This window comes from Streptomyces sp. XY006 (assembly GCF_002237655.1).
Taxonomy (GTDB): domain Bacteria; phylum Actinomycetota; class Actinomycetes; order Streptomycetales; family Streptomycetaceae; genus Streptomyces; species Streptomyces levis.
On the sequence record NZ_NOKT01000005.1, the window covers coordinates 171,442 to 229,112 of the forward strand.

Genomic DNA, 57,671 nt, shown 5'->3' on the forward strand with positions numbered 1-57,671 from the left:
CGCTCATCGCCCGGAACCTGGACGTCGTGCGGGCCCTGGTGGGGGAGCACTTCGCGGGGGCGGCCGGGGGGTAGCGCTGCGGGCGGACACCCCCCGACACGTCCCCTGCCGTGCGTCGGCGGGTGCGGCCGTCCCGGCTTCCGCTGCGGGCGACGGGGGTTCAGGCCGTCGCCGCCGGAGGTGCCGGTGTGAGGTGCCTGGCCAGCCAGGTCGGGACGCCTCCCAGCAGCCGGTGCAGGCGTCGGGCCTCCTCGCGCAGGCGGGACGCCTCCGGTTCCGTCTCCGTGTCGGCCAGGGACACCAGCGCCGGCGCCGTGCCCACCAGGTAGCCCAGTTCCTCGCGGATCCGGAGCGACTCGGTGAAGCCGTGCCGGGCCTCGGCCAACTCGCCGTCCCGCAGGGCGAGCCCCGCCAGGTGGCGCCAGGTGAAGGAGAGCAGCAGCGGGTCGGCGTGAGCCGTCGCGCCCGCGTGGGCGCGACGGTACGCGGCCCGCGCGGCCTGGGGCGCGCTCGTCAGGTTCTCCGCCAGCAGGCCCCGGCGGAAGTCCAGCAGGGCGCGGGCCGGAGCTCCCGGAGGGATCAGCGCCGCCGCCCGGCCCAGTGCCGCCCGCGCCTCGTCGGCCCGGTCCCGGACCGCCAGCAGGGTCGCCGCGTAGGCCAAGTACCCGCGTTCACAAGCGGCGGCGCCGCGTTCGTCGTCGCTGTGGGCCAGGGCCTCGGCCGTGCGCAGCGCGTCCTCGGCCTCCTCCCAGCCCTCCTCGGTGTACAGACACCGTTCGACCAGCAACGACGCGCGTTGCAGCGCCGCCGCCGGGGTGGCGGGAAGCAGCAGTGCCGCCGCGTCGGCCCAGCACCCGCGGGAGCGCAGCCGCCATACCGCGGTCTGGAGGGGATCGTCACCAGCGGTCGTTCCGTTACCAGACATGGCGGTATGCGCCACGTTGCCCTCCCCGAGCACGCCATCGAGCTGTTGAGTGGTGGCGGCATCTCAGCATGAATCGCGGGGCCGGGCCAAGAGGGTGGGTGAAGGATTTCACAAAGTCGTGGGACTGAGGGGCGTCCCGGGTTTGGACCCCGGGACGCCCGTGTCTCAGCTCATGCGCAGGGCGAGGAAGAAGTCGAGCTTGTCCTCCAGCCGCGACAGGTCACGGCTCGTCAACTGCTCGATACGGCCCACCCGGTAGCGCAGCGTGTTGACGTGCAGGTGCAGCCGGGTGGCGCAGCGCGTCCAGGAGCCGTCGCAGTCGAGGAAGGCCTCCAGCGTCGGGATCAGCTCGGCGCGGTGCCGGCGGTCGTAGTCGCGCAGCGGGTCCAGCAGGCGGGCCGTGAAGGCGCGGCGGACGTCGTCCGGGACGAAGGGGAGCAGCAGGACGTGGGAGGCCAGTTCCTGGTGGCCCGCCGCGCAGACCCGGCCCGGGCGGGCGGCGGCGACACGCCGGGCGTGCCGGGCCTCCTCCAGCGCCCCGCGCAGCCCCTCGGCCGAGTGCACGGCCGCGCTGACGCCGAGGGTGAGGCGGCCGTCGTCGTCCAGGCCGGCCGTGAGGGGCGACCGCACCGACTCCAGGAGCGCGTCCGCCAGGACGCCCGTCTCCGAACCGTCGTGCTCGGCGGAGACGGCAGGCAGGGGGACCAGGGCTATGGCCTCGTCGCCCGTGTGGGCCACCGCGATGCGGTCGGCGTGCTCCGGGCCGGACGCCTGGGCGTACCCGCCGCCCGGCGAGCCGGCGGGAGGGCCGACGAGGATCTCCTCCAGCAGGGCCTGCGCGACCGGGCCCGTCTCGGTCCCGGCGCCGTCCCAGTCGACGCGGGCCACGACGACCTGCCAGTGCGGCGCGGCGCCGAGGCCGGGCAGCAGCACCGGGGCGGCCACGCGCAGACGGGCGGCGATCTCGGCGGGGGCCGCGCCCGTCTGGACCAGTTCCAGGACCTCCTGGGCGAGGCGGCGGCGGACCGTGCGGGCGGCGTCCCGGCGGTCCCGCTCGACCGCGATCAGCTGCGTGACGCCGTACAGCAGGTCCAGGCGCTCCTCGGCCCAGTCCCCGGCGTCCGCCTCGACCGCCAGCAGCCAGTCGGACAGCACGGTCTCCCGGACGTCCCGGGCGCTCCGCGGGGCGCGGCCCCCCGAGCCGATCGGGAAGAGCGAGTAGGTGGTGGAGCCCAGGATCACGCGGTGGGGGCCGCGGCGGCCCGAGCGGGTGGCGGACAGGTGCTCCGCCGCGAGGCGGGCGCAGGCGTCGGCGGGCAGGGCCGGGCCCGCCGCCTTCGAGCCCGCAACCAGGCGGCCGGTGGGGGACAGCACCCAGGCCCGCAGGTCGAGGTCCGAGCCGAGCAGGTCCAGGACGACGTCCGGGCCGCCGCCCGCCGGGCCCGACGTCATCATCCGGCGGTGGCGGTCGACCACCGCAGCGAGGTCGCCGGCGCGCTCGCCGGAGACCTGCCGCACGACGTGCTCGGTGATCGTCGCGAAGGCCACCGACTCGTGCACCGCGAAGAGCGGCAGGCGGTGGCGGGCACAGGCCACGACCAGGTCCTCGGGCACATCGCCCAGCTCGGCCTCGCCCGCGGCCAGGGCCGCCACCCCGGCCTGCACCAGCAGGCGCACGAACGGCTCGGAGTCGGCGGCGTCCCGGCGCCAGGCCAGGCCCGTGAGTACGAGTTCGCCGCCCGAGAGGTAGCGGCTCGGGTCGCGCAGGTCGGTGGTCATCACGCCGCGCACGGCGCGGTTCAGCTCGTCCTCGCCGCCGAGCAGCTTGAGGCCCAGCGCGTCCGTGTCCAGCAGTGCGCGCAGCCGCATTCTCGTCGCCGCCGTTCTTTGTCTCGAAAACTATGGTGGATCTCGGTGGGCCATGGAGGGCCGCCTGTCCGGCGGCCTGGTGGGCGGCGCCGGCCGTCCCCGGACCGTGTCCCGGCTGTGTCCCGGGTCACGCGGTCGTGTCGCGCGTTTCCACAGGAAAACGAGGAGGTTAAAGATGGCCTCCGTTCATACGAATCTACAAGATGCCTCTCCTGGCCAGCCAACTCCTTCATGGTTTCCGTGACTGACCCCGTCGGAGTACGGCGCTGTGTACTGGGTCCACTACGCGTTAACAGCACATGAACGAGCCGGGACCGCCGCACACGGATTGGCTCAATCTGAACGCCCCACGAGAAGACGAAGAAGAGAGCCGGTCATGGACTTCCTTCGCCCCGCCAGCTGGGAGGAGGCGCTCGCCGCGAAAGCCGAGCACCCCACCGCTGTGCCGATTGCGGGTGGCACCGACGTGATGGTCGAGATCAACTTCGACCACCGCCGTCCCGAGTACCTCATGGACCTGAACCGCGTCGGCGACCTCTCCGAGTGGGAGGTCGGCGCGGAGAGCGTGCGGCTCGGCGCCTCGGTGCCGTACACGAAGATCATGGAGAACCTCCGCGCCGAGCTGCCGGGTCTCGCCCTCGCCTCGCACACCGTCGCCTCCCCGCAGATCCGCAACCGCGGCGGTGTCGGCGGCAACCTCGGCACCGCCTCCCCGGCCGGCGACGCCCACCCGGCGCTGCTCGCCGCGGGCGCCGAGGTGGAGGTCGAGTCGGTGCGCGGCTCGCGCCGTATCCCGATCGACGACTTCTACCAGGGTGTGAAGCGCAACGCGCTCCAGCCCGACGAGCTGATCCGCGCCGTGCACATCAAGAAGGCCGACGGGCCCCAGCAGTTCTCCAAGGTCGGCACCCGCAACGCCATGGTCATCGCCGTGTGCGCCTTCGGACTTGCGCTGCACCCCGAGACCCGCACCGTGCGCACCGGCATCGGCTCCGCCGCCCCGACGCCCGTGCGGGCCAAGGCCGCCGAGGAGTTCCTGAACGCCGCGCTGGAGGAGGGCGGCTTCTGGGACAACGGCAGGATCATCACCCCGTCGGTCGCCAAGCAGTTCGCGGAGCTGTGCTCCGCCGCCTGCAACCCGATCGACGACGTCCGGGGCACCGCGAGCTACCGCCGCCACGCGGTCGGCGTCATGGCCCGCCGCACGCTGACCTGGACCTGGGAGTCCTACCGCGGCGCCCGCCGCGCTTCGGAGGGAGCTGCGTAATGCGCCTCAACTTCACGGTCAACGGCCGTCCGCAGGAAGCCGACGACGTGTGGGAGGGCGAGTCCCTGCTGTACGTGCTCAGGGAGCGGCTCGGACTGCCCGGTTCCAAGAACGCCTGCGAACAGGGCGAGTGCGGCTCGTGCACGGTCCGCCTGGACGGCGTGCCGGTGTGCTCGTGCCTGGTCGCCGCGGGACAGGTGGAGGGCCGCGAGGTCGTCACCGTCGAGGGCCTCGCCGAGTACGCCAAGCAGCGTGCCGCGGGCGGCTGCGCCTCCGGGGCGTGCGGCACCGGACTGCAGGACGCCCAGGGGTGGCAGGCCAAGGGCACCGACTCGCAGACCGGCGAGGGCACCGAACTCTCCCCGGTCCAGCAGGCCTTCATCGACGCCGGCGCCGTCCAGTGCGGCTTCTGCACGCCCGGTCTGCTGGTCGCCGCCGACGAGATGCTGGAGCGCAACCCCAACCCGACCGACGCGGACATCCGCGAGGCCCTGTCGGGCAACCTGTGCCGCTGCACCGGCTACGAGAAGATCATGGACGCGGTCCGCCTGGCGGCCGCCCGGCAGGGAGAGGCGGTCTGAGCATGTCTTCCCCCAGCGGAACCCCCACCAAGATCACCCAGGGCTCGCAGACCAAGGGCGGCATCGGCGAGTCCACCCTGCGCCCGGACGGCACCCTCAAGGTCACCGGCGAGTTCGCGTACTCCTCCGACATGTGGCACGAGGACATGCTGTGGGGCCAGATCCTCCGCTCCACGGTCGCGCACGCCGAGATCGTCTCCATCGACACCGGCGAGGCGCTGGCCACGCCCGGCGTGTACGCCGTGCTGACGTACGACGACCTGCCGACCGACGTGAAGAACTACGGCCTGGAGATCCAGGACACCCCGGTCCTCGCCCACGGCAAGGTCCGTCACCACGGTGAGCCGGTCGCCCTCGTCGCCGCGGACCACCCGGAGACCGCGCGCCGCGCCGCCGCGAAGATCAAGGTGGAGTACAAGGAGCTGCCCGTCGTCACCGACGAGGCCTCCGCCACCGCCCCGGACGCGATCCTCGTCCACGAGAACCGCGACGACCACCACAGCGGTCACGTCCCGCACCCGAACATCGTGCACCGCCAGCCGATCGTGCGCGGCGACGTGGCGAAGGCCCGCGAGCGGGCCGACGTGATCGTCGAGGGCGAGTACACCTTCGGCATGCAGGACCAGGCCTTCCTCGGCCCCGAGTCCGGCCTCGCCGTGCCCGAGGAGGACGGCGGCGTCCACCTCTACATCGCCACCCAGTGGCTCCACTCCGACCTGCGCCAGATCGCCCCGGTGCTCGGCCTGCCCGAGGACAAGGTGCGCATGACGCTGTCCGGCGTCGGCGGCGCTTTCGGCGGCCGCGAGGACCTGTCGATGCAGATCCACGCCTGCCTGCTCGCCCTGCGCACCGGCAAGCCCGTCAAGATCGTCTACAACCGCTTCGAGTCCTTCTTCGGGCACGTCCACCGCCACCCCGCGAAGCTCTACTACGAGCACGGGGCCACCAAGGACGGCAAGCTCACCCACATGAAGTGCCGGATCGTCCTGGACGGCGGCGCCTACGCCTCCGCCTCCCCGGCGGTCGTCGGCAACGCCTCCTCCCTGTCCGTCGGCCCGTACGTGATCGACGACGTGGACATCGAGGCCATCGCCCTCTACACCAACAATCCGCCCTGCGGCGCGATGCGCGGCTTCGGCGCGGTCCAGGCGTGCTTCGCCTACGAGGCGCAGATGGACAAGCTCGCCGCGAGACTCGGTATGGACCCGGTCGAGTTCCGCCGGCTCAACGCCATGGAGCAGGGCACGCTGATGCCCACCGGCCAGCCGGTCGACTCCCCGGCCCCCGTCGCCGAACTGCTGCGCCGCGTCAAGGCGATGCCGATGCCGCCGGAGCGCCAGTGGGAGTCCAGCGAGGGCGCCGACGTACGGCAGCTGCCGGGCGGCCTGTCCAACACCACGCACGGCGAGGGCGTCGTCCGCGGGGTCGGCTACGCCGTCGGCATCAAGAACGTCGGCTTCTCCGAGGGCTTCGACGACTACTCCACCGCCAAGGTCCGCATGGAGGTCCGGGGCGGCGAACCGGTGGCCACCGTCCACACCGCGATGGCGGAGGTCGGGCAGGGCGGTGTCACCGTCCACGCGCAGATCGCCCGCACCGAGCTGGGCGTCACCCAGGTGACCATCCACCCGGCCGACACCCAGGTCGGCAGCGCCGGTTCCACGTCGGCCTCGCGGCAGACGTACGTCACCGGCGGCGCCGTGAAGAACGCCTGCGAACTCGTCCGCGAGAAGGTCCTGGAGATCGGCCGCCGCAAGTTCGGCTCCTACCACCCGGCCTGGGCCACGGCCGAACTGCTGCTGGAGGGCGGCAAGGTCGTCACCGACGGCGGCGAGGTCCTCGGCGACCTGGCCGACGTCCTGGAGGGCGAGGTCGTGGAGGTCGAGGAGGAGTGGCGGCACCGGCCGACCGAGCCCTTCGACCTGCGCACCGGCCAGGGCAACGGGCACGTGCAGTACTCCTTCGCCGCGCACCGGGCCGTCGTCGAGGTCGACACCGAGCTCGGCCTGGTCAAGGTGATCGAGCTGGCCTGCGCCCAGGACGTCGGCAAGGCGCTCAACCCGCTCTCCGTCGTCGGCCAGATCCAGGGCGGCACGACCCAGGGCCTGGGCGTCGCGGTCATGGAGGAGATCGTCGTCGACCCGAAGACGGCGAAGGTCAAGAACCCCTCCTTCACCGACTACCTGATCCCCACCATCCTCGACACGCCGACCATCCCCGTCGACGTGCTCGAACTCGCCGACGACCACGCCCCGTACGGGCTGCGCGGCATCGGCGAGGCTCCCACCCTGTCGTCCACCCCGGCCGTGCTCGCGGCGATCCGCGCGGCGACCGGGCTGGAGCTGAACAGGACGCCGGTCCGCCCCGAGCACCTGACCGGCACCGCGTAAGAGCTCTCCGGGCGGCGCACCGGAACGTCACACTTCCGCGCCGCCCGGAGGACCCGGCACCGCACCGCTCGCGGTCCCGGGAACCGACTGATCGTTCGTCTCGGGCCGTCCCCCGGGTCGTGCGGCCGAAGCACCTTCCCAAATCCCGCACGTCGCTCCGACGAGCCGCGGGTGCCCCTGTGAACCTTGGGAGTAGGCCCACATGACCCAGCAGTCAGTAGAGCCGAGGACCACAGCCGACGACGCGGGCGAAGGCACCCGCGTCCCGGCCGGCAGGTCCTGGCTCGACCGGTACTTCCACATATCCCTCAGAGGGTCGACCGTCGCCCGTGAAGTGCGCGGCGGCATCACGACCTTCATGGCGATGGCGTACATCCTCCTGCTCAACCCCCTGATCCTGTCCGGCAAGGACGCGGCCGGGAACACCCTCGCGCAGCAGGGCCTGATCACCGCGACCGCGTTCGCGGCGGCCCTCACCACCCTGCTGATGGGCTTCGTCGGCAAGGTGCCGCTCGCCCTCGCCGCGGGACTGTCCGTCTCCGGGGTCCTCGCCTCCCAGGTCGCGCCCGAGATGACCTGGCCGCAGGCGATGGGCATGTGCGTGATGTACGGCGTCGTCATCATGCTGCTGGTCGTCACCGGCCTGCGCGAGATGATCATGAACGCGATCCCGCTCGCGCTCAAGCACGGCATCACCATGGGCATCGGCCTGTTCATCGCCCTCATCGGCTTCTACAAGTCCGGCTTCGTGCACCAGGGGGAGGCCACCCCCGTCACCCTCGGCCCGGCGGGCGAACTCGCCGGCTGGCCGGTCCTGCTCTTCGCCGGCACCCTGCTGCTGATCTTCATGCTGCAGGCCCGGAACGTCCCGGGCGCCATCCTCATCGGCATCGTCGGCGGCACGGTCGTCGCCGCGCTCCTCAACGCCGCCGGCGTCATCGACCCCAAGCAGTGGGCCGCGGGCGCTCCCGAACTGCACGGCAGCGCCGTGTCGATGCCCGACTTCTCGCTCTTCGGCGACGTCGAGTTCGGCGGCTGGGGCGAGGTCGGCGCGATGACCGTCGGCATGATCGTCTTCACGCTGGTGCTCGCCGGGTTCTTCGACGCGATGGCCACCATCATCGGCGTCGGCACCGAGGCGAAGCTCGCCGACGACAAGGGCCGGATGCCGGGCCTGTCCAAGGCGCTGTTCATCGACGGGGCCGGCGGCGCGATCGGCGGTGTGTCGGGCGGCTCCGGCCAGACGGTGTTCATCGAGTCCGCGACCGGGGTCGGCGAGGGCGCGCGCACCGGCCTCGCCTCGGTCGTCACCGGACTGTTCTTCGCGGCCTGCCTGTTCTTCACCCCGCTCACCGCGATCGTGCCGCAGGAGGTGGCGTCCGCCGCCCTCGTCGTCATCGGCGCGATGATGCTGATGAACGCCCGGCACGTGGACTGGGCCGACCGCGCCACCGCCATCCCGGTGTTCCTCACGGTCGTGCTGATGCCGTTCACCTACACCATCACCACCGGTGTCGCCGCGGGCGTCATCTCCTACGTCGCCATCAAGACCGCCCAGGGCAAGTGGCGCGAGATCGGCGCCTTCATGTGGATCCTCACGGCGGTGTTCCTCGTCTACTTCGCCCTCAACCCGATCGAGAGCTGGCTGGGCGTCCACTGACGCCCCGCCGCAAGCCCCGACGCCGCAGCCTCAAGGAGACCGAGACAGATGCTGGACATCGCCGAGGAGCTCGACCGCTGGGTCGAGCAGGGCCGTGACTTCGCCGTGGCGACCGTGGTGGCCGTCGGCGGCAGCGCGCCCCGGCAACCCGGCGCCGCGCTCGCGGTGGACGCCGACGGCACCGCCATCGGCTCGGTCTCCGGCGGCTGTGTGGAGGGCGCGGTCTACGAGCTGTGCGAGCAGGCGCTGCGGGACGGCGAGACCGTCCTGGAGCGCTTCGGCTACAGCGACGACGACGCCTTCGCCGTGGGTCTGACCTGCGGCGGCGTCATCGACATCCTGGTCACCCCGGTACGGGCCGCCGATCCGGTCCGCCCGGTGGTCCGGGCCGCGCTCACCGCCGCCGCGCGAGGGGAGGCGGCGGCGGTGGCGCGGATCGTGTCGGGCCCGGGCGAACTGACGGGCCGCGCCCTGCTGGTCCGCCCCGACGGCTCCCGCTACGGCGGCTTCGGCGCCCACCCGGAGCTGGACCGCACGGTCGCGGCCGAGGCGGGCGCCTTCCTGGACGCCGGGCGCACCGGCACGCTGGAGATCGGAGAGCAGGGCTCTCGCTGCGGAGCGCCGCTCACGGTCCTGATCGAGTCCTCGGTCCCCGCACCCCGCATGATCGTGTTCGGCGCGATCGACTTCGCCTCCGCTCTGGTCCGCGTCGGCAAGTTCCTCGGCTACCACGTCACCGTGTGCGACGCCCGCCCCGTCTTCGCGACCCGCACCCGCTTCCCCGAGGCCGACGAGATCGTCGTCGACTGGCCCCACCGCTACCTGGAGCGCACGGACGTCGACGCCCGGACGGTGCTGTGCGTGCTGACCCACGACGCCAAGTTCGACGTCCCGCTGCTGCGGCTCGCGCTGCGGCTGCCGGTGGCGTACGTCGGCGCCATGGGCTCCCGGCGCACCCACCTGGACCGCAACGCCCGTCTGCGGGAAGTCGGCGTCACCGAGCCGGAGCTGAGCCGTCTGCACTCGCCGATCGGCCTGGACCTCGGCGCCCGCACCCCGGAGGAGACGGCCCTGTCGATCGCGGCGGAGATCGTCGCCGGGCGGCGCGGCGGCAGCGGGGTGTCGCTCACGGGCGCGCACACGCCGATCCACCACGAGCCCGGGCCGGGCACGGTGGGGCGGCGGATCGACTCGGTCGCCTGACCTGCCTGACCTGCCTGGCCTGCCTGACCTGCCTGCCTGACCTGCCTCCCCGCCTGACCTGCCCGCCCGCCCGAGCCGGGCTCGGCCTCCGCCGCGTCACCACACGTACCCCTGCGGTCGCCGGCTTCGGGACCGGCCGTGCCGGACAAACGTTCCGCCCGGGCTCACGGACGGCGGAGCAGGTGGTTCAGCGCCCGGCCGAAGACGGCCCGGGCCGAACGCCGCACCACGCCGTCGAAGAGCGGGGGCAGGAAACGGAGCCGGATCTCCTCCCGCCACACCACCCGGGTGCGCCCGCCCGGCCCCGGCCGCACCTCCAGTTCCGCCCAGCCGAGGACCACGCGACCGCGCTTCTCCAGCCGGCAGATGCCCGCGGAGCCGTCCGTGGGCGGCCGCCAGAGCGTCACCTCCATGGGGTCGTCGAAGGCCAGCGGTCCGAGGCCCGAGCGGGCCACGACACGCGTGCCCTCGCGCGTCGGGCCGGGCGGGACCACCCGGACCACCGTCAGCGGCACGACGTCACCGTGCCGGGGCCACGCCGTGATCCGGCGCCACGCCTCGTCGAGGGGGAGCGGGGCCGTGCGCTGGAGCTCGATGTTCGCCACGGCACGATCGTAGGGAACCCGCGCCGCCCCCCGCCCCGCCCGCGCCCGGTTCACCCACCCGGCCCAGACGACGGGCACGGGGAGCAGGCCATCGGGGGGCCTGGTGGGTACCAGACGCGGGCCGCCGGTGCCCTCACCGGTACACGGTTCCCGGCTCCGGTTTCCCCGGTGCCAGCAGCTGCGGCACCGTCACGAAGACATAGCCCCGTTCCTTCAGCGCGTCGATGATCCCGGGCACGGCCGGCACCGTGCCGTCGTAGATGTCGTGCAGCAGGATGATCCCGTCCCGGGACGCCTGGTCGAGGACGCGGCGGCCGATCAGGTCCGAGTCGGTGGTCGTGTAGTCCTTGGCCGTCACGGTCCACAGGACCTCGGACAGGCCGAGTTCGCGGCAGATCTCGTGCACGGTGTCGTCGGTGCGGCCCTGCGGCGGGCGCATCAGGGTGGGGCGGCGGCCGGTGAGGCGTTCTATCTCCCGGTTGGGGCGCTCCAGTTCCTCGCGTATCTCCTCGGGTTCCAGATCGGTCAGGATCTTGTGGTCCCAGGTGTGGCTGGCCACCTCGTGGCCCTCGTCGGCCATGCGCCGCACCAGCTCCGGGTACTTCTCGATGTGCCGCTCGCCCAGCAGGAAGAAGGTCGCCGGGACCTGCTTCTCCTTGAGGATGTCCAGCAGCCGCGCGGAATGCTCGCTCGGCCCGGCGTCGAAGGTGAGCGCGATGCACTTGGCCTCGCGGCAGTCCACGGCGCCGTACCGGGCCGCCTGGGCGCCGGCTGCCGGATCGGCCCGCACGGCGCTGGGGGCGGTGGTGTCGAGCCCCGAGCAGCCGCTCAGGGCGAGGGTGAGGGCGGCGGCCGCCGCGAGCGTCCCGGCCGTTCGGAACGCGGTCCCCGTTTTCGTCATCTTCTTGGTCAGAGAAGGCATGCCGGGACTATACACAGCGTGTATACGCGCGGTTCATAGTGTCCGGTCGGGTCACCTGGTTACCCGCGCCCCCACACGCACGCGTGCGCGAGCGAGGGGAGAGGCCCATGGGCGGAACCATCCGGCGGTGCGCCCTGGTGACCGGCGGCGCCGGGTTCGTGGGGTCCCACCTGTGCGCACGGCTGCTCGATGCCGGCACCGACGTGGTGTGCCTGGACAACCTCGCCACCGGCACCCGGGCGAACGTGGCGGAGCTGGAACAGCGGCCCGGCTTCCGATTCGTGCGCGGCGACGCCACCGACCTCGCGGCATGGCAGGCCCTGCCCGGCCGGTTCGGCCTCGTCCTGCACTTCGCCTGCCCCGCCTCGCCCGCCGACTACCTGCGGCTGCCGCTGGAGACCCTGGAGGTCGGCAGCACCGGCACCCGCCTCGCCCTGGAGCGGGCCCGCGCCGACGGCGCCCGGTTCGTCCTCGCCTCCACCTCCGAGGTCTACGGCGACCCGCTGGAGCACCCGCAGCGCGAGGGCTACTGGGGCAACGTCAACCCGGTCGGGCCGCGCAGCGTCTACGACGAGTCCAAGCGGTTCGCCGAGGCCCTGGTCACCGTCCACCGCGCTGTCCACGGCACGGACGCCGCCATCGTCCGCATCTTCAACACCTACGGGCCCCGGATGCGCACTGGGGACGGCCGCGCCGTCCCCACCTTCATCACGCAGGCCCTGGACGGCGTGCCCCTGACCGTCGCCGGTGACGGCGGGCAGACCCGCTCCCTGTGCTAGGTGGACGACACCGTGGACGGCGTGCTCGCCCTGGCCGGCTCCGCCGAGACCGGGCCGGTCAACATCGGCGGCGCCGACGAGATCTCCATGCTGGAGCTGGCCCGCCGGATCGTCGCACTCACCGGCTCCGCCTCCCGCGTCCGGTTCGTGGACCGCCCCGTCGACGACCCCGGCCGCCGCTGCCCCGACACCCGCCTGGCCCGCGAGCGGCTCGGCTGGCGTCCCCGGGTCGGCTGGAGCGAAGGGCTGGAGCGGACCATCGACTGGCTCGCGCGCCCCGCCGCCGCCTGAGCACCCACCCTTCCCCCGGCCCGGCCGGCCGCCACAAAACTACCGAGGGTGACAAATCGGTACGTTCGCCATCAGTAGGCATCAATTGTTTAAGTCGGCTCACTCGCGGCACTCGCCAGCCCCGTAGTCCTCCCACCCCCACGGGACGGAGCACCCGGCTCATGCGCATCCTCGGAATCAACGCCCTGTTCCATGACCCGGCCGCCGCCCTCGTCGTCGACGGCAGGACCGTGGCGGCCGCCGAGGAGGAACGCTTCAGCCGGCGCAAGCACGGCAAACGCCCGCTGCCGTTCTCCGCCTGGGAACTGCCCGAGCTGTCCGCCCGCTGGTGCCTGGAGCACGCCGGACTGCGCCCCGCCGACCTGGACGCCGTCACCTACTCCTTCGACCCGGCGCTCGCCCGGCCCGCCCGCGACATGGGGCTGGACGACCCCTGGGACCCGCTGCGCCTGGAGTACGCCCGCCGCGCCCCCGAGTTCCTCGCCGAGGCCCTGCCCGGCCTCGACCCCGCCCGGGTCGTCTTCGTCCCCCACCACGTCGCCCACGCCGCCTCCGCCGGGCCCGCCTCACCCCACCCCGACAGCGCCGTCCTCGTCCTCGACGGCCGCGGCGAGGCCGCCTCCCACCTGGCCGGCCGCTACCGCGACGGCAAGCTCGACATCCTCGCCGGCCAGACGCTGCCCGACTCCCTCGGCCTGGTCTACGAGGAACTGACCGAACACCTCGGCTTCCTCCGCAGCAGCGACGAGTACAAGGTCATGGCCCTCGCCTCCTACGGCACCCCGCGCTTCCTGCCGCGGCTGCGCCAGTACGTCCACCCCACCGGACACGGCGGCTTCCGCGCCCACGGCGTCGACTGGGCCTCCTTCACCCCGCCCCGCGCCCCGGGCGAGCCCTGGAACAAGGACCACGCCGACCTCGCCGCGAGCACCCAGGCCGTCCTGGAGGAGGTCCTGCTGGAGCTCGTCGACTGGCTGCACCGCGAGGCCGGCGGCGAGGCGCTGGCGATGGCCGGGGGTGTCGCCCTCAACTGCGTCGCCAACTCCCGGATCGTGGCCAAGGGCCCCTACCGGCACGTGTGGGTGCAGCCCGCCGCCGGCGACGCCGGCACCGCCCTCGGCGGCGCCCTGCATCTCGCCGCGACGGAGAGCGAGCAGCCCGCCCCCATGCCCGGCGCCGCCCTCGGCCGCGGCTGGAGCGACGACGAACTGCGCGCCCGGCTCGACACCGCGGCGATCCCCTACGACAGGCCCGACGACATCGCCGAGACGGTCGCCGAGGCACTGGCGCGGGACGGCGTCGTCGCCTGGTTCCAGGGCCGCAGCGAGTACGGTCCGCGCGCCCTCGGCCACCGCTCCCTGCTCGCCCACCCCGGCCGCGCCGAGAACCTGGAGCGCCTCAACCACGTCAAGGGCCGCGAGGAGTTCCGGCCCGTCGCCCCGATGGTGCTCGCCGACCGCGCCGCCGACCTGTTCTCCGGCGGCCCGCTGCCCAGCCCCTACATGCTGTTCGTGCACGACGTGGCGCCGGCCTGGCGGGAGCGGATCCCCGCCGTCGTGCACGTCGACGGCACCGCCCGCATCCAGACCGTCGAGGAGCGCTCCGAACCGCTCGTGGCGCGGATGCTGCGCGCCTTCGAGCGGCGCACCGGCCTCCCCGTGGTCGTCAACACCAGTCTCAACACCGCCGGACGGCCCATGGTCGACGACCCGCGCGACGCCCTGGAGTGCTTCGGCTCCGCGCCCGTCGGCCTGCTGGCCATCGGCCCTTACGCGGTCCGCCGCGAGCAGGCGTTCGCCGGGGACGGGAGCGCCGCGTGACCGCCTACGCCGTGGTGGTCCCGACCCTGGTGCGGGACACCCTCGCCGACTGTCTCGCCGCCCTCGTCGCGGCCACCGGGCCGCGCCCCGAGCAGGTCGTCCTCGTCGACGACCGGCCCGAACCCGGACCGGGAGGGCTGGAGCACCCGTTGAGCGTCCTCGGTGACCTGCGGGAGCGCACCACCGTGCTCACCGGCGGCGGACGCGGCCCCGCCGCCGCGCGCAACACCGGCCTGCGGGCCGTGACCGCGCCCTGGACCGTCTTCCTCGACGACGTCCAGGTCGGGCCGCACTGGTGCGACCAGCTGGCCGAGGACCTCACCGAGGCGGCCCCCCACGTCGCGGGCGTCCAGGGCGTCATCGCCGTGCCCCTGCCCGGCGAACGCCGCCCCACCGACTGGGAGCGCGGCACGGCCGGACTCGCCCGGGCCCGCTGGATCACCGCCGACATGGCCTGCCGCACGGAGGCCCTCAAGCAGGTCGGCGGCTTCGACGAACGCTTCCCGAGGGCCTTCCGCGAGGACGCCGACCTCGCGCTGCGCGTCCTCGACGCGGGCTGGCGCATCCGGCGCGGCCGCCGCACCACCCGCCACCCCGTGCGCCCCGCCGACCGCTGGGTGTCGGTGCGGCAGCAGCGCGGCAACGCCGACGACGCGCTGATGCGCCGGCTGCACGGACCCGACTGGTGGGACAAGGCCGCCGCGCCGCGCGGCCGGATCCGCCGGCACGCCGCCGTCACCACGGCGGGTGTCGCCGCGTGCGCCCTGGCCGTCGCCGGACGCCCGCGCGCCGCGGCGGCCTGCGCCCTCGGCTGGGCCGCCGGCACGGCCGAGTTCGCCCGGGCCCGCATCGTCCCCGGCCCGCGCACCCGCCAGGAGGTGACGACCATGCTCGCGACGAGCGTGCTCATCCCGCCCGCCGCGACCTGGCACCGGCTGTCCGGCGCCTGGCGCCACCGCCACGTCCCGGCCCGGCAGGAGGTGACCCCGTGAACCATCCCGTGAAGGCCGTGCTGTTCGACCGGGACGGCACACTCGTCGAGGACGTCCCCTACAACGGCGACCCCGACCTGGTCCGCCCCGTCGCGGGCGCCCGCGAGGCGCTCGCCCGCCTGCGCGCACGCGGCATCGCCACCGGCGTCGTCACCAACCAGTCCGGCGTCGCGCGCGGCCTGCTCAGCGAGGCCGACGTCCGCCGCGTCAACCGCCGCGTCGACGAACTCCTCGGCCCCTTCGACGTGTTCGCCGTCTGCCCGCACGGCCCCGACGACGGCTGCGGGTGCCGCAAGCCGCAGCCCGGCATGGTGCTGTGGGCGGCCGGACGCGTCTGTACCCACCCCGCCGACCTCGTCGTCATCGGCGACATCGGCGCCGACGTGGAGGCCGCCCGCCGGGCCGGCGCCCACGGCATTCTCGTCCCCAACGCGCAGACCCGCCCCGAGGAGGTCACGGCCGGCGACCACGTCGCCCCCGACCTGGCCACCGCCGTCCGCGCGGTGCTGGACGGGGTGCCGCGTGGCCGCGTCCTGGTCGACGAGCGGCCCATCCGGGAGGCCTTCACCACCGGCCCCGGACCCGGGAGGTGCCGGTGAAAGCGCTCGTGACCCGACTCGACAGCTTCGGCGACGTCCTGCTCGCCGGCCCCGCGATCCGCGCCGTCGCCGCCCGCGCCGACACCGTCACGCTGCTGTGCGGACCGCGCGGCGCACCCGCCGCCCGGCTGCTGCCCGGCGTCGACGACCTCCTCGTGTGGGACGCGCCCTGGGTGGGCTTCACACCCCCGCCCGTCGGCCGCGGCGAGGTCGACCAGCTCATCGACACCATCGACGCCGACACCGCGCTGATCCTCACCTCCTTCCACCAGTCGCCGCTGCCCGCCGCCCTGCTGCTGCGCCTGGCCGGCGTCGGCTTCGTCGCCGCCGACAGCGACGACTACCCCGGCTCCCTGCTCGACGTGCGCCACCACCGCGCCCCGCACGCCCACGAGGCCGAGGCCGCCCTCGACCTCGCCGAGGCCGCCGGGTTCCCCGCGGTCGACGACGGCCGGCTGCGCGTGCTCCCGCCGCCCCCGACCGCGGGCCTCACCGGCCCGGCCCCTACGTCGTCGTGCACCCCGGAGCCAGCGTCCCCGCCCGCGCCTGGAGCCCCGGGCGCTGCGCCGAGGCGGTGCGCGAACTGGCCGCCGCCGGGCACCGGGTGGTGGTCACCGGGGGCGCGGGGGAGAGCGACCTGACCGCGTTCGTCGCGGGCGAGCAGGCCCTCGACCTCGGCGGCCGCACCGGCGCCGCGGAACTGTCCGGCGTCCTCGCGGGCGCGGACGCCGTCGTCACCGGCAACACCGGACCCGCCCATCTCGCCGCCGCCGTCGGCACCCCGGTCGTCTCCCTGTTCGCGCCGGTCGTGCCCGCCGAACGCTGGCGCCCCTACGGCGTCCCGTACGTGCTGCTCGGCGACCAGGACGCGCCCTGCGCGGACAGCAGGGCCCGGCACTGTCCCGTGCCCGGCCACCCCTGCCTGGACACCGTCACCGCGCAGGACGTGGTCACGGCCGTCGAGAAGCTGCGGGGGGAGACGGCATGAGGATCCTGCTGTGGCACGTGCACGGCTCGTGGACCACCGCCTTCGTGCAGGGCCCGCACACCTACGTCGTCCCCGTCACCCCCGACCGCGGCCCCGACGGTCTCGGCCGCGCCCGCACATGGGACTGGCCCGCCCGCGTCGTCGAAGTGCCGCCCGAGCGGCTGCGCGACGAGCACATCGACGTCGTCGTCCTGCAGCGCCCGCACGAACTCGCCCTGGTCGACCGGTGGCTGGGCCGCTGCCCGCCGCTGGTGCACCTGGAGCACAACGCCCCGCACGGCGACGTGCCCGACACCCGCCACCCCGCCGCCGGGATCCCCGGCGCCACCCTCGTCCACGTCACGCACTTCAACCGGCTGATGTGGGACGCCGGTCCGACGCCCAGCACGGCATCGTCGACCCCGGCCCGCTGTGGACCGGGGACCTGGAGCGCGCCGCCGTCGCCGTCAACGAACCGCTGCGACGCGGCCGCACCACCGGCACCGACCTGCTGCCCGCCTTCGCCGAGGCCGCCCCGCTGGACGTCTTCGGCATGGGCACCGACGGCCTGGCCGCCCGGCTCGGCATCCCCGCCGGCCGCTGCCGCTCCCACGAGCTCACCCAGGCCGAGCTCCACACCCGCATGGCCCGCCGCCGCGTCTACGTGCACCCCGTGCGCTGGACCTCCCTCGGCCTGTCCCTGCTGGAGGCCATGCACCTGGGCATGCCCGTGGTCGCCCTCGCCACCACCGAGGTCACCGAGGCCGTACCGCCCGGCGCCGGAGTGGTCTCCAACAAGATCGACGAACTGACCGACGCCGTAAGCGACTTCGTCGCCGACCCGCTCCACGCGCGCAGGACCGGCGAGGAAGCCCGGGCGGCGGCGCTCGCCCGCTACGGGCTCAACCGCTTCCTGGACGACTGGGAGCGGCTGCTGAAGGAGGTGGCCCGATGAGGATCGCCATGGTGTCCGAGCACGCGAGCCCGCTCGCCGCGCTCGGCGGCGTCGACGCCGGCGGCCAGAACGTGTACGTCGCCCGGCTGAGCGAGGAACTGGCGCGACGCGGCCACGAGGTGACCGTCTACACCCGCCGCGACGCGGCCGGCCTGCCCGACCGGGTGCCGCTGCCCGGCGGCGCCGTCGTCGAGCACGTCCCGGCCGGACCGGCCCGGACCGTCCCCAAGGACGAACTCCTGCCCTACATGCCCGACTTCGGGGCCTGGCTGGCCCGCGCCTGGGCCCGCGAGCGGCCGGACGTGGCGCACGCCCACTTCTGGATGTCCGGCATGGCCTCCCGGATCGGCGCCCACCCGCACGGCGTGCCCGTCGTGCAGACCTTCCACGCCCTCGGCACCGTCAAGCGCCGCCACCAGGGCCGGCTCGACACCAGCCCGCCCGAACGCGTCGGCGTGGAACGGCAGATCGGCCGCGGCTGCGCCCGGGTCCTGGCCACCTGCTCCGACGAGGTACGGGAACTGGCCGCGATGGGCGTGCCGCCCCGGCGGGTGTCCGTGGTGCCCTGCGGGGTGGACGCGGAGCAGTTCCGGCCCGGGGTGCCGCCCGACGGCGTCCCGGCACGCGACGCCCGGCACCGGCTGCTCGCCTGCGGCCGCCTCGTCCCGCGCAAGGGCTACGACCAGGCCGTCCGGGCCCTCGCCCGGATCCCGGACGCCGAACTGGTCGTCGCCGGCGGCCCCGCCGCCCGGCTGCTCGCCGACGACCCCGAGGCCCGGCGGCTGCGGCGGCTCGCCCGGCGCATCGGCGTCGCCGGCCGCGTCCGGCTGCTCGGCGCGGTCGACCCGGCCGCCATGCCCGCCCTGACCGGCAGCGCCGACCTGGTGCTGTGCACCCCCCTCTACGAGCCGTTCGGCATCGTGCCGCTGGAGGCCATGGCCTGCGGTGTGCCCGTCGTCGCCACCGACGTCGGCGGACACCGCGACAGCGTCGCCGACGGCACCACGGGCCGGCTCGTCCCGCCGCAGGACCCCGAGGCGATCGCGGCCGCCGTCCGCGCACTCCTCGCCGACGACGGCCTGCGCCGCCGCCACGGCAGCGCCGGCCGCGACCGCGTCCTGACCCACTACACCTGGCAGCGCGTCGCCGACGGCGTCGAGCAGGTCCACCGCCAGGCCCTCGCCGGACCCGCTCAGCACAAGGAGGTGGCGTGATGACCGTGCACCCGCCCGTCACCGGGCACTGCGACGAACTCCAGGACGCCCTGGCCGCGTTCCGCGCCTCGGCGCACGTCACCGAACGGTGGGGCGAGCACCTCGCGGCCGTCCTCACCGGCGGCGGCCGGCTGCTGGCCGCGGGCAACGGCGGCAGCGCCGCCCAGGCCCAGCACCTGACCGCGGAACTCGTCGGCCGCTACCGCGACGACCGGCCGCCGTTCTCCGCGCTCGCCCTGCACGCCGACACCTCCAGCACCACCGCCATCGCCAACGACTACGGCGTGGACGAGGTGTTCGCCCGCCAGGTGCGCGCCCACGGCCGGACCGGCGACGTGCTGACGCTGCTGTCCACCTCCGGTGCCAGCGCCAACCTGCTGTCCGCCGCCGACGCGGCCCGCGCGGCCGGCATCCGGGTGTGGGCCCTGACCGGCCCGGCGCCCAACCCGCTGCTCGCCGGCAGCGACGAGTCCCTGTGCGTCGACGCGCCGACCGCCGCGACCGTGCAGGAACTGCACCTGGTGGCGGTGCACATGGTGTGCGCGGCGTTCGACGCGGCCGTGGAACGCGGCACCTGGCGGCACGGCGGCGGGAGCTGACATGGACCGCAAGGCCCCGCTGGTCGTGGTCGGCGACGCGCTGCTCGACCGGGACGTCACCGGCCACGCCGAGCGGCTCGCGCCCGACGCGCCCGTGCCCGTCGTCGACGACTGCGGGGAGCGGACCCGGCCCGGCGGGGCCGCGCTCGCCGCCTGGCTCGCCGCGCGCGACGGCCGGGACGTCACCCTGGTGACCGGCCTGGGCGACGACCCCGCCAGCCGCGAACTGCGCCGCCTGCTGGAACCCTGGCTCACCGTGGTCCCGCTGCCCCTGACCGGGCCCCTGTCCGAGAAGACCCGCGTCCTCGCGCAGGACCGCCCGCTGGTCCGCCTGGACCGGGGCACGGGCCGCACCCGCGAGGCCACCGGCGCCGCCCGCGAGCTCGTCCGCCGCGCACCCGCCGTGCTGGTCTCCGACTACGGCCGGGGCACCGCCTGCGCCCTGCGCGACGACCTGGCCGCCCGGCCGCCCCTCGTCTGGGACCCGCACCCGCGCGGCGGCACCCCCGTACCCGGCACGCGGCTGGTGACCCCCGCCGAGAAGGAGGCCCACGCCCTCGCCCCGCGGGACGGCATCCCGCGCCGCGACCTGCACGCCGCCGCCCACAGCGCCGCCGCCCTCGTACGGCAGTGGCGGGCCGCCGCCGTCGCCGTCACCCTCGGCGCGCGCGGCGCCCTGCTCTCCTACGGCGAGCACCCGCTGCTCGTCCCCGCGCCCGCCACCCACCCCGGCGACAGCTGCGGGGCCGGCGACCGGTTCGCCGCCACGGCGGCCGGACTGCTCGCCGACGGCGTCCTGGTCGCCGAGGCGGTCGAGGGGGCGGTGGCCGCGGCGAGCGGCTTCGTCGCGGCCGGCGGCGCCTCCGCCGTACCCACCGCCGACACCCCGCCGGTGCTCCCGCCCGACGACGGCGACCCGTTCGCCCTGGCCGCCCGGGTGCGGGCCGCGCACGGCACCGTGGTCGCCGCCGGCGGCTGCTTCGACCTGCTGCACGCCGGTCACGTCGGCCTCCTCCAGGCCGCCCGGCGGCTCGGCGACCGCCTCGTGGTGTGCGTCAACTCCGACGCCTGGGTGCGGCGCCGCAAGGGCGAGGGACGCCCCGTCAACCCGCTCGCCGACCGGGTCCGCGTGCTGCGCGCCCTGGCCTGCGTCGACGCGGTCGCCGTGTTCGACGAGGACACCCCCGAGCGTCTCCTGGGCGATCTGCGGCCCGACGTCTGGGTCAAGGGCGGCGACTACGCGGCCGCCGACCTGCCCGAGGCCGCCCTGCTGCAGCGGTGGGGCGGCCAGGCGATCCTGCTGCCCTACCTCGACGGCCGGTCCTCCACGGCCCTGATGGAGCGGGCGGCGGAAGCGCGATGACGCACCCGAAGGGCCGGACCGCGGGGGCGGACACGCAGGCCGCGCGGCAGGCTGCTGCCATGACACCGGACCCGGCATCCGCCGCCCCGCCGCCCCGCCTCCTCGTCCTGCGGGCCCTGGGCCTCGGCGACCTGCTCGCCGGCGTGCCCGCCCTGCGCGCCCTGCGGCGGGCGTACCCGCGCCACGAACTCGTGCTGGCCGCGCCCGCCGAGCTCGCACCGGTCGCCGAGGCGACGGGCGCCGTGGACCGGCTGCTGCCCGCCGCCGCCCCGGGGCGCGCGGTGCCGCGCTCGCTCGACTGGAGCGGCCCGCCCCCGGACGTCGCCGTCGACCTGCACGGCAACGGCCCGCCCAGCCACCGGCTGCTGATGGACCTGCGCCCGCTGGAACTGCTCGCCTTCGCCCACCCCGACACCCCGGAGGTCGACGGCCCGCCCTGGCGCGCCGAGGAGCACGAGCGCGACCGCTGGTGCCGCCTGCTGCGGGCGTACGGCATCGACGCCGACCCCGGCGACGTGCACCTGGCCCGCCCGCGCACCGCCTCCCCGGCGCCCGGCGCGGTCGTGCTGCACCCCGGGGCCGGATCACCGGCCCGCTGCTGGCCCGTGGAGCGCTACGCCGCCGTCGCGACGGAGCTGCGCGCCCGGGGCCTGCGGGTCGTCGTCACCGGCGGCGCCGACGAGGGCGATCTCGTGGCCCGGCTCGCCAAGCAGGCCGGCCTGCCGGACACCGACGTCTTCGGCGGCGGCCTGCCCTTCGGCCGGCTGGCCGCGCTGGTCGCCGACGCGCGGGTCGTCATCAGCGGCGACACCGGCATCGCCCATCTCGCGGTCGCCCACGCCACGCGCTCGGTCACGCTGTTCGGCCCGGTGGCGCCGAGCCGCTGGGGCCCGCCGCCCGACCCGCGCCACCGGGCGCTGTGGTACGGCCCGGAGGGAGATCCGCACGGCCGGCGCACCGACCCCGCACTGCTGCGCATCACCGTCGACGACGTCCTGGACGCCGTCACCGCACTGACCGGCATCCAGCACCCATGAGGAGGGGACCTTGCATCATGGCCGCTGCGCGCCAGGACCCGAGCCCCGTCGGCATCGTCATCGCCACCCGCAACCGCTCCGCCACGCTCGCCGAGGCCCTGCGCAGGCTGCACACCCTCCCGGAGCGGCCGGAGATCCTCGTCGTCGACAACGCCTCCACCGACGACACCCGCACCCGGCTCGCCCGCGACTTCCCCGAGGTCCGCGTCCTGGCCCTGCCGTTCAACCACGGCGCCCTCGCCCGCACCTACGGCGCCCGCATCCTGGACACGCCGTACGTGGCGTTCAGCGACGACGACTCCTGGTGGGCGCCCGGCGCCCTGGACACCGCCGTCCGCCTCTTCGAGGCCCATCCGCGGCTCGGCCTGATCGCCGCCCGGACGCTGGTCGGCCCCGCCGCGGCCCCCGACCCCCTCAACGACGTGCTGGCCGGCTCGCCCCTCGGCTGCGTCGGCGACCTGCCGGGCACACAGGTGCTGGGGTTCCTCGCCTGCGCCTGTGTGGTCCGCCGCCGCGCCTACCTCGACGCGGGCGGCTTCCACCGGCTGCTGTTCTTCGGCGGCGAGGAGACCCTCCTCGCCTACGACCTGGCCGCGCGCGGCTGGGGCGTCACCCACTGCCCGGACGTCGTCGCCCACCACCACCCGGCGTCCGGGCCCCGCACCGGCCGCCCGGTGGTCCAGCGCCGCAACGAACTCCTCACCGCCTGGCTGCGCCGCCCCGTGCCCTACGCCCTCGCCCGCACCCGCGAACTCGCCGCCGAGGCCCGCTACGACGGCCACGCCCGCCGGGCGCTGCGCGGCACGCTGGTCCGGCTGCCCGCGGCGCTGCGCCAGCGCAGGCCCCTGCCGCCGCACGTCGAGCGGGCCGCGCGCCTGCTGGAGGGAGTGACCGCGTGACCGATCACCGCACCACTGTCGTGGTCATCACCCACAACCGGCGCCGGGAGCTGCTGCGCACCCTCGACCGGCTCGCCGAACTGCCGGAGAGACCGCCGGTGATCGTCACCGACAACGGCTCCACGGACGGCACCGCCGACGCCGTCGCCCGCCACCACCCCGGGGTGCGGCTGCTGCGGCCCGGCCGCAACCATGGCGCGGTCGGCCGCAACCTGGCGATGCGGCAGGTCACCACGCCCTACGTGGCGTTCTGCGACGACGACTCCTGGTGGGCGCCCGGTGCGCCGGCCGGTGCGGCCGACCTGCTGGACGGGCACCCGGGGCTCGGCACCGTCACGGCCCGGATCGTCGTCGAGCCGGACGGCACCGACGACCCGATCGTGGAAGAGCTGCGCAACTCGCCGGTGCCCGGCCCGGGCCGGCTGCCGGGGCCCGCGCTCGGCTCCTTCCTGGCCGCCGCCACCGTGCTGCGCGCCGACGCCTTCCGGGCCGCGGGCGGCTTCCACCCGCGGCTGTGGCTGGGCGGCGAGGAGGAACTGCTCGCCGCCGACCTGGCGGCCGACGGCTGGTGGCTGACGTACGCCGACCACCTGGCGGTGCACCACCACCCCTCGGTGGCCCGGGACGCGACCCTGCGCCGCTCCCACGGCATCCGCAACACCCTGCGGTTCACCTGGCTGCGCCGTCCGGCCGGGCCCGCCCTGCGCCGTACCGCGCACCTGGCCCGCACGGTCCCGCGCGACACCGCGTCCCTGCGCGCCTTCGCCGAGGCGGCGGCCGCCCTGCCCTGGGTGCTGCGCGAACGCCGGGTCCTGCCGCACGAGGTGGAGTCCCGGCTGCGCCTGCTGGAGCCGGCCCAGCGCGCCTCGAAGGCCCGCCGCTACACGGGGTGACGGGCCGGCTGACGGGCCGGCGCGGGCCGGTCGGGTGGCGCAGGCCGGTCCGGGCGAGGGCTGTCAGCCCCCGCACCACCGGCACATCAGCCGGAACCCGGCGAACAGCGTCAGCGGCCACAGCGCGGCGAACGCCCAGATGACGGCGGGCTGGGAGGTGACCATCCCGGCCACCATCAGACCCGTCGAGACCGCGAACAGGACGGCCACGGTCAGGACGCGCGGCCGGTAGGAGGCGAGGCGGGCCGGCACCCTGGCCGGATCGGGGCGGCGGGAGGGCCGCAGGGTGCGCATACGGCGGTCCAGGCGGCGGTCGCGGCGCAGGACGCGTTCCATCTCGTCGAGGATGCGCTGCTCGTGGTCGGGGAGTCGGCCGATGGACACGCGGTTCTCCTTCCGGGCGGCCGGACCGTGGATCCTCCCGGCGGGACGTGCGGCGGGGACGTGCGGCGGGGGACGGACAAGCGGGTGCCCCGCGAGGCGCGCAAGCTAACCGGGAACCGGCCGGGCCAGCGCCTCGACGAGCCGGTCCGCGCTGTCCGGCGCGGTGCCCTCACGGAACCCGTCCCGGATCTGCCGCGCGGTCACCCGGCCGCCGGTCAGGCACCAGTCCCACCAGCGGTCCAGCTGCCGCACCTCCAGCCGTTCGGCCGGCACCAGCGCGGGCCAGCCGCAGGCCCGGGCCTGTGCGGTCAGCTTGGCGCCGCCGGCGACCGGGTCGACGGCCAGCACCGGGGTGCCGACCCGCAGGGCGATCACCATGCCGTGCAGCCGGTCGGTGACCACGAGGTCCAGCCGGGCCAGCACGGACTGCAGTTGCGCGGGCGTGGCGCTCAGGTGCCAGTCGTGGGTGTCGAGCCGGGTCTCCAGCTCCAGCCGGGCGCAGTCCTTCGCCGCGAGCCAGCGCGTCACCTCCTCGGCGACCTGTCCGTGCCGCCGCAGCTGCCCGTACTCCTCCTGCCCGTGGGTGAGGATCACCCCGACGACCGGCCTGGCCGGCACCTCGGGGGCGCGGGCCGCCAGGTCCTCCACCGGTTCGCGGTCCGGCGCGTCCCTGGGCAGCACCCGGTGGAAGCCGGTCACGGCCGCGCTGGCCGGGTCGATCACCGAGGTGCCGACGGCGATCCGCACCGAGTGCGCGAACCGCCGGTGCAGCTCCTCCAGCTGCGGGCCGTGCAGCGGGCCGCAGACGAACACCAGGTGGCTGTAGTCCTCGGGCCACAGCCGGTCCAGATGCAGCGCCTCCGGCCGGAAGCCGGGACTCCACGCGATGTCGTAGGGGATGCCCGTCCCCCGCAGCACGTCCTCCACCCGGCGCAGGGCCAGCACGTCCCCGGCGGTGGCCTCCCCGTCCCGGAAGCTGAACCACCCGGTGAGCAGCACCCTGCGCGGTCGCATGCCCTGTCGTGTCTGCACACGCCCTGAGTGCCCGCCCGAAAGCAGTGCAATCAGGGCATTACGTACACGGAGTCCGCGGTCACCGTGCGTACAGGAAGACCGGCCGTAGGCTGGACGCATGGCTCGTACGGCGGAGGCGGCACCCGTCGCGGTCACCGTCCGGCCGTCGGCGCCCGCGCTCGGGCCGTTGATCGGCGCGCTGGGCCTGGTCGAGGGCCGGTTCGCGCACGCCGCCGAGCTGGCGCTGCCGACGGGCGGGGTGCAGCTGCTGGTCAACCTGCACCGGGACGTCCTGTCCTCCTCCGCACCGGGCGGCCCGGACCTGCGCACCGCCGGAGCCGCGCTGCAGGGGCCGTCCACCGGACCGGCGTTGATCGATCCCGCGCAGCAACGCGCCGTCGTGTGGGCGGCCTTCCGGCCCGCCGGGATCCACCCCTTCCTCACCGCCCCGGTGGGCGCGCTGCGCGACCGGCTCGTGGGACTGGACGAACTGTGGGGCACGGACGGCGCGGTGCTGCGCGAGCGGCTGCTCCTGGCCCGGGCCACCGGCGGCCCCGAGGCCTGCCTGCGGGAGCTGGAGCGGGCCCTGCTGGGGCGGGCGGCACGGCCCCTGGAGCCCGACCCGGGGGTCCGCCTCGCCGCGGTCCTGCTGGACCGCGGGACGCCCGTGGCCGAGGTCGCCGACCGGCTCGGCTGGACCGCACGGCGACTGGCCCACCGGTGCACCGAACACCTGGGGCTCCCGCCCAAGCGGTACGCCCGGGTGCGGCGCTTCCAGCGGCTGCTGCGGCGGGTGAACACCGGGCCCGCGGCACCGGACTGGGCGCTCCTCGCCGCCGACTGCGGCTACCACGACCAGGCCCATCTGATCCACGAGTTCCGCGCGCTGGCCGGCCTCACGCCGACCGCGTACGCACCGCGCTCCCCGCTCGCCCGCAATCACGTGCCGCTCGACGGGTGACGTGCCCGCCGCCCGGCGTTTTTCTACAATCCACGGCCCCGCTCGACCCGTCATCGTGACGGCATGACACACAGCACCCACACCCCGAACGTCACCCGGCTCCACGCCCGGCTCGTGGTCTCCGACGGGCCCCACGCGATCGACTTCTACCGGACCGCGCTCGGCGCCGAGGAGATCGAGCGCTACACCGGCCCCGGGGGGAGGATCGTGCACGCCCTGCTGCGCCTCGGCGACACGGTCGTCGCGGTCAAGGACGCCGACGAGGGCGACCCTGCCCCGCCCTCCCTCGGCGGCAGCCCCGTGATCATGGCCCTGGACGTCACCGACGCGGACGCCGTGGCCGAGGCGATGCTGCGGGGCGGGGCGACGGTGGTGTACCCCGTCGCCGACCAGCCCTACGGACAGCGCGGCGGGCGGCTCGCCGACCCGTTCGGCCATCTCTGGATGATCTCCCAGACCATCGAGGACCTCACGCCGGAGGAGATCCAGCGGCGCACGGACGGGATGTTCGCGTCCTGACGGACACCGGCAGCTCCTGACGGACACCGGCGGCGTCGACGGGCGCCCGCACCGTGCCGCCGGACGGCGTCAGCGGGCCCGCGCCGCCGGCTCCCCGGCCTCCGCCGCCTTGGCCGCGTCCACCGTGCCGCCCGGGTGGCGCAGGGCGCACAGGAACGCCACGCCCAGGGCGATGGCCATGCCGTAGAAGACCCACTGGTTGGCCTCGGCGAAGTCCATGCGGATCGCGGACATCGCGTCCCGGGTCGCCTCGGCGGCGGACCCGGAGCCGGTGGGCGGCCGGGCGTCGCCGCTGCCCGTGATCGACTCGGTGACGTCCCGGGCCACCGTGTCCGCCTGCCCGGCGGACATCCCCTGCGACTCCAGGGTGTTCTCGACCTTGGTGGAGGTGACGTGCGTCAGGACGGTGCCGTAGACGGCCAGTCCCACGCTCGCCGCGTAGTTGCGCACGGTCTGGGTGATGCCGGTGACCTCGCCGTACGAGGCGCCGATGGACCGGTTCACGGCGTCCGTGGAGGCCGGTGCCAGGACGAAGCCGATACCGGCCCCGGCCAGGGCCGCGTAGGGCCACTGGTCGTGCATGGACAGGTCGGTGAGCTTGCCCGCCCACAGCGCGAAGCCCACGCATCCCAGGGCCGTGCCCAGCTTCAGGGCCGGGCGCGCACCCTGCTTGTCGAGGATCCGCCCGCCCCACTGGGAGGCGATCGCGAAGCCCACGAAGAAGTACAGCAGGAACAGGGCGGCCTGGTTCGGCGAGGCGCTCAGGGACACCTGGGCGTAGACCGAGGTGAAGAAGAACAACGGAACGAAGGCGAGCATCGAGAAGAACAGCACCGCCGCGTCGACCGTGAACGCCTTGTCGCGGAAGACCCGCAGGTCGATCAGCGGATGCCGGACCCGGTGCTCGAAGCGCACGAACACGCCGAGCACCGCGATGCCGCCCGCGATGCAGACCCAGGTCGCCCAGCTGTACCACCCCCAGGACCAGGCCTGCTGGAAGCCCAGCACGCTCAGGCCCATGCCCGCCGCGACGAGCACGGCACCCCGCACGTCCAGCGTGCCGGAGCGCCGCCGGTCGGCGATGTGCGCCAGGGCCGTCAGCACCAGGGCCACGATCGCGACCGGGACGTTGACCCAGAACACCGCCCGCCACGTCCAGCTCGTCAGCCAGCCGCCCAGCAGCGGGCCGATGGCGGTCAGCGCGCCGGTGACACCGAAGAACAGGGCGAGGGCGCGGCCGCGCCGCTCGACCGGGAACACGGCCACCACCACCGCCAGCGCCGCCGGGAAGAGCAGGGCCGCGCCGAGCCCCTGGGTGGCGCGGAAGACGATGAGCCAGGTCTGCGCCGCACCGCCGGCGGGCACACAGCCGCACAGCACCGACGAGACGACGAAGACGAGCGTGCCGGCGACGACGACCCGGCGCGGGCCGTAGAGGTCCGCGAGGCGCCCGCCGAGGGCGAAGAAGGCCGCGAGGGACAGCAGATAGGCGTTGACCACCCACTGCATGCCGGAGGACGACAGATCCAGCTCGCGGACGATGTCCGGAGCCGCGATCGACACGATGGTCTGGTCGATGAACGTCATCGCGACGGCGAACATCATCGCCGCCAGCGCCACCGACTGGTGCGGTGCGGTACGGGAAGGGGACGCGGTCCCGCGCCCCGGGCGCGCAGTGCTCACCACTTCAGTCTGCGCGCGACCGTGCCCTGCCGCATCAGAGGACCCGTCAGGCCCCGCGCGTCACAGCGATACCGCCGAATGGCTCTCCGGGCAACCCCCCGGTCGTGTGAGGACCACCTCTCCGGCCATGTGACCACGGTCCGCCACGGATGCCGCGTCGAACGTGCAGGATGCGGGCACCAAGGTGGACAGGCAGCGAACGACGGGAGAGGCAGACGATGGCCCCAGCGGAACCAGAACCCCAGAGGATCGGCGTCCCGGCCGAATCCACTGCGGGCGAGACCAGGGTGGCGGCGACCCCCGCCACCGTGGGGAGACTTGTCGCGCTCGGGTACGACGTGGTGGTCGAACCGGGAGCGGGGGCCTCGTCCCGCTTCTCCGACGCGGCGTACGAGGAGGCGGGAGCGCGGCTCGGCGACCCGTGGGCGGCCGAGATCGTCCTGAAGGTCAACGCCCCCTCGGCCGAGGAGATCGGCAGGCTCCGTGACGGGGCCACGCTGATCGCGCTGATCAGCCCCGCCTTCAACCCGGAGCTGGTCGAGGAGCTGGCCCGGCGGCCGATCACCGTGCTCGCCATGGACGCCGTGCCGCGCATCTCGCGCGCCCAGTCCCTGGACGTGCTCAGCTCGATGGCGAACATCGCCGGCTACCGGGCCGTGGTCGAGGCCGCGCACGCTTTCGGCCGTTTCTTCACCGGGCAGGTGACCGCCGCCGGCAAGGTGCCGCCCGCGAAGGTCCTGGTCGCCGGCGCCGGTGTGGCCGGTCTCGCGGCGATCGGCGCGGCCCGCAGCCTCGGCGCCGTGGTCCGCGCCACCGACCCGCGGCCCGAGGTCGCCGAGCAGGTCCGCTCCCTCGGCGGCGAGTTCCTGACGGTCTCCGCCGAACAGGAGGTCAGCACCGACGGCTACGCCAAGGCCACGTCCGAGGACTACAACCGGCTCGCCGCGCAGCTGTACGCCGAGCAGGCCGCCGACGTCGACATCATCGTCACCACCGCCCTCATCCCGGGCCGTCCGGCGCCGACGCTCATCACCGCCGAGCACGTGGCCCGGATGAAGCCCGGCAGCGTCATCGTCGACATGGCCGCGGCCCAGGGCGGCAACGTCGAGGGCACGGTCCCCGGCAAGGCCGTCGTCACCGACAACGACGTGACGATCATCGGCTACACCGATCTGCCCGGCCGGCTCCCCGCCCAGGCCTCGCAGTTGTACGGCACCAACATCGTCAACCTGATGAAGCTGCTCACCCCCGGCAAGGACGGCCGGCTCGTCCTCGACTTCGACGACGTGGTGCAGCGCTCGATCACGGTGGTCCGCGAGGGCGAGAAGACCTGGCCGCCGCCCCCGGTCCAGGTGTCCGCCGCCCCCGCCCCGGCCGCGGCCAAGGAGCCGGAGCCGGCAGCCTCCGGGACACCGGCGAAGCCCGCCCGCCCCGCCTGGTCCTCCTACGCCCTCGTCGGCGCGGGAGCGCTCGCGCTGTTCCTCGTGACGGCCTTCTCCCCGAGCGAACTCCTCGGCCACTTCACGGTGTTCGTCCTGGCGATCGTCATCGGCTTCTACGTCATCGGCAATGTGCACCACGCGCTGCACACCCCGCTGATGTCGGTCACCAACGCCATCTCCGGGATCGTCGTGGTCGGCGCGCTGCTGCAGATCGGGCAGGGCGACACGGCCGTCACCGTGCTGTCGTTCGCCGCGATCCTGCTGGCGAGCATCAACATCTTCGGCGGATTCGCCGTCACCCGCCGCATGCTCGGCATGTTCTCGAAGGGCTGATCAGGGATGACCACAGACACGGCCGCACAGGCCGCCTACGTCGTCGCGGCGCTGCTGTTCATCCTCAGCCTCGCCGGGCTCTCGCAGCACCGCACCTCCCGCTCCGGCGTCGTCTGGGGCATCGCCGGCATGGTCGTCGCGCTGGCCGCCACGGTCGGTCTCGCCTCCCGGAGCATCAGCGCCACCGGGCTGGTGCTGATCGTGGTGGCGACCGCCGTCGGCGCGGGCATCGGGCTCTGGCGGGCCAAGGTCGTCGAGATGACCGGCATGCCCGAGCTGATCGCCATCATGCACAGCCTCGTCGGCCTGGCCGCCACCTTCGTCGGCTGGAACGGCTACCTCGACGTCGACGCCGAGCTCAGCGGCTCGCTGCTCGGCATCCACCACGCCGAGGTGTTCATCGGCGTCTTCATCGGCGCCGTCACCTTCACGGGCTCGGTCGTGGCCTACCTGAAGCTCTCGGCGCGCATCGCCTCCCGCCCGCTGACGCTGCCCGGCAAGCACGTGCTGAACATCGGCGCGCTGGTCGCCTTCGTGGGGCTGACCATCGCGTTCGTGGCCCGGCCGAACATGGGCCTGCTCATCGCGGTCACCGTGGTCGCCCTGGCGCTCGGCGCGCACCTGGTCGCCTCCATCGGCGGCGGTGACATGCCGGTGGTGGTCTCCATGCTGAACAGCTACTCGGGCTGGGCGGCGGCCGCCTCGGGCTTCCTGCTCGCCAACAACCTGCTCATCGTCACCGGCGCGCTGGTCGGCTCCTCCGGTGCCTACCTGTCGTACATCATGTGCAAGGCGATGAACCGGTCGTTCATCTCGGTGATCGCCGGCGGCTTCGGCACTCCCGCCGCCGCGGCCGACGAGGGCGAGCAGGGCGAGCACCGGGAGATCAGCGCCGAGGAGACGGCGGAACTCCTCGGCAACGCCACCTCGGTCATCATCACGCCGGGCTACGGCATGGCCGTCGCCCAGGCCCAGTACCCGGTCGCCGAACTCGCCCGCAAGCTGCGCGAGCGGGGTGTCGAGGTGCGCTTCGGGATCCACCAGGTCGCCGGCCGGCTGCCCGGGCACATGAACGTGCTCCTCGCCGAGGCGAACGTGCCGTACGACATCGTCCTGGAGATGGACGAGATCAACGACGACTTCGCCGCCACCTCGGTCGTCCTGGTCATCGGCGCCAACGACACGGTCAACCCGGCCGCCACGGACAATCCGTCCAGCCCCATCGCGGGCATGCCGGTGCTGCACGTGTGGGAGGCGGCGAACGTGGTCGTCTTCAAGCGGTCCATGGCCGCCGGCTACGCGGGCGTGCAGAACCCGCTGTTCTTCCGCGAGAACACCCAGATGCTCTTCGGCGACGCCAAGCAGCGCGTGGAGGACATCCTGCGCGGCCTGGACGCCCTGGACACACCGGTCCGGGAGATGGCGGGCACGTCCCGCTGAACCACCGCGCGGCGACGGCGTGAAGGCCGGCTCGACAGTGTCGAGCCGGCCTTCACGTGTCCGTCGCGTGTCCCGTCGTGCGGTCAGTCCGTGCCGGACTCCATTGCCGCGCGGTCCAGCCAGGCGTCCTCCTCGGAGACCGCGCCGCGGGAGGCGATGGCCTCGGCGCCGCCCTCGGGCAGCTCCGGCATGGTGCCGATCAGCCCGGTCGCGGCGGCCTGGGAGGCGCCGATGGTGGGGCTGCCGGTGCCGATCAGGCCGATGCCGGCGTACTGCTCCAGCTTGGCGCGCGAGTCGGCGATGTCGAGGTTGCGCATGGTGAGCTGGCCGATCCGGTCCACGGGGCCGAACGCGGAGTCCTCGGTGCGCTCCATGGACAGCTTGTCCGGGTGGTAGCTGAAGGCCGGGCCCTTGGTGTCGAGGATCGAGTAGTCCTCACCGCGCCGCAGCCGCAGCGTCACCTCGCCGGTGACGGCCGCGCCGACCCAGCGCTGCAGCGACTCGCGGATCATCAGCGCCTGCGGGTCCAGCCAGCGGCCCTCGTACATGAGCCGTCCGAGGCGACGGCCCTCGGAGTGGTACTGGGCGAGGGTGTCCTCGTTGTGGATCGCGTTGACCAGCCGCTCGTAGGCGGCGTGCAGCAGGGCCATGCCCGGGGCCTCGTAGATGCCGCGGCTCTTGGCCTCGATGATCCGGTTCTCGATCTGGTCGGACATGCCCAGGCCGTGCCGGCCGCCGATGGCGTTGGCCTCCATGACCAGGTCGACGGCGGTGGCGAACTCCTTGCCGTTGATCGACACCGGGCGGCCCTGGTCGAAGCCGATCGTCACGTCCTCGGTGGCGATCTCGACCGAGGGGTCCCAGAACTTCACGCCCATGATGGGCTCGACGGTCTCGATGCCGGTGTCCAGGTGCTCCAGGGTCTTGGCCTCGTGGGTGGCGCCCCAGATGTTGGCGTCGGTGGAGTACGCCTTCTCCGTGGAGTCCCGGTAGGGGAGTCCGTGGGCGAGCAGCCACTCGGACATCTCCTTGCGGCCGCCCAGCTCGGTCACGAACGCCGCGTCCAGCCAGGGCTTGTAGATCCTGAGGTGCGGGTTGGCGAGCAGGCCGTAGCGGTAGAACCGCTCGATGTCGTTGCCCTTGAAGGTCGAGCCGTCGCCCCAGATCTGGACGTCGTCCTCCAGCATCGCCCGCACCAGCAGCGTGCCGGTGACGGCCCGGCCGAGCGGGGTGGTGTTGAAGTAGGCCCGCCCGCCCGAGCGGATGTGGAACGCGCCGCAGGTCAGCGCGGCCAGGCCCTCCTCGACCAGCGCCGCGCGGCAGTCGACCAGGCGCGCGATCTCGGCGCCGTAGGTCTGGGCACGGCCGGGCACCGAGGCGATGTCGGGCTCGTCGTACTGGCCGATGTCGGCGGTGTAGGTGCACGGGACGGCGCCCTTGTCGCGCATCCACGCGACCGCGACGGACGTGTCGAGACCGCCCGAGAAGGCGATGCCGACGCGCTCGCCGGCGGGCAGGGAGGTGAGGACCTTGGACATAGAAAGAGTATGTCTCACTTTGCATAGTCATGCAAGCGGGGTATGCGGCATCACCCTCCCCGCCGGGGCTGGACTCAGGAAGACGCCGCTTCGGACCCGTCGAGCGCGCCCAGGATCCGCTCGGCCGCCAGGGTCGGGGTCAGCTCGCCCTCCCGGACCTGCCGCTCCAGGACCGGCGCCAGGGCCCGCACGGCGGGGTCGGCCTGCAGCCGGCCGAGGAGTTCGTCGCGCACCATGCTCCAGGTCCAGTCGACCTGCTGGTCACGGCGCTTGGCGGTGAGCCGGCCCGTGGAGTCCAGCAGCGAGCGGTGCTGCTCCAGGCGCTCCCACACCGTGTCCAGGCCGGTCGACTCGCGGGCGCTGCAGTGCAGCACCGGCGGCGTCCAGAACGCGTCCTTGCCGTGCATCAGCCGCAGCGCGCCGGCCAGTTCCCGTGCGGCCGCCCGGGCGTCGCGCTCGTGCGGCCCGTCCGCCTTGTTGACGGCGATCACGTCGGCCAGCTCCAGCACGCCCTTCTTGATGCCCTGGAGCTGGTCGCCGGTGCGGGCGAGGGTGAGCAGCAGGAAGGTGTCGACCATGTTGGCGACGGCCGTCTCGGACTGGCCGACGCCGACCGTCTCGACCAGGACCACGTCGTAACCGGCCGCCTCCATCACCACGATCGACTCGCGGGTGGCCTTGGCGACCCCGCCGAGCGTGCCCGCGGTGGGGGAGGGGCGCACGAACGCCGCCGGGTCCACCGCCAGGCGCTCCATCCGGGTCTTGTCGCCCAGGATGGAGCCGCCCGTGCGGCTGGAGGACGGGTCGACGGCCAGCACAGCGACCCGGTGCCCGAGCGAGGTCAGCAGCGTGCCGAACGCGTCGATGAACGTCGACTTGCCCACGCCGGGCACCCCGCTGATCCCGATGCGCCGGGCCCGGCCGCTGTGCGGCAGCAGCGCGGTCAGCACCTCCTGGGCCAGCGCGCGGTGCTGCGGCCGGGTCGACTCGACGAGGGTGATGGCCCGGGCGACGATCGCCCGCTTCCCGTCGAGCACGCCCTTCACATACGCGTCGGCATCGATCACAGGTCGTGCCCGAGGTCGCCCGACAGTCGCTTGACCAGGTCGTACGCCGCGTCCGGGATCACCGTCCCGGGCGGGAAGACGGCCGCCGCGCCCATCTCCAGCAGCGTCGGCACGTCCTGCGGCGGGATCACGCCGCCGACCACGACCATGATGTCCTCGCGCCCCTCCTCGGCCAGCGCCTCGCGCAGCGCCGGGACCAGGGTGAGGTGACCGGCCGCCAGCGACGAGACGCCGACGATGTGCACGTCCGCCTCGACGGCCTGCCGCGCCACCTCGGCGGGCGTCTGGAACAGCGGGCCGACGTCCACGTCGAAGCCGAGGTCGGCGAAGGCGGTGGCGATCACCTTCTGGCCGCGGTCGTGGCCGTCCTGGCCCATCTTGGCGACCAGGATGCGCGGCCGGCGGCCCTCGGCCTCCTCGAAGTCGGACACCAGGGTGCGGGTACGGTCCACGCTCGGGGAGTCTCCGGTCTCGTTGCGGTACACGCCGGTGATGGTACGGATCTGGCTCGCGTGCCGGCCGTACACCTTCTCCAGGGCGTCCGAGATCTCCCCGACGGTGGCCTTGGCGCGGGCCGCGTGCACGGCCAGCTCCAGCAGGTTGCCCTCGCCCGCGGCGGCCCGGGTCAGTGCGTCCAGCGCGTCCCGGCAGGCCGTCTCGTCCCGCTCGGCGCGCAGCCGCCGCAGCTTCTCGATCTGCTGGGCGCGCACGGAGGAGTTGTCGACCTTGAGCACGTCGATCTGCTCGTCGGACTCCACGCGGTACTTGTTGACCCCGATGACCGGCTGGCGGCCCGAGTCGATCCGGGCCTGCGTGCGCGCCGCGGCCTCCTCGATGCGCAGCTTCGGGATGCCCGCGTCGATGGCCTTGGCCATACCGCCCGCGGCCTCGACCTCCTCGATGTGCTGCCAGGCCCGCCGCGCCAGGTCGTACGTCAGCTTCTCCACGTACGCGCTGCCGCCCCACGGGTCGATCACCCGGGTGGTGCCGGACTCCTGCTGCAGCAGCAACTGGGTGTTGCGGGCGATGCGCGCCGAGAAGTCGGTCGGCAGGGCGAGCGCCTCGTCGAGCGCGTTGGTGTGCAGCGACTGGGTGTGGCCCTGCGTGGCCGCCATCGCCTCGACGCAGGTGCGCGTGACGTTGTTGAACACGTCCTGCGCGGTGAGCGACCAGCCCGAGGTCTGCGAATGGGTGCGCAGGGAGAGGGACTTGGCGTTCTGCGGGTCGAACTGCCTCACCAGCTTCGCCCACAGCAGCCGCGCCGCGCGCAGCTTGGCGACCTCCATGAAGAAGTTCATGCCGATCGCCCAGAAGAACGACAGCCGGGGCGCGAACGCGTCCACGTCCAGGCCCGCCTCACGGCCCGCGCGGATGTACTCCACGCCGTCCGCGAGCGTGTAGGCCAGCTCCAGGTCGGCCGTCGCCCCGGCCTCCTGGATGTGGTAGCCGGAGATGGAGATGGAGTTGTAGCGGGGCATCCGCTGCGAGGTGAAGGCGAAGATGTCGGAGATGATCCGCATCGACGGCTTCGGCGGATAGATGTAGGTGTTGCGGACCATGAACTCCTTGAGGATGTCGTTCTGGATGGTCCCCGCCAGCTTCTCCGGCGGTACGCCCTGCTCCTCCGCCGCCACGATGTACAGCGCCAGCACCGGCAGCACGGCACCGTTCATCGTCATCGACACGGTCATCCTGTCCAGCGGGATGCCGTCGAACAGCTGCCGCATGTCGAGAATCGAGTCGATGGCCACGCCCGCCATGCCGACGTCACCCGTCACGCGCGGGTGGTCGCTGTCGTAACCCCGGTGCGTGGGCAGGTCGAAGGCGACCGACAGGCCCTTCTGCCCGGCCGCGAGATTGCGCCGGTAGAAGGCGTTGGACTCCTCGGCGGTGGAGAAACCGGCGTACTGGCGGATCGTCCAGGGCTGGTTGACGTACATCGTCGGGTACGGGCCGCGCAGGTACGGGGCCGCGCCCGGGTACGTCCGGAGGAAGTCCAGGCCCTCCAGGTCACGGCCGGTGTACAGCGGCTTGACGGCGATGCCCTCCGGGGTCTCCCACAGCAGGTCGTCGCCGCCGGAGGCGTTCTTGACCGCCGCGCGCCACTCGTCGGGGCTGCCGTCGGCGGCCGGGGTGCCCAGCTCGATCCCGGAGAAGTCGGGGATGCCATGGGGGGCGGTCATCGGGCAACTCCCATGCGGTCGAGGGTCGCGGACAGGACGGCCACGGCGTCGCAGCCCGCGAAGACGTACGCGTCGACACCCGGATACTCCCCGGGCCGCCCGGCGAGGAACACGTGCGAGGCGCCCGCCTCCTTGAGCTCGGCGGCCCGGGCCGCCGCCTGCTCCTCGTACAGGGCGTCGCTGGAGCACAGCACCGCCTCGCTCGCGCCGCTGTCCGCGAACGTGCCCCCGGTGACCGGCTCGATGCCACCGGCCTGGAACAGGTTCGAGGCGAAGGTGAGACGCGCGGTGTGGGCGGCGGCCGGGCCGAGCGCGGCCAGATAGATGCGGGGCCGGGAGCCGGTCGCGGCCAGATGCGCGTCCGAGCGGGCCCGCAGCGCCTCGAAGGCCTCGTCGCGCCGCACCCGCGGCAGCCCGCCGGACGGCTGCTCGGGGGCGCTCTCGCGCACCACCGGCTTCTCCGCCAGGAACGGGAACTCGCTGACGCCGGTGACGGGTTCGCGCCGCTTGGCCAGCTTCGCGCTCCGCGCCCGCCACGTCTCGGCGAGGTCCCGCTCGACGTCCCCGGAGCGCAGGGCGGCCGCCATGCCGCCGAGCCGCTCGACGCGCTGGAAGAACTCCCAGCCCGCGTGGGCGAGTTCGTCGGTGAGCCGCTCCACGTACCAGGAGCCGCCCGCCGGGTCGATCACCCGGGCCAGGTGCGACTCCTCGATGAGGATCGTGGAGGTGTTGCGGGCGATGCGCCGCGCGAACCCGTCCGGCAGGCCGAGGGCGTGGTCGAAGGGCAGCACGGTCACCGCGTCGGCACCCCCCGCCCCGGCGGCGAGCGTGGCGATGGTCGTGCGCAGCATGTTCACCCACGGGTCGCGCCGCGTCATCATCACCGGCGAGGTGACGACATGCTGCCGCTGCGCCCCGGCGCGCGGTGCGCCGCAGACCTCGGCCACCCGCGCCCACAGCCGCCGCGCCGCGCGCAGTTTGGCGATGGTGAGGAACTGGTCGGCGGTCGCCGCGTAGCGGAACTCCAGCTGTCCGCCGGCCTGTTCCACGCTCAGCCCGGCCCCGGTCAGCTCCCGCAGGTACGCCACCGCCGTGGCCAGTGAGGCGCCCAGCTCCTGCGCGGCCGAACCGCCGGCCTCGTGGTACGGCAGCGCGTCCACGGTCAGCGCCCGCAGCCCCGGGTACTCCTCGGCGCACAGCCGCGCCAGCTCCGCCGTCGGCGCGGCCTCGTCCCGCTGCCCGGTGCGGGCCTCGTACCCGAGCGGATCGACGCCCAGATTGCCGCGCGCGGCCTCCCGGGCCACGCCCCGCTCCTCGTACAGCTTCAGCAACTCCCGCGCGGCGGGCCCGGCGTCGGCCCCCGCGTCCAGGACGACGGGAGCCAGATCGAGGTACACGCCGTCGAGCACCGGGCCGAGCCCGGCCACCGGGATGCCGCCCTCGCCCACGGTCAGCCAGAGCGAGGTGACGCCGTTCTCCAGGTCCGCGAGCACCGCGTCGTGGTCGGCCGTCGTGTGCCGCTGCCGTACGTCCCAGCCGCCGACCGTGTTCCCCTCGGCGCGGCCGCCGCGCACAAAGGGCGCGAACCCCGGCAGACCCGGCTCGGGTGAGGCATCGCGCGCGGTGTAGAGGGGCCGGGTGCGCAACCCGTCCTCCAACGCGGTGGAGAGGGCTTCCTCGGCCTCGGCGCCCTCGACGTCCTTGCCCGATTTGCGCAGCACACCCGCCACAAGGCGCTGCCACTGCTCGTGGGGCACGTCAGGGAACTCGCCGGCCAGCTCAAGCCCGTCGTCAGGCAGGACCGTCATGCTCGGATGCTAGGACACGAGCACGACTGAGCAGCAGAGGGCTCGGCTGTGACCTTTCCCTCGCCCTGACTGTGACCCCGCTCTCCGGGGCGGTCCCCCGGCTGTCCCTGACCGGCGACCCCGCTGTCCGGAGCCGGTGCCGTCCCGCGCGGTGCGGGTACCCGCCGTCCGGCGGAGGCGGGCACCAGGCGCCCGGCCCCGCGCAGACGTGAGGAGGTGCGGGATGCGACTGCGGGATCACGTGGTGGTGGTGACCGGGGCGTCCAGCGGGATCGGACGGGCCACGGCGGAGGCGTTCGCCCGCAAGGGCTGCGCCGTGGTGCTGGCGGCGCGGCGCGAGGAGGCGCTGCGGGCCGCGGCCGAGGAGTGCGGCAGGCACCGCGGGGCACGCACGCTGGTCGTGCCGACCGACGTGAGCGACGTCAAGGCGGTCGAGGACCTGGCGCGGCGCACGGTGGAGGAGTTCGGCCGGATCGACGTCTGGGTCAACAACGCGGCGGTCAACGCCTTCGGCCGTTTCGAGGACGTGCCGCTGGAGGACTTCCGCAAGGTCCTGGACGTCAACGTCATGGGGTGTGTGTACGGCGCCCGGGCGGCCCTGCCGGTGATGCGGGAGCAGGGCTCGGGCACGCTGGTCAACGTCTCGTCCATCGTGGGTGCCGTCGCCCAGCCCTACAGCCACCCGTACGGCATGTCCAAGCACGCCGTCAGGGCGCTCGGCTCCGGTCTGCGGCAGCAGTTGCGCGTGGAGGGCGTGCAGGGCATCGACGTGTGCACGGTGCTGCCCGCGACCATCGACACGCCGCACTTCCAGCACGCGGCCAATCACACCGGGCACAAGGTCGTCGCCATGCCGCCCGTCTACACGCCCGAGCGGGTTGCCAAGGCGGTCGTGGAGCTCGTCCGCCGCCCGCGCCGCGAGGTCGTGGTGGGCCCGGCGGGCCGCGCGCTGGTCCGCCAGTCCCGGATGGCGCCGGCGCTCGCCGAGCGGGCGATGGCCCGGCAGACCGACCGGACCCACCTGGACCACGACGAGGACGCCCCCGCCACGCACGGCGCGCTGCACGTACCGGCACCCGGCGAGGGCGCGGTGCACGGCGGCTGGGGCGGGCGACGGCGCACGGCACTGCGCAGGGCCGCCCTGGCGACCGCGCTGGCGGGCGCGGCGGTGACGGCGGGGCGGCGTCTGTCGCGCGCCTGAGGAGACACGAGGAGACCGGAGTACGAGGGAACGGCGGCCCGCCCCGAGGGGCGGGCCGCCGTCCTCTTCCGCGTCCCGCGCGCCGCTAGCCCACCGGCACCGGCACCGGCACCCGGACCGAGTCGACGACGAACCCGCTGCGCACCCGGGCCGGCACGCGGTTCAGCGGGATCCTCAGGTCCTGCTCGGGCACCTCGTACTCCAGGCGGGCCAGCCGGGGCGCGAGAGTCGCCAGCAGGGCGACCGTGATGTCCTCGCCGGGGCAGCGGTGGCCGGTGGTCCGGTCGCCGCCGCCCTGGGGGATCAGCTCGTCCCGGGCGGGCGGATGCCCGAGGAACCGCTCGGGCCGGAAGGCGTACGGGTCGTCCCAGAGGGCGGGGTCGTGGTTCTGCCCGTACAGGTCCAGCAGGACCATCGCACCGGCCGGGATCGGCTCGCCGTGCCAGTCCAGATCGGTGACCGCCCGGCCGCCCACGAACGGGGCGAAGGGGTAGAAGCGCCGCAGCTCGTGCGCGAAGGCCACGGCGTAGGCGCCGTCGTCGGTGCGCAGTCCTTCCCGGACGTCCGGGCGGCGCATCGCGTGCCCGGCGTAGGAGACGAACCAGCACACGGCGACCGTCGGCCGGATCACGTTGAGCAGTTCGACCGCCGCGGTGCGCGGATCGAGGAGCCGGCCGTCGGAGTCCCGGTGGCGGACCACCGCCTCCAGCACCGACCCGTCCGGCGCGCTCGCGGTCCCCGACCGCACGTCCTCCACCAGCCGTCCCAGCCAGGCCTCGCGGCGGGTCCGGGCGCGGCGGGCCCGCCAGTGGCGCGGCCCGGCCGTGGCGAAACCGTCGACCATGGCGACCAGGTCCCGCGCCAGTGCGTCGGCGTCGTCCAGCGGGATCCCGGCCCAGCGGCACACCCCGCGGGTGAGCACCCGGCTCGCCTCGTCGAACAGCACGACCCGGCGCCCGGGCCACGCGCGCACCGTCTCCTCCCACACCGCGGCGACCTCGTCCACGACCCCGGCGACCGCCTTCGGCCCGGTGAGCAGGGACAGGAACATGTCCTTGCGGCCCCGGTGCCGCGGCCCGTCCAGCGTGTGCACGGCCCCGTGCCCGAACAGGGTGCTCAGCACCGGGCCGGGCATCGCAGAGCCGCGCTCGACATGCTGCTCGTCGTAGAAGAACCGCACGGCGTCGGTGCCGTAGAGGGCCACGGCGTGCTGTCCCATGAGGCGGGTGCGCACCAGGGGGCCGGTGGCGCGGCGCCTGCGGTCGGGCAGCCAGGTGTACCCCTTGGCCAGCAGGGCGAGCGAGCTGTCCACGAGTGGTGCACGACGACTCTCATCCATGGCGCGGCGAGTGCCCGCCGGCCCCGCCCGGAAACACGGACCGGCACCGCACGATTGCGCCCCGCAGCGGGGGTACCCGCCGCGCACCACGACGATCGCCCTCCACGCCTGCCGCCGCGTCCGCGCGGGCATCCGCCCCGGGCCGCTGACGTGCACCGGCGCCGTACACTGCCCCGTTTGCCGCCCATACCGGTGGAAACCCGGCGGGGCATGAGTGCACACCGACGCCGCCTGCTGCGGCAGAACCGGGTCCTGTGGCTGCTGGACCGCCTGGAGCGCGAACCCCGGGCCGACGCGGTGATCGACACGCTCCGCAAGGGCGTACGGGCCCTGCCGCTGGGACGCGGCAGGGACCTGCTGCACGGCCGGTGGCTGGGGCACCCGGTGCATCCACTGATGGTGCAGGTGCCGATCGGCAGCTGGCTGTCGGCGGCGGTCCTCGACCTGCGGCCCGGCCGCTCCCGCGAGTCACGGCTGCTGATCGGCTTCGGCCTGGCCGCCGCCGCGCCCGCGGCCCTCGCCGGCTGGACCGACTGGGCGGAACTCCACCGCGAGCAGCAGCGCGTCGGACTGGTGCACGCCCTGTCCAACACGGTCGCCGTCGGTCTGTACGCCGCCTCCCTGGCCTGCCGCGTCAAGGGACGCGAGGCGGCGGGCCGGACTTACGGCTTCCTCGGCATGACGGCCGTCGGTGTCGGCGGCATGCTGGGCGGCCACCTCGCCTACCGGCAGGCCTCCGGCGCCAACCACGCCGAGGAGGTCCCGCACGTCGTCTCCGCGGGCTGGCACCCGGTCGGAACCGTGGACGAGTTCCCGGCCGGCCGCCCGGTGCGCCGCGTCGTCGACGACGTGCCGGTCCTGGTCGTCAGGGAGACCGGCGGGCAGATCCACGCCCTCGCCGAGCGGTGCAGTCACCTCGCTGGACCGCTCGCGGAGGGCACCGTCGAGGACGGCTGCGTCCGCTGCCCCTGGCACGGCAGCGTCTTCCGCCTCTCCGACGGCTGGAACGTACGCGGCCCGGCCACCGCGCCACAGCCCTCCTTCGAGACCCGGATCACCGAGGGGGGCCGTGTCGAGGTGCGCCTGCGCCACCAGGACGGGGGAAAGCGTGCCGAAGAGCGCCGGGAACCGGCCGTACAGGGGAGTGGGACGCGAACGGATGCCGCACATGGACACGACGCCCGTGACTGACAGCCGCCCGGTACGCGGGCTGCGCGGCCTGCTGCGCCGCGCCGAACGGGACTACTCGGCCGGACACGACCGGCCGCTCGGCGGCTACCTCGCGGCCATGGCCGGCTTCACCGCCTTCACCACGGCCTGGACCACCGCGGTCCGGCTGCGGGGCCGCCCGGTGCCCGACCGGCCCGAGCCGTGGGACGTCGTCCTGACCTCGGTGGCCACCTTCCGGCTCAGCCGGCTGCTCAGCAAGGCCTCGGTGACCAGCCCGCTGCGTGCCCCCTTCACGCGGTACGTCGGGCCGCAGGGCCCGGCCGAACTGCACGAGGAGGCCCAGCCCCAGCAGGGCAGGCACACCGTCGGCGAGCTCGCCACCTGCCCGTTCTGCATGAGCGTCTGGGTGGCCTCGGCCCTGACCGCCGGCCAGCTGCTGTGGCCCCGCGCCACCCGCACCGCCATGGGCACGCTCACCGCCCTGGCCGGGGCGGACACGCTGCAACTGGCGTACAGCGCCCTCGTGGACAAGACGACCGGCGACTGAGGGCGGGCGCGCGGACGGCAGCACCGACACCTCCGGCCTCGCCTCCATGGCACCTCCGGCCGCGCCTGCGTGGCCAAGGCCGGGAAGACCGAGGCCGTGGCCCCCACCGCCGGTCACGGTCCGGGCACGTCCGGCGCCTCGGTCTGGCCATGCAACCGCGATGGCCGAAAAATGTGTCTCCGAGTGCGGCCGGCTCCTGCCGAGCGGCGGCCCGGGGGGATGCGATGAACACATGGGGAGTGCCCGGATACACCGAGTCGCTCGAACTCGGTGCCGGGGCGAGCGGACGGGTCGTGCTGGCCGTCCACGAGGAGACCGGCGTCCCGGTCGCCGTGAAGTACCTCAGCGAGTCCCTGCGCACCCGGCCGGGCTTCGTGCACGACTTCCGGGCCGAGGCGCGGCTGCTCGCCGGACTGGAGAGCCCAAACGTCGCCGGCCTGTACGAGTACGTGGAGAGCCCGGACGGCGCCGCCATCGTGATGGAGCTGGTCGACGGGGTAAGCCTGCGGGCGCTGCTCAGGCGCGAGGGCCCGCTCGGTCCGGAGGCCGCGCTCGTCGTCCTCAAGGGCTCGCTGCTCGGTCTGGCCGACGCGCACCGCGTCGGCGTCGTCCACCGCGACTACAAGCCGGAGAACGTCCTGGTCGCGCGGGACGGTTCCTCCAAGCTGGTCGACTTCGGCATCGCCGTCGACTCGGGCAGCAGCGCGGGCGTGGCCGGAACCCCCTCCTACATGGCTCCGGAGCAGTGGACCGGCGCCCCCGCCTCGCCCGCCGCCGACGTGTATGCGGCCACCGCCACCTTCTTCGAGTGCCTGACGGGCCGCAAGCCGTACACCGGTGAGAACCTCGCGGAACTCGCCCTCCAGCACGTCGACGCGCCCGTCCCCGCCGACGAGGCCCCCGAGGCGGTGCGGGACCTGGTGCGCAGGGGCCTGGCCAAGGACCCGGGGGAGCGGCCCGCACGGGCCGAGGACCTCCTGGCGGAACTGGAGTCCGCCGCCGGCGCCGCCTACGGCCCCGACTGGGAGGAGCGCGGCCGGGGCCGGCTCGCCGCCCTGGTGGCCCTGCTGCCGCTGCTGCTGCCCTCGGCCCGGCAGGCGCCCCGCGGCACCGCGGACTCCGCGCGCACGGTGCTCGGCCGGCCGCCCGCGACGGGCCGTGGCGGTGCCCGGTCGTGGCTGCCGGGCCGGGCCGGGCTGCTCGTGTCGGCCGCCGCCGTGCTCCTCGCCGCCCTCCTGACCCACGGGCTCCCGTCCGGCCCGGGCACCGCGGGGCAGGGGGCGGCAGCGGCCCTGGCCACCACCGGCACCGGCCCGGGGCCGTCGGCGTCGCCCGCCGCACCGGGGGCGTCACCGGCACCGTCCGCCACGTCCACCGCCCCGGCAGACCCCTCGCCGTCGGCCACCCCGTCCCCGTCCGGCGCGTCGGCCACCGGCACCGCGGGGCCCCCGGCCTCCGGCACCCCGGCCGGTGGCGGCGGCACCGGGGGCGACGAGACCGCCGCGGGCGGGGAGCCCACCGCCGAGCCGCCGGCCACCGCGTCCGCCTCACCCACCGAACCGGCGGGACCCGTCAGTCCGGCCGTCAAGGACGTCTCCGTGACCTCCTTCCGCCAGACGGGCCCCACGACCGCCACGGCGACCCTCGGCGTCACCACGGACGGCACCGGTCCGGTACTGATCACGGTCACCTGGTACGCGGGCGGCACGGCGGGCGAGCCGGGCACACCGGACGGCGCGCCCCAGACCTTCGAGCGCAGCGGCGCCACCCAGTACACGCTCACCGTCGACCACACGTTCCTGAACTCCGGCTGCTACTGGACGGTGCAGGCCACCACGGCCCCCGCCGCCGCCGACGGCGGCGCCTCCCAGCAGCTCCTCACCAGGAGGTGCGACCTGCGATGAACCCACAGGACGACGCCGAGTACAGCGCCACCGTGCTGGGCAGCCACTGGATCGTGCGGCCGGGGCAGGACAGGACCCTCGCCGAGCAGGGCACGGGGGAGGGGCGGCCGGCCCGGCCCGACCGCGTCGAGGGCAGCGTGCTGCGCTTCGGCCCGGGGGTGACGGCCGCCGTCGCGCACCGCACGCACCCGGCGCCCGCCGCCGCACCGCCGCCGTCCCCCGCGCCCTCGCCCCGGCGGCTGCGCAGGCATGCCCTGCCCGCCCTGGTCCTGCTCTGCGTCCTCGCGTACCTCGCCTGGCCACGCCTCGGACCGCCGCTCGAAGTCCGAGACGTGGCCGTCACGGCCAGGCCGGACGTGCTGGGCTGCGGCGGCACCGCGCACATCACCGGCCTCGTGACCACGAACGGCCGCCCGGGCACGCTGTCCTACCGCTGGGTGCGCAGCGACGGCACCGCCTCGGGCGTGCTGAAGGAAGTGACGGTCCGGGGCCGGCAGCAGGCCCGCCTCCATCTGCGGTGGACCTTCCAGGGGACCGGGCACCACACCGCCCGGGCCGAACTGCGCATCCTGGCCCCCGCTCCCCGCACCCTGACCACCCATTTCACGTACGACTGCCCCTGACGCGTCCTGGATCTGTACATTTAGGCGAAGAGGCAGACAAAATGCCAGGCGTGCCGACGGCCCTGCCCGTTCCCTGAGCCGCGCAGGCGAGGACCACATGCTCGATGTGAGTGCGCCGATCCTGACCATGTTCCTCGTGTACGTGGCCGCGATGATCGGGACGGGTGTCTGGGCGTACCGCCGCACTCGCACGTTCACCGACTTCGCGCTCGGCGGCCGCCGGCTCAACGCCTTCGTCGCGGCGCTGTCCGCCGGCGCCAGCGACATGTCCGGCTGGCTCTTCCTGGCGCTGCCCGGAGCCGTCTACGCGGCCGGACTCGGCGCCGCCTGGATCGCCGTGGGACTGGCCGTCGGCACCTACCTCAACTGGCTCTTCGTCGCCCCGCGGCTGCGCACCTACACCGAGCGCGCCGACAACGCCGTGAGCCTGTCCGCCTATCTGGAGGAGCGGTTCGAGGACCGCACCCGGATGCTCAGACTGGTATCGGCCGCCGTCACCCTGGTGTTCTTCACCGTCTACGTGGCCGGCGGCCTGGTGGCCGGGGGCGTGCTGTTCGAGCAGGTCTTCGACGTCCGCTTCGGCCTCGGGGTCACCCTGACCGCCCTGGTGATCGTCGTCTACGCCGGCCTGGGCGGCTTCCTCGCCGTGAGCACGACGCACGTGCTGCAGGGGACCCTGATGTGCCTGGCCCTGCTCGTGGTCCCGCTGACCGGTGTCACGGTGCTCGGCGGCTTCGGGGCCCTCGGTGACGACGTCGACGCCAGGAACCCGGACCTGCTCGACATGGGGGCCGCCGTCGGCTACGCGGACGGCCAGTGGTCGGCGGGCGGGCCGCTCGGGGCCGTGGCCACGGTCTCCCTGCTCGCCTGGGGCCTCGGCTACTTCGGCCAGCCGCACATCCTGGCCCGCTTCATGGGCATCCGCAGCACCCGGTCCGTCCCGGCGGCCCGCCGCATCGGAACGGCCTGGGTGACCATCGTGCTCGCCGGTGCCACCCTCGTCGGACTGGTGGGCATCGCGCAGCCGGGCGTCCCGCTCGGCGACCCGGACACGGTGTACATCGCCGTGACCCGGACCCTGTTCACCCCCTGGGTCGCCGGCGTGCTGCTGATCGCCGTCCTGGCCGCGATCGTGTCGACCGCCGACAGCCAGCTCCTGGTGTCCTCCACCGCCCTCACCGAGGACTTCTACCGCGCGTTCCTGCACCGGCGGGCCGGGGACCGGACCCTGGTGCGGGTCGGGCGCGGCGCCGTCGTCCTGGTGATCGTGGTGGCCTACGTGATCGCCCTCAGAGGCGGCGGGCTGCTGGACATCGTCGGCCAGGCCTGGGCGGGCTTCGGGGCCGCCTTCGGGCCGGTGGTGCTGCTCTCGCTGTACTGGCCGCGCATGACGTGGGCGGGCGCCATGGCCGGGATCGTGTCGGGCGCGGCCACGGTCCTGCTCTGGGACCACATCGACCCCCTGCTCGGTCCGATGGAGTCGGGCATCTACGAGATGGTCCCGGGCGTCCTGGTCGCCACCGCCGCCGCGCTGCTCTTCGGCAGGTTCGTCGGCCGGCCCCCCAAACGCGCCTTCTGGCGGATGCCGGGCGGCGGCGTGAGCCGGCTGATGGTGGCGCCGTTCCTCACCGACGCGCCCGTCGGCATGGCCGTGCTCGACGCGGACCTGCGCTACGTCTGGGTGAACGAGTCGCTGGAGCGCCTCATCCCGCTCGAACGACGGCTGGGACGGCAGGTGCGGGACATCCTGCCGGAGGCCGAGGCGGAGGCCTTCGAGAAGCAGATGCGCAGGGTCCTGGAGACCGGGGAACCGGTGCTCGACCACGAGTACCGCGCCCCCGACCACCTCGATCCCGGCCGGGTCCGCGCCTGCTCCGCCTCCTTCTTCGGCATGAGGGACCGCAAGGGCCGCACCGTCGGCGTCTCCTACATGGTCGTCGATGTCACCGAACGCTGGCGGGCGCAGGAACGCCTGGCCCTGCTGAACGACGCGGGCGCGCGGATCGGCAGCACCCTGGAAGTCACCCGGACCGCGCAGGAACTGGCGGACGAGGCGGTCCCGGCCGTCGCCGAGTTCGTCGCCGTCGACCTGCTCGACTCGGTCATGCGCGGCGAGGAGCCGGCCCCCGGCCCGGTGGGCATGACGCCCGTCATCCGCCGCGCCGGCCAGCAGTCGGTGCGCGAGGGCTGCCCCGAGGCGAGTCTGGCCGTGGGAGAGACCGTCCGGCGGGCCGCGCTGTCGCCCGTGACCCGGTGCCTGAGGGAGAGCCGGACGCTGGTGGAGCGCGTCCTGGACCTCTCGGCCAGCGCGTGGGTGACGGAGGACGAGTCGCTCGGCTCGACCCTGCGCGACTTCGGCTTCCGCTCGCTGATGGTCGTCCCGGTGCGGGCCCGCGGCGTCACCCTCGGCGTGGCGACGTTCGCGCGCACCGACCGCACCGGCCCGTTCGAGGACGACGACGTACGTCTCGCCGAGGAACTGGTGTCCCGGGCGGCCGTGTCCGTCGACAACGCGCGCCGCTTCACGCGCGAGCGTGCCGCCGCCCGCTCCATGCAGCGCTACCTGCTGCCGCAGGAACTGTCGGGGGGCTCCGCGCTCGAGGTGGCGTCCTGGTACCTGCCCGCGGACGCCCCCAGCGGGGTGGGCGGCGACTGGTTCGACGTGATCCCGCTGTCCGGGGCCCGCGTCGCCCTGGTCGTCGGGGACGTCGTCGGGCACGGCATGAACGCGGCGGCGACCATGGGACGGCTGCGCACGGCGGTCCGCACCCTCGCCGATCTGGACCTGCCCCCGGACGAACTCCTGGCCCACCTGGACGACCTGGTGATCGGCCACCTCGGGGCGGACGGCGACCGGGAGCCCGCGCCGGCCGGCGACGAGGGCGCGGGCGCCGCGTTCCTGGGCGCCACGTGTCTGTACGCCGTCTACGACCCCGTCAGCAGGCAGTGCACGCTGGCCCGGGCCGGCCACCTGCCGCCCGTGATCGTCGCCCCCGACGGCACCGCGGACCTCCTCGACCTGCCCGCCGGACCGCCCCTCGGCCTCGGCTACCTGCCCTTCGAGTCCGTCGAGGTGGAACTGGCCGAGGGCAGCCTCATCGCCCTCTACACCGACGGCCTCATCGAGACCTACGACCGGGACATCGACCCGGGACTCGACCGGCTGGGGCACGCCCTCGGTGCGCGGGCACCGGAGCTGGAGGAACTCGGCCGGGGCGCGATCGACGCCCTGCTCACCGGCCCGCCCTCCGACGACGTGGCCCTGCTCCTCGCCCGGACCCGGGTCCTGGCCGCCGAGCAGGTCGTCTCCTGGGACCTGCCCAGCGACCCGGCCGCCGTCGCCCACGCCCGCACGCTCGCCGTCGGGCGGCTGGAGGAGTGGGGCCTGCCGGAGCTGGCCTTCACCACGGAACTCATCGTCAGCGAACTGGTCACCAACGCCATCCGCCACGCGACCGGGCCGGTCTGCCTGCGCCTGATCCGGGACCGCGGCCTCATCTGCGAGGTCTCCGACGGCGGCAGCACCGCACCGCGCCTGCGCCACGCCCGGACCACCGACGAGGGCGGCCGGGGCCTGCTGATCGTGGCGCAGCTCGCCCAGCGCTGGGGCACGCGCTACACCGGCAACGGCAAGATCATCTGGACGGAACAGGTCATACGCCAGGGCGGAATCATGGAGGGGTAGAAAGGGCAGGGCCGGCTTGCGGACAGAAGCTGTCCGCAAGCCCGGCTACCGTGCCTGGCATGACGAACACGCAGCGGAGCGTCACCCGTACGGCACCCCAGCTCGGCACCCGGGCCCTCAACCGCGCCACCCTCGAACGCCAGCTGCTCCTGCGGCCCGCCCGGATGTCCGCCGCCGGCGCCGTCGAGCACCTGGTCGGTCTGCAGGCGCAGAACGTCAAGCCCCCGTACTACGCGCTCGCCGCCCGGCTCGACGGATTCGCGCCGCAGGAGCTGTCGGGGCTGATGGCCGAGCGCGAGGTCGTCCGGATCGTCACGATGCGCTCCACGATCCACACCCACACCGCAGCCGACTGCCTGGCCCTGCGGCCGTTGACGCAGCCCGCGATGGACCGGGAGCTGGCGAACTTCCGCAAGGGCCTGACCGGCGTCGACCTGGACCGGCTCGACCACCTGGCCCGTGACCTCGTCGAGGCCGAGCCCCGCACCATGAAGCAGCTGCGCGAGGCCCTGCTGCGGGAGTGGCCCGACGCCGACCCGCAGGCCCTGGCCGTCGCCGCCCGCTGCCGCCTGCCGCTCGTGCAGGTCACCCCGCGCGGCCTGTGGGGCAGGAGCGGGCAGGTCAGCCTCACCACCGCCGAGCGGTGGCTCGGCCGCCCGGCCGGCGAGCCCGCCACGCCCGACGCGGTCGTCCTGCGCTACCTCGCCGCCTTCGGGCCGGCCTCCGTGCGGGACATGCAGACCTGGGCCGGGCTGACCCGCCTGGGCGAGGCCTTCGAGCGTCTCCACCCCCGGCTGGTGACCTTCCGGGACGACAGGGGCGTCGAACTCTTCGACCTGCCGGACGCCCCGCGCCCCGACCCGGACACCCCGGCACCGCCGCGCTTCCTGCCCGAGTTCGACAACCTGCTGCTCTCGCACGCCGACCGCACCCGGGTCGTCCCGGCCGAGCACCGCGGCCGCAGCTGGCAGGGCAACATCGCCTACTGCACACTCCTCGTCGACGGCTTCCTCGCGGGCCTGTGGCGGCTGGAGCAGGACGCGCTGGTGATCGAGCCCTTCGAGCCGCTCGGCACGGCCCGGCGCGAGGAGGTCACCGCCGAGGGGGAGCGGATGCTGCGGATCATGCACCCGGGCACGTCGTACGACATCCGGTTCGGCACCGTACGCAGGTGAACGCCCCGGCGCCGGGGCCGGACATGGAGAGGGGGCGTTGCGGGCCGCTCGTGGAGGCCCGCAACGCCCCCTGGTCTTTCACCTGAGGGTTGCTCAGGAGCTAACGGGTCACGAGTTCACCTGCGTCGTGACCAGGTTCGAGAAGGTGGTCAGCCGGGTGTAGACACCCGGGTAACCGGCCAGGGCGCAGCCCTCGCCCCAGGAGGTGATGCCTGCCAGGACGCCCCCGATGAGCAGGGGACCGCCGCTGTCGCCCTGGCAGGTGTCCACGCCGCCGGAGGTGTATCCGGCGCACACCATGTCGCTCTGCACGAAGTCGGAGCCGTAGGAGCTGCCGCAGGCGGAGTCGGACACGGTCGGTACGGTCGCGGTGCGCAGCTGGTTGGAGGAGCTGCCGCCGGAGGAGGTGGTGCCCCAGCCGAGGATCCGGGCGGTGGTGCCGGCCGCGTACACCGAGGTCTGGGCCGAGGAGACGTACTTGGCCGGGGTGTACGGCATCGACGTCGACAGGGTCAGCACGGCCACGTCGTCGCCGTTGGTGGCGTCGGTGTAGCCGGGGTGGATCCATATCCGGCTGACTCTGCTGACCGTGCCGTTGGTGCCGTTGCGGTAGGTGCGGCCGCCGACGACCCGGACGCTGCTGGTGGTCTCACCGACCATGCAGTGCGCGGCGGTGACCACCTTCGTGGGCGAGACCAGCGTGCCGCCGCAGAACTGGCTCTGCGAGGCGTCCGTGATCTGCATGACGAACGGGTACGCGGTGGTCGTGGTCGTGGTGCCGCCGACGATCGGCTGGGGGGCGGCCACGGCCGTGGGGGCGGCGAGCAGCGCGGTGGTGGCGGCGGCAGCGGTCGCCGCGACGACGGCGGCGGCCTTCTTGGCGGCGTTGAGCCCGAACATGGGTCTCCTTGGGGAGTTGCCGGTGGGGGGTCGCGCGGGTGGGGTGGAGCACGGGGACCCTGACGCCGTTGTTCGGATCTCCGTGTGCCCGGCGAGCGGCACGCCCTTAAGCTAGGGCTCGGCGGCGAGCGCCCCCAATGAGGGAACCCCCTAAGGGAGTTGGGCAGGGAAAACCCTCGGTGCGGCGCCGTAAACCCAGGTCGGGTCAGGTGCTGCGGCGGCCCGCGGCCAGCCGGACGATGTCCACGCGCGAGCGGATGCCCAGCTTGCGGTAGACCCGGGTGAGGGTCGCCTCGACGGTCTTGACGCTGATGAACAGACGGCCGGCGATCTCCCGGTTGGTCGCGCCCTCCATCACGAGCGAGGCGACCTGACGCTCCATCGAGGCGAGCCCCTCCAGCGCGTCGAGCGCCACGGGCGGCGCGACGGCGGCCGGTTCCACCGCGGCGGGTCCGGCCGTGACGGCCGCGTCGACCTGCCGCAGCCAGGGCAGCGCCCGGCAGCGCCGGAACAGCCGGGCGGCCTCGTCGTACGACGCCGGCCCGGGCTGGCCCGGGCCGCCCGGGCGCGGGTGGGCGCCGGCCCGGTCGCGCAGCCGCGCCAGCGCGAAGGCGGCCCGGGCCTCCTCCAGGCCGTAGCCGAGCCGGCCGAGCCGGTGCTGCACCGACGTCAGCCGGGCCACGGCCGCCTCGTGGTCGCCGCGCGCCGCCCGCACCAGCGCCTCGGCCCGGTCCAGCACGGCCAGTACGCTCTCCCGGCCCAGCCGCAGCGCGTGCACCCGGGCCGTGTCGATGACGTCCTGGGCCTCGCCCGGCTCGCCGATGCGGACCAGGGCCTCGGCGAGGTCGCCGTGCCAGCGGCCGCGCGCCGGGTCGTTGATGCCGAGGCCCTGCTCCAGCTCCCGCACCCGGCGCAGCGAACGGACCGTGCCCGCCGGGTCCCCGGCCACCAACTGGGCGTAGCCCAGGGCCGCCAGGGCGCGGGAGAGGTACATCTGGTCGCCGTCGACCTCGGCGTGGTCCGCCGCCTCGCGGGCGAGGGCGAGCGCCCGGTCGACGTCCCCGGCGGACGCCTCCGCGAGGGAGGTCAGCATGGCGGAGGCACCCTCGCCGATCCCGGAGTCCCGGGCCAGGCGCAGGCTCTCGCGGGCCAGGTCCAGGGCCCGGCCGCAGTGCCCGGAGCGCAGCTCGGTGTCGGCGAGGAAGCGCAGGAAGTGCACCTCGCTCTCGACCATGCCGCGCCGCCGCACCTCGCGCAGCAGCGCCGTGATGGTCGCGCGGGCCTCGGGCAGCTGGTCGCTCATGATCAGCCAGCGGAAGCGGGCCGAACCGGCGCCGTTGTGATGGCAGGCCACATACGGGTCCTGGGGCTCCTTCAGGGCCCGCTTGACCGTAGCGGGCGCGTCCGGGTGGCCCATCAGGGTCTCGGTGGAGGCCTGGAAGGACAGCGCCATCAGCTCCGTGCGCCGGTCGCCGCCGCGCGCGGCCAGCTCCGCCGCGTGGGCGGCCTCCTGCCGGGCCTCGGCGAAGTCGCCCTCCACGACCAGGCCGCGCCAGGCCAGCTGGTAGTGGACCAGCGCGAGGAGCCCCGGGTCATCGCCGGCGTCGGCCAGCACCTGCGGGAAGACGGCGTCGACCTCGCCGAGCGCCTGCCCGGCGGCCTCGATGACCACCATCCAGGCCCGCACCCGCTCCGCCGGCACCGTGGCGCGGGTCAGCACGTCCCGGGCGATGTCCCGGGCGAGATCGGCCTCCCCGGCCGTGATCGCGTCCTCCGCGGCCTGCAGCCGCCGCTCGTCCGGCCCCGGGACGCTGTCCGCGGGGGTGTGCCGGGCCGCGAGCAGCCCGAGCGAGGCGGCCACGGACGGGGCGCCGCGGTCCCGGGCCAGCGCACCGGCCTCGGCCAGCCGGGCCGCCACCTCCGGGTCGGTGCCGGTGGCGGCCAGGGCCAGGTGCCGGGCCCGTTCGATGGGGTCGGAGGCCGCCGTGGACAGCGCCGCGTGCACGGCCCTGCGCTCCTGCGCGGGGGCCTCCGCGTACAGCGCGGCCGAGATCAGCGGGTGCGCGAAGCGCAGGGCCGGGGCCTCCGGGTCGGTGGTCAGCAGCCCCAGGGCGGCGGCCTGGGCCGTCTCGGCCTCGGCGTGCTCCCGCCCGGCCGCGTGCAGCAGCGCCAGGGTGGGCCGGGCACCCGCGCTGGCCACCAGCAGGGTGCGGCGGGCCTCGTCCGACAGCATCTCCAGGCGGCTGAGCACCAGCGCCCGCAGCGAGGTGGGCACGGGCAGCGGCTCGCCGGGCCGGGGCCGGGCCGGGCTCTCGGCCAGGGCGCGGCCCAGCTCCAGGGCGAAGAGGGGGTTGCCGCCGCTCGTGCGGTGGATGTCGCGGATCGTGGAGCGGGACAGGGGCGTGTAGCCGCGGTGGTCCAGCAGGGCCGAGACCTGCGTGCGGGTGAGCGGGCCCAGCCGCACGGCGAGGGTGTCCGGCGGGGACGCGCGCAGATGGCCGTCGTACTCCTCGCCCTCGGTCCGCACCGCCGAGAGCATCTGCACCGGCGTGTCGCCGAGCCGGCGGGCGGCGAAACCGAGCAGTTCGGCACTGGCCGCGTCCAGCCACTGCAGATCGTCGGCGACGACCAGCACCGGGCCCTTGGCGGCCAGGACCCGCAGCGCCGACAGCACGGCCAGGCGCAGCGCCAGGCCGTCCCGCTGCAGGGTCGACTCGCCGCGGCCGGTGAGCGCCGACTCCAGGGCCGTGCGCTGGGCGGCGGGCAGGTGGCCGGAGATCTCGTCGAGGACCAGACCGAACAGATCGGCCAGGGCCAGGAAGGGCAGATGGGATTCGGACTCCGTGGCCGAGCAGCGCAACACGGTCCGGTCCGGACCGCCGTAATCCGCGGCCAGCGCGCGCAGGACCGTCGACTTTCCTATTCCGGCCGGGCCGTGGAGCAGCACACTGCCGCCCCGGCCCAGCTGGTCACGTGCCGAGGCGAACAGCTCCTCCCGTCCGATGACCAGGTCGGGGCGGCTTCTGGGAGGCTCCTGGAAGTCCCGTCGAGCGGTCACCTCTGTCCTCCCTGTGTCGTGTCCTGGCCAATATTAGGCAACGGCTCTTTGAATTTCGGACGGACGGTGTGGTGAGGGAAATAACAACCCGTGCCGGAGGACGAATTCGCCGGCCCGCCGAATGCGGCGGAACGCGCCCTGCGCGCCCCCTCGGTAACCGGTCGGCCCGCCGAACGAACCGGCAGGGTGGAAAACACCTCAAACCTACGGCAACCACCCGGCCCGGCGGGCGGCGACCACGGCCTCGCCCCGGGTCCGGGCCCGCAGCTTGCGCATGGCCGATCTGAGATACCCCTTCACGGTCTCGGCCGTCACCCCGAGCCGCTCCGCGGCGACCGCGTTCGTCGCCCCCGCGGCGACACACGCCAGCACGTCCACCTCCCGGGGCGCGAGCCGGACCCGCGGAGCCGGTCCGGACGCCCCGGAGTCGGCCGCGAGCAGCGCGCACGCGCCGAGCAGCTCGGCCCGCAGCCCGGGGTCCGCGATCCGCGGGGCCAGCGCCCGCAGGGCCGCGTGTGCCTCCCGCACCTGCTCCCAGCCCGCGCCCGCCCCGCCGCCGGCGGCGAGCGTACGGGCCTCGTCGCGCACGACCAGCGCCCGCTCCACGTCCCGCGCCGCCTCGACCGCCGCGTCCAGCATCCGCCCGCCCAGCGGCTGAGCCGTGCGCAGCGCCCCGTACAGCACCCCGCGCACCCGGTGCCGCACCACCACGGGCACGGCCAGCACCGAACGCAGACCCTCGGCGGTCACCGGGGCGTCGTACTCGTGGCTGATCTGCCGCGAGGCGGAGTAGTCCGTCACCACGCACGGCCGTGACAGGGCCACCGTCTTGCCGCCCAGACCGGTCCCGGACGTCACCACCAGCGACCGCAGGGCGTGGGTCGCCGTGCCGCTGAGTTCGCTGATGCGCATGTGCCGTCCGGCCTCCAGCAGGCCGCCGAAGGCCACCGGGAGACCGGTGGCGCGCCGCAGGCGCAGCAGCGCGTTCCGTACCTCGACCGCGTCGGACGCGTCTGCCGTCACCTGTTCGCCCCTTCACTACGGCGCCTGTGCGGGCGCACCCCCCGTTCGGGGGTAGTGAGACCTGCATCACGGATTACACGATGGCTCAGAGCCGCCCGGCAATGGTCCGGTACCGAGGAGGACGCATGACATCGGCGACGGAGGAGTTCCGCAGCGCGCGGGACTTCCTGCTGGAACACCGCGAGGACTACGCCACCGCCTACGCGGGCTTCCGCTGGCCCCGCCCCCAGTACTTCAACTGGGCCCTCGACTGGTTCGACGCGATCGCCGACGGCAACGCCCGCACGGCCCTGCACATCGTCGAGGAGGACGGCCGCGAGACGCAGCTGTCCTTCGGGGAGATGTCCGTGCGCTCCGCCCAGTTCGCCACCTGGCTGCGCGCCCGCGGCGTGCGCGCCGAGGACCGGATCCTCGTCATGCTCGGCAACCAGGCCGAACTGTGGATCACCGCCCTCGCGGCGATGAAGCTGCGCGCGGTGGTCATCCCGGCCACCCCGCTGCTCGGCCCGGCCGACCTGCGCGACCGGGTGGCGCGCGGACGCGTCCGGCACGTCATCGCCCGCCCCGAGGACGCCGGGAAGTTCGCCGAGGTCCCCGGCGACTACACGCGCGTCGCCGCCGGTGCCGCCGGCTCCGTGCCGGACGGCTGGCTGCCGCTGGACGACGCCTACGGCGCCTCCGCCGACTTCACGCCCGACGGTCCGACCCGGTCCGACGACCCGCTGATGCTCTACTTCACCTCGGGCACCACCGCCCGGCCCAAACTGGTCGAGCACACCCACACCTCGTACCCGATCGGCCACCTGTCGACCATGTACTGGATCGGCCTCAGGCCCGGCGACGTGCACCTGAACATCTCCTCCCCGGGCTGGGCCAAGCACGCCTGGTCCAACCTCTTCGCCCCCTGGAACGCCGAGGCGACCGTCTTCCTGCACAACTACACGCGCTTCGACGCCGCCCGGCTCATGGCCGAGATGGACCGGGCGGGCGTGACCACCTTCTGCGCCCCGCCGACCGTGTGGCGCATGCTCATCCAGGCCGATCTCACGCAGCTGCGCACCCCGCCCCGCGAGGTCGTCGCCGCCGGCGAACCGCTCAACCCCGAGGTCATCGAGCAGGTCCGCCGCTCCTGGGGCGTCACCATCCGGGACGGCTTCGGCCAGACCGAGACGGCCGTCCAGGTCGCCAACAGCCCCGGCCAGCCGCTCAAGACCGGCTCGATGGGCCGGCCCAGCCCCGGCTACCGCGTCGCACTGCTCGACCCCGTCTCGGGCGCGCCCGGCGCCACCGAGGGCGAGATCGCACTCGACCTGTCGGACCGCCCGGTCGGCCTGATGACCGGCTACCACGGCGACGCCGACCGCACGGCGGAGGCGATGGCCGGGGGCTACTACCGCACCGGCGACATCGCCTCCCGGGACGCGGAGGGCTATCTGACCTACATCGGCCGCAGCGACGACGTCTTCAAGGCCTCCGACTACAAGATCAGCCCCTTCGAGCTGGAGAGCGCGCTGCTGGAGCACGAGGCGGTGGCCGAGGCGGCGGTGGTGCCCGCGCCGGACGAGGTGCGGCTGTCGGTCCCCAAGGCGTACGTGGTCCTGGCGGAGGGCTGGGAGCCCGGACCCGACACGGCGAAGGTCCTGTTCGAGCACTCCCGCGAGGTCCTCGCCCCCTACAAGCGCATCCGCCGCCTGGAGTTCGCCGACCTGCCCAAGACCGTCTCCGGCAAGATCCGCCGGATCGCCCTGCGCGAGGCCACGGCGGCCGGCTCGGACGCCGAGTACCGCGAGGAGGACTTCCGGTGAACTCCTACAGCCACGGCACCGGCACCACGGCGCTGCTCGGCGACACGATCGGGGCGAACCTGGACCGGGCCGTGGCCGCCTGGCCGGAGCGCGAGGCCCTGGTGGACGTGGACTCCGGCCGGCGCTGGACGTACGCGCGCTTCGGCGCCGACGTCGACCGCCTGGCCTCGGCGCTGCTGGCCTCCGGGGTCGCCAAGGGCGACCGGGTGGGCATCTGGGCGGTCAACTGCCCCGAGTGGGTGCTCGTCCAGTACGCCACCGCGCGCATCGGCGCGATCATGGTGAACATCAACCCGGCCTACCGCACCCACGAGGTCGAGTACGTCCTGAAACAGGCCGGGGTGTCCCTGCTGTTCGCCTCGGTGTCCCACAAGACCAGCGACTACCGGGCCATGGTCGAGCAGGTGCGGGGCCGCTGCCCCGGGCTGCGCGAGGTCGTGTACATCGGCGACCCGGGCTGGGAGACGCTGCTCGCGCGGGCCACCCCCGACCCGGCGTTCCCGGAGCTGTCCTGCGACGACCCCATCAACATCCAGTACACCTCGGGCACCACGGGCTTCCCCAAGGGCGCCACCCTCTCCCACCACAACATCCTCAACAACGGCTATTTCGTAGGGGAGTTGATCGCCTACTCCGAGCAGGACCGGGTGTGCGTCCCGGTGCCCTTCTACCACTGCTTCGGCATGGTCATGGGCAACCTCGCCGCCACCTCGCACGGCGCCTGCATCGTCATCCCGGCCCCCTCCTTCGACCCCGAGGCCACCCTGCGGGCGGTCCAGCAGGAGCGCTGCACCTCGCTCTACGGCGTGCCGACCATGTTCATCGCGGAGCTGAACCTCCCCGGCTTCGCCTCCTTCGACCTGTCCTCCCTGCGCACCGGCATCATGGCGGGCTCGCCCTGCCCCGTGGAGGTGATGAAGCGGGTCGTGGCCGAGATGCACATGGCGGAGGTCGCCATCTGCTACGGCATGACCGAGACCTCCCCGGTCTCCCTGCAGACCCGGCGGGACGACGACCTGGAGCACCGCACGGGCACCGT

43 protein-coding genes and 3 pseudogenes (2 of these 46 only partly in view) are annotated in these 57,671 nt (G+C 74.3%); 31 read left to right on the forward strand and 15 right to left on the reverse strand.

The window, feature by feature from the left end:
• A protein-coding gene (locus tag CHR28_RS08390) for a GntR family transcriptional regulator (RefSeq protein WP_256984164.1) crosses the window boundary here: on the forward strand, positions 1-74 show its final stretch. Its footprint begins 706 nt before the window's first position; only the last 74 of its 780 coding nucleotides appear in the window; its start codon lies beyond the left edge, outside the window; it ends in the stop codon at positions 72-74.
• Positions 75-160: 86 nt separating this feature from the next.
• Here the strand turns inward: CHR28_RS08390 and CHR28_RS08395 are convergent, their stop codons facing one another.
• Together CHR28_RS08395 and CHR28_RS08400 are read right to left on the reverse strand one after the other, a co-directional pair.
• On the reverse strand, positions 161-925 hold the full coding sequence (locus tag CHR28_RS08395; protein ID WP_094052869.1) for a hypothetical protein: 765 nt from the start codon (positions 923-925) through the stop codon (positions 161-163).
• A 165-nt stretch (positions 926-1,090) separates the two neighbouring features.
• Positions 1,091-2,794, reverse strand: coding sequence for a PucR family transcriptional regulator (locus tag CHR28_RS08400; RefSeq protein WP_094052870.1), 1,704 nt, complete (start codon positions 2,792-2,794; stop codon positions 1,091-1,093).
• Between the two features lie 376 nt (positions 2,795-3,170).
• Between CHR28_RS08400 and CHR28_RS08410 the strand changes: the two genes are divergently transcribed.
• The 5 genes from CHR28_RS08410 to CHR28_RS08430 all read left to right on the forward strand — a co-directional run bounded on the left by CHR28_RS08410 (position 3,171) and on the right by CHR28_RS08430 (position 9,895).
• Positions 3,171-4,061, forward strand: coding sequence for an FAD binding domain-containing protein (locus tag CHR28_RS08410; RefSeq protein WP_094052872.1), 891 nt, complete (start codon positions 3,171-3,173; stop codon positions 4,059-4,061).
• Positions 4,061-4,642, forward strand: coding sequence for a (2Fe-2S)-binding protein (locus tag CHR28_RS08415; protein ID WP_094052873.1), 582 nt, complete (start codon positions 4,061-4,063; stop codon positions 4,640-4,642). Before CHR28_RS08410 ends, CHR28_RS08415 begins: the two co-directional genes overlap by 1 nt.
• Before the next feature lie 2 nt (positions 4,643-4,644).
• Positions 4,645-7,032, forward strand: a complete 2,388-nt coding sequence (locus CHR28_RS08420; RefSeq protein ID WP_094052874.1) for a xanthine dehydrogenase family protein molybdopterin-binding subunit — start codon at positions 4,645-4,647, stop codon at positions 7,030-7,032.
• Positions 7,033-7,234: 202 nt separating this feature from the next.
• A complete protein-coding gene (locus tag CHR28_RS08425; protein ID WP_094052875.1) occupies positions 7,235-8,692 on the forward strand; it encodes an NCS2 family permease in 1,458 nt (485 codons plus the stop codon).
• Between the two features lie 48 nt (positions 8,693-8,740).
• On the forward strand, positions 8,741-9,895 hold the full coding sequence (locus CHR28_RS08430) for an XdhC family protein (RefSeq protein ID WP_094052876.1): 1,155 nt from the start codon (positions 8,741-8,743) through the stop codon (positions 9,893-9,895).
• 164 nt (positions 9,896-10,059) lie between these two features.
• Here CHR28_RS08430 and CHR28_RS08435 read toward each other — a convergent pair whose 3' ends face one another.
• A complete protein-coding gene (locus tag CHR28_RS08435; protein WP_094052877.1) occupies positions 10,060-10,500 on the reverse strand; it encodes an SRPBCC family protein in 441 nt (146 codons plus the stop codon).
• A 133-nt stretch (positions 10,501-10,633) separates the two neighbouring features.
• Entirely contained in the window at positions 10,634-11,422 is a 789-nt protein-coding gene (locus CHR28_RS08440; RefSeq protein ID WP_256984165.1) for a polysaccharide deacetylase family protein, read from the reverse strand.
• A gap of 107 nt (positions 11,423-11,529) precedes the next feature.
• Between CHR28_RS08440 and CHR28_RS08445 the strand changes: the two are divergent.
• The 12 genes and pseudogenes from CHR28_RS08445 to CHR28_RS08500 all read left to right on the forward strand — a co-directional run bounded on the left by CHR28_RS08445 (position 11,530) and on the right by CHR28_RS08500 (position 23,830).
• A pseudogene (locus CHR28_RS08445) lies at positions 11,530-12,492 on the forward strand (NAD-dependent epimerase/dehydratase family protein).
• Between the two features lie 161 nt (positions 12,493-12,653).
• Positions 12,654-14,312, forward strand: coding sequence for a carbamoyltransferase family protein (locus tag CHR28_RS08450; protein WP_094052878.1), 1,659 nt, complete (start codon positions 12,654-12,656; stop codon positions 14,310-14,312).
• Entirely contained in the window at positions 14,309-15,304 is a 996-nt protein-coding gene (locus CHR28_RS08455) for a glycosyltransferase family 2 protein (protein WP_107473115.1), read from the forward strand. The genes CHR28_RS08450 and CHR28_RS08455 overlap by 4 nt, the downstream gene beginning before the upstream one ends.
• Positions 15,301-15,903, forward strand: a complete 603-nt coding sequence (locus CHR28_RS08460; protein WP_179272353.1) for a D-glycero-alpha-D-manno-heptose-1,7-bisphosphate 7-phosphatase — start codon at positions 15,301-15,303, stop codon at positions 15,901-15,903. The genes CHR28_RS08455 and CHR28_RS08460 overlap by 4 nt, the downstream gene beginning before the upstream one ends.
• Positions 15,900-16,891, forward strand: a pseudogene (locus CHR28_RS08465) (glycosyltransferase family 9 protein). The gene CHR28_RS08460 and the pseudogene CHR28_RS08465 overlap by 4 nt, the downstream one beginning before the upstream one ends.
• Positions 16,888-17,825, forward strand: a pseudogene (locus CHR28_RS08470) (glycosyltransferase). The pseudogenes CHR28_RS08465 and CHR28_RS08470 overlap by 4 nt, the downstream one beginning before the upstream one ends.
• On the forward strand, positions 17,822-19,039 hold the full coding sequence (locus tag CHR28_RS08475; protein WP_094052879.1) for a glycosyltransferase: 1,218 nt from the start codon (positions 17,822-17,824) through the stop codon (positions 19,037-19,039). The pseudogene CHR28_RS08470 and the gene CHR28_RS08475 overlap by 4 nt, the downstream one beginning before the upstream one ends.
• On the forward strand, positions 19,039-19,638 hold the full coding sequence (locus CHR28_RS08480) for a D-sedoheptulose-7-phosphate isomerase (protein ID WP_094052880.1): 600 nt from the start codon (positions 19,039-19,041) through the stop codon (positions 19,636-19,638). The genes CHR28_RS08475 and CHR28_RS08480 overlap by 1 nt, the downstream gene beginning before the upstream one ends.
• Before the next feature lies 1 nt (position 19,639).
• The gene (gene rfaE2 / locus CHR28_RS08485; protein ID WP_094052881.1) at positions 19,640-21,001 is read left to right on the forward strand and encodes a D-glycero-beta-D-manno-heptose 1-phosphate adenylyltransferase; all 1,362 of its coding nucleotides are present in this window, start codon (positions 19,640-19,642) and stop codon (positions 20,999-21,001) included.
• Positions 21,002-21,060: 59 nt separating this feature from the next.
• A complete protein-coding gene (locus CHR28_RS08490; protein WP_094052961.1) occupies positions 21,061-22,038 on the forward strand; it encodes a glycosyltransferase family 9 protein in 978 nt (325 codons plus the stop codon).
• A 17-nt stretch (positions 22,039-22,055) separates the two neighbouring features.
• Positions 22,056-22,937 carry a glycosyltransferase family 2 protein gene (locus CHR28_RS08495; RefSeq protein WP_179272354.1) on the forward strand — a complete coding sequence of 294 codons (882 nt, stop codon included), beginning with the start codon at positions 22,056-22,058 and terminating at the stop codon, positions 22,935-22,937.
• Positions 22,934-23,830 carry a glycosyltransferase family 2 protein gene (locus tag CHR28_RS08500; RefSeq protein ID WP_094052883.1) on the forward strand — a complete coding sequence of 299 codons (897 nt, stop codon included), beginning with the start codon at positions 22,934-22,936 and terminating at the stop codon, positions 23,828-23,830. The genes CHR28_RS08495 and CHR28_RS08500 overlap by 4 nt, the downstream gene beginning before the upstream one ends.
• 63 nt (positions 23,831-23,893) lie before the next feature.
• Here CHR28_RS08500 and CHR28_RS08505 read toward each other — a convergent pair whose 3' ends face one another.
• Positions 23,894-24,214 (reverse strand): DUF3040 domain-containing protein, encoded by a 321-nt coding sequence (locus CHR28_RS08505; RefSeq protein WP_094052884.1) that lies wholly within the window; start codon positions 24,212-24,214, stop codon positions 23,894-23,896.
• Positions 24,215-24,319: 105 nt separating this feature from the next.
• Positions 24,320-25,228 carry a polysaccharide pyruvyl transferase family protein gene (locus CHR28_RS08510; RefSeq protein WP_094052885.1) on the reverse strand — a complete coding sequence of 303 codons (909 nt, stop codon included), beginning with the start codon at positions 25,226-25,228 and terminating at the stop codon, positions 24,320-24,322.
• Positions 25,229-25,346: 118 nt separating this feature from the next.
• Here CHR28_RS08510 and CHR28_RS38755 point away from each other — a divergent pair, with 118 nt between their 5' ends.
• Together CHR28_RS38755 and CHR28_RS08520 are read left to right on the forward strand one after the other, a co-directional pair.
• Positions 25,347-26,189, forward strand: a complete 843-nt coding sequence (locus tag CHR28_RS38755) for a helix-turn-helix domain-containing protein (RefSeq protein WP_094052886.1) — start codon at positions 25,347-25,349, stop codon at positions 26,187-26,189.
• Positions 26,190-26,252: 63 nt separating this feature from the next.
• Entirely contained in the window at positions 26,253-26,708 is a 456-nt protein-coding gene (locus CHR28_RS08520) for a VOC family protein (protein ID WP_094052887.1), read from the forward strand.
• A gap of 69 nt (positions 26,709-26,777) precedes the next feature.
• On the opposite strand, the gene CHR28_RS08525 is transcribed toward CHR28_RS08520, so the two are convergent.
• Entirely contained in the window at positions 26,778-28,313 is a 1,536-nt protein-coding gene (locus tag CHR28_RS08525; RefSeq protein WP_094052964.1) for an MFS transporter, read from the reverse strand.
• Between the two features lie 296 nt (positions 28,314-28,609).
• Between CHR28_RS08525 and CHR28_RS08530 the strand changes: the two genes are divergently transcribed.
• On the forward strand, positions 28,610-30,166 hold the full coding sequence (locus tag CHR28_RS08530) for a Re/Si-specific NAD(P)(+) transhydrogenase subunit alpha (RefSeq protein ID WP_094052888.1): 1,557 nt from the start codon (positions 28,610-28,612) through the stop codon (positions 30,164-30,166).
• A gap of 6 nt (positions 30,167-30,172) precedes the next feature.
• On the forward strand, positions 30,173-31,606 hold the full coding sequence (gene pntB, locus CHR28_RS08535) for a Re/Si-specific NAD(P)(+) transhydrogenase subunit beta (RefSeq protein ID WP_094052889.1): 1,434 nt from the start codon (positions 30,173-30,175) through the stop codon (positions 31,604-31,606).
• Positions 31,607-31,689: 83 nt separating this feature from the next.
• Here pntB and argG read toward each other — a convergent pair whose 3' ends face one another.
• From argG to CHR28_RS08555, 4 genes are all read right to left on the reverse strand, one after another.
• Entirely contained in the window at positions 31,690-33,144 is a 1,455-nt protein-coding gene (gene argG / locus CHR28_RS08540) for an argininosuccinate synthase (RefSeq protein ID WP_094052890.1), read from the reverse strand.
• Between the two features lie 74 nt (positions 33,145-33,218).
• On the reverse strand, positions 33,219-34,211 hold the full coding sequence (gene meaB / locus CHR28_RS08545) for a methylmalonyl Co-A mutase-associated GTPase MeaB (RefSeq protein WP_094052891.1): 993 nt from the start codon (positions 34,209-34,211) through the stop codon (positions 33,219-33,221).
• Positions 34,208-36,394, reverse strand: a complete 2,187-nt coding sequence (gene scpA / locus CHR28_RS08550) for a methylmalonyl-CoA mutase (RefSeq protein WP_094052892.1) — start codon at positions 36,392-36,394, stop codon at positions 34,208-34,210. Before scpA ends, meaB begins: the two co-directional genes overlap by 4 nt.
• Entirely contained in the window at positions 36,391-38,202 is a 1,812-nt protein-coding gene (locus CHR28_RS08555; RefSeq protein ID WP_094052893.1) for a methylmalonyl-CoA mutase family protein, read from the reverse strand. The genes scpA and CHR28_RS08555 overlap by 4 nt, the downstream gene beginning before the upstream one ends.
• A 223-nt stretch (positions 38,203-38,425) precedes the next feature.
• On the opposite strand from CHR28_RS08555, the gene CHR28_RS08560 reads away from it, so the two are divergent.
• Positions 38,426-39,403, forward strand: coding sequence for an SDR family oxidoreductase (locus tag CHR28_RS08560; protein WP_094052894.1), 978 nt, complete (start codon positions 38,426-38,428; stop codon positions 39,401-39,403).
• Positions 39,404-39,488: 85 nt separating this feature from the next.
• On the opposite strand, the gene CHR28_RS08565 is transcribed toward CHR28_RS08560, so the two are convergent.
• Positions 39,489-40,742, reverse strand: a complete 1,254-nt coding sequence (locus CHR28_RS08565; RefSeq protein WP_094052895.1) for a cytochrome P450 — start codon at positions 40,740-40,742, stop codon at positions 39,489-39,491.
• A 210-nt stretch (positions 40,743-40,952) separates the two neighbouring features.
• On the opposite strand from CHR28_RS08565, the gene CHR28_RS08570 reads away from it, so the two are divergent.
• The 6 genes from CHR28_RS08570 (at position 40,953) to CHR28_RS08595 (ending at position 49,846) form a co-directional block, all read left to right on the forward strand.
• Positions 40,953-41,933 carry a Rieske 2Fe-2S domain-containing protein gene (locus CHR28_RS08570; RefSeq protein WP_179272355.1) on the forward strand — a complete coding sequence of 327 codons (981 nt, stop codon included), beginning with the start codon at positions 40,953-40,955 and terminating at the stop codon, positions 41,931-41,933.
• Positions 41,911-42,459: a DUF1360 domain-containing protein gene (locus CHR28_RS08575; protein WP_094052966.1), complete on the forward strand. Its 549-nt coding sequence runs from the start codon at positions 41,911-41,913 to the stop codon at positions 42,457-42,459. The genes CHR28_RS08570 and CHR28_RS08575 overlap by 23 nt, the downstream gene beginning before the upstream one ends.
• Before the next feature lie 224 nt (positions 42,460-42,683).
• Positions 42,684-44,363 (forward strand): serine/threonine-protein kinase, encoded by a 1,680-nt coding sequence (locus CHR28_RS08580; RefSeq protein ID WP_094052896.1) that lies wholly within the window; start codon positions 42,684-42,686, stop codon positions 44,361-44,363.
• Entirely contained in the window at positions 44,360-44,986 is a 627-nt protein-coding gene (locus tag CHR28_RS08585; protein WP_094052897.1) for a hypothetical protein, read from the forward strand. Before CHR28_RS08580 ends, CHR28_RS08585 begins: the two co-directional genes overlap by 4 nt.
• Before the next feature lie 97 nt (positions 44,987-45,083).
• Positions 45,084-48,671: a sodium/proline symporter PutP gene (gene putP / locus CHR28_RS38760; protein ID WP_094052898.1), complete on the forward strand. Its 3,588-nt coding sequence runs from the start codon at positions 45,084-45,086 to the stop codon at positions 48,669-48,671.
• Between the two features lie 59 nt (positions 48,672-48,730).
• Positions 48,731-49,846: a winged helix DNA-binding domain-containing protein gene (locus tag CHR28_RS08595; protein ID WP_094052899.1), complete on the forward strand. Its 1,116-nt coding sequence runs from the start codon at positions 48,731-48,733 to the stop codon at positions 49,844-49,846.
• A 108-nt stretch (positions 49,847-49,954) separates the two neighbouring features.
• Here CHR28_RS08595 and CHR28_RS08600 read toward each other — a convergent pair whose 3' ends face one another.
• The 3 genes from CHR28_RS08600 to CHR28_RS08610 form a co-directional block, all read right to left on the reverse strand.
• Entirely contained in the window at positions 49,955-50,746 is a 792-nt protein-coding gene (locus CHR28_RS08600; RefSeq protein ID WP_094052900.1) for a S1 family peptidase, read from the reverse strand.
• A gap of 205 nt (positions 50,747-50,951) precedes the next feature.
• The gene (locus CHR28_RS08605; protein ID WP_094052901.1) at positions 50,952-53,804 is read right to left on the reverse strand and encodes a helix-turn-helix transcriptional regulator; all 2,853 of its coding nucleotides are present in this window, start codon (positions 53,802-53,804) and stop codon (positions 50,952-50,954) included.
• Between the two features lie 204 nt (positions 53,805-54,008).
• Positions 54,009-54,827 carry a helix-turn-helix transcriptional regulator gene (locus CHR28_RS08610; protein ID WP_094052902.1) on the reverse strand — a complete coding sequence of 273 codons (819 nt, stop codon included), beginning with the start codon at positions 54,825-54,827 and terminating at the stop codon, positions 54,009-54,011.
• 125 nt (positions 54,828-54,952) lie between these two features.
• Here CHR28_RS08610 and CHR28_RS08615 point away from each other — a divergent pair, with 125 nt between their 5' ends.
• A complete protein-coding gene (locus CHR28_RS08615; RefSeq protein WP_094052903.1) occupies positions 54,953-56,632 on the forward strand; it encodes an AMP-binding protein in 1,680 nt (559 codons plus the stop codon).
• Positions 56,629-57,671 carry the 5' portion of an AMP-binding protein gene (locus CHR28_RS08620; RefSeq protein WP_094052904.1) on the forward strand. The gene runs 541 nt beyond the window's last position, so only the first 1,043 of its 1,584 coding nucleotides appear in the window; its start codon is at positions 56,629-56,631; its stop codon lies beyond the right edge, outside the window. The genes CHR28_RS08615 and CHR28_RS08620 overlap by 4 nt, the downstream gene beginning before the upstream one ends.

Bases quoted from the DNA above. Each gene is read 5' to 3' on its own strand.
- CHR28_RS08395 (WP_094052869.1), bottom strand. From the start codon at position 925: ATGTCTGGTAACGGAACGACCGCTGGTGACGATCCCCTCCAGACCGCG.
- CHR28_RS08400 (WP_094052870.1), bottom strand. From the start codon at position 2,794: ATGCGGCTGCGCGCACTGCTGGACACGGACGCGCTGGGCCTCAAGCTG.
- CHR28_RS08410 (WP_094052872.1), top strand. From the start codon at position 3,171: ATGGACTTCCTTCGCCCCGCCAGCTGGGAGGAGGCGCTCGCCGCGAAA.
- CHR28_RS08415 (WP_094052873.1), top strand. From the start codon at position 4,061: ATGCGCCTCAACTTCACGGTCAACGGCCGTCCGCAGGAAGCCGACGAC.
- CHR28_RS08420 (WP_094052874.1), top strand. From the start codon at position 4,645: ATGTCTTCCCCCAGCGGAACCCCCACCAAGATCACCCAGGGCTCGCAG.
- CHR28_RS08425 (WP_094052875.1), top strand. From the start codon at position 7,235: ATGACCCAGCAGTCAGTAGAGCCGAGGACCACAGCCGACGACGCGGGC.
- CHR28_RS08430 (WP_094052876.1), top strand. From the start codon at position 8,741: ATGCTGGACATCGCCGAGGAGCTCGACCGCTGGGTCGAGCAGGGCCGT.
- CHR28_RS08440 (WP_256984165.1), bottom strand. From the start codon at position 11,422: ATGCCTTCTCTGACCAAGAAGATGACGAAAACGGGGACCGCGTTCCGA.
- CHR28_RS08450 (WP_094052878.1), top strand. From the start codon at position 12,654: ATGCGCATCCTCGGAATCAACGCCCTGTTCCATGACCCGGCCGCCGCC.
- CHR28_RS08475 (WP_094052879.1), top strand. From the start codon at position 17,822: ATGAGGATCGCCATGGTGTCCGAGCACGCGAGCCCGCTCGCCGCGCTC.
- CHR28_RS08480 (WP_094052880.1), top strand. From the start codon at position 19,039: ATGACCGTGCACCCGCCCGTCACCGGGCACTGCGACGAACTCCAGGAC.
- rfaE2 (WP_094052881.1), top strand. From the start codon at position 19,640: ATGGACCGCAAGGCCCCGCTGGTCGTGGTCGGCGACGCGCTGCTCGAC.
- CHR28_RS08490 (WP_094052961.1), top strand. From the start codon at position 21,061: ATGACACCGGACCCGGCATCCGCCGCCCCGCCGCCCCGCCTCCTCGTC.
- CHR28_RS08495 (WP_179272354.1), top strand. From the start codon at position 22,056: ATGGCCGCTGCGCGCCAGGACCCGAGCCCCGTCGGCATCGTCATCGCC.
- CHR28_RS08510 (WP_094052885.1), bottom strand. From the start codon at position 25,228: ATGCGACCGCGCAGGGTGCTGCTCACCGGGTGGTTCAGCTTCCGGGAC.
- CHR28_RS38755 (WP_094052886.1), top strand. From the start codon at position 25,347: ATGGCTCGTACGGCGGAGGCGGCACCCGTCGCGGTCACCGTCCGGCCG.
- CHR28_RS08520 (WP_094052887.1), top strand. From the start codon at position 26,253: ATGACACACAGCACCCACACCCCGAACGTCACCCGGCTCCACGCCCGG.
- CHR28_RS08525 (WP_094052964.1), bottom strand. From the start codon at position 28,313: ATGATGTTCGCCGTCGCGATGACGTTCATCGACCAGACCATCGTGTCG.
- CHR28_RS08530 (WP_094052888.1), top strand. From the start codon at position 28,610: ATGGCCCCAGCGGAACCAGAACCCCAGAGGATCGGCGTCCCGGCCGAA.
- pntB (WP_094052889.1), top strand. From the start codon at position 30,173: ATGACCACAGACACGGCCGCACAGGCCGCCTACGTCGTCGCGGCGCTG.
- argG (WP_094052890.1), bottom strand. From the start codon at position 33,144: ATGTCCAAGGTCCTCACCTCCCTGCCCGCCGGCGAGCGCGTCGGCATC.
- scpA (WP_094052892.1), bottom strand. From the start codon at position 36,394: ATGACCGCCCCCCATGGCATCCCCGACTTCTCCGGGATCGAGCTGGGC.
- CHR28_RS08555 (WP_094052893.1), bottom strand. From the start codon at position 38,202: ATGACGGTCCTGCCTGACGACGGGCTTGAGCTGGCCGGCGAGTTCCCT.
- CHR28_RS08560 (WP_094052894.1), top strand. From the start codon at position 38,426: ATGCGACTGCGGGATCACGTGGTGGTGGTGACCGGGGCGTCCAGCGGG.
- CHR28_RS08565 (WP_094052895.1), bottom strand. From the start codon at position 40,742: ATGGATGAGAGTCGTCGTGCACCACTCGTGGACAGCTCGCTCGCCCTG.
- CHR28_RS08570 (WP_179272355.1), top strand. From the start codon at position 40,953: ATGAGTGCACACCGACGCCGCCTGCTGCGGCAGAACCGGGTCCTGTGG.
- CHR28_RS08575 (WP_094052966.1), top strand. From the start codon at position 41,911: ATGGACACGACGCCCGTGACTGACAGCCGCCCGGTACGCGGGCTGCGC.
- CHR28_RS08580 (WP_094052896.1), top strand. From the start codon at position 42,684: ATGAACACATGGGGAGTGCCCGGATACACCGAGTCGCTCGAACTCGGT.
- CHR28_RS08585 (WP_094052897.1), top strand. From the start codon at position 44,360: ATGAACCCACAGGACGACGCCGAGTACAGCGCCACCGTGCTGGGCAGC.
- putP (WP_094052898.1), top strand. From the start codon at position 45,084: ATGCTCGATGTGAGTGCGCCGATCCTGACCATGTTCCTCGTGTACGTG.
- CHR28_RS08595 (WP_094052899.1), top strand. From the start codon at position 48,731: ATGACGAACACGCAGCGGAGCGTCACCCGTACGGCACCCCAGCTCGGC.
- CHR28_RS08600 (WP_094052900.1), bottom strand. From the start codon at position 50,746: ATGTTCGGGCTCAACGCCGCCAAGAAGGCCGCCGCCGTCGTCGCGGCG.
- CHR28_RS08615 (WP_094052903.1), top strand. From the start codon at position 54,953: ATGACATCGGCGACGGAGGAGTTCCGCAGCGCGCGGGACTTCCTGCTG.